The following is a 51,644-nucleotide window of genomic DNA, read 5'->3' as shown; positions in this document are numbered from 1 at the left end:
GCCCCACACTGCCCGCCGACCCCCGGTGCGAGATCGCAGGTTCCCCGTCCCAGGGGCCGCACTCCCCAGTTGCGGACCTGTTCCGGCAGTCACGAGGACCGTGCGATCCCGGGCTCAGAAGGAGAAGACGCTGACGCCGTAGGCGTCCCTCATGCACTGGTTGCCGAAAGTGCGTTCATAGGAGACGCGCTTGCCCTGCCAGACACCCTCGACCGTGACCACGACGGGGTCGTAGAGCTTGGTACACCACACGTCGGTTCTGGGCGCCAGGGCGTCGAAGTCGCCGCCGGCGCGGGTCAGTTCGGCGCAGGCCTGGGCGGCCGCCGGGTGAGTGCCGGACGCCGCGGGGGCGCAGTTGAGGGTGACGGCGCGTTCGGGCGTGGCGGTGGCCGCCTCCGTGCCGTGGCCGGTGGTGAGCACCAGGGCCGAGGGCGCGTACAGCGAGCTCGGGGCGGCGACGGCGGCCCCGGTCAGGGGTCCGCAGACGGCGGCGGCCGTGAGGCCGAGGGTCGCTGCCCAGCGCGCGGTGGTTCGCATTGTGTGCATCCTTCCGCTCGATTCGACGGGTGCCGTCCACGGCCCGGTGGGTGCCGGGGCGGCGGGCGCCACTCTGCCGAGTCCGCCGTCGAAACACACATCGAACCCACGGGTTTCAGTAACATTGCGTATTGAATCAGTGGCGTGAAGTCACGGAGTTCCTGCGCGTCGACCGCCCAACGGTGCGGTTCTTGATCGCTCGAAACGGCCGTATGGCCTGTTCTCACCGCCTCGTTAATCGTCCTGAAACATTCCGCTTCCGCTGTCGGCGGACTTCTCCGAGAGCCCTTGCCTTCGCGCGGTGACGGAGTAATCGTCATTACATGATTACTCAGGAGCAACGCGAGAAGGTGCGCGGCTGGTTCGCCGGCCGGCTGCCCGACGGCCTGTTCGAGGAACTGGTCGAGGTGACGGTCGACCGCGAGGAGGTCACCGTCGTCGGGCGCATCCCGGGGCCCAGGACGGCCGAGGGCGTCTCGGACGCCGAGCGGGAGGCCGCCGTGGAAGGCCGGATCCAGGAGTTCCGGGAGCGCACGCGGGAGACCCGGATCGAGGTGGCCCGGGAGGCCGAGCACCAGTTCCGCCGCAAGGTGTCCTGGGGCGTGGAGTGCTCCGGACAGCGCGCCCTGTTCACGCATGTGGCCGCGCCGGTGATGACCCGGTTGCGCCAGCCCGAACGCCAGGTGCTGGACACGCTGATCGCCGGGGGCGTGGCCCGCAGCCGCAGCGAGGCGCTGGCCTGGTGCGTGCGGCTGGTCCAGAGGCACACCGACGACTGGCTGACCGAACTCCGCGACTCGCTGGAGCATGTCGAACGGGTCCGGGCCCAGGGGCCCGACACCGGTCAGCCCTGAGACCGCCCGGCACCGGAGTGACCGCCGGACCCGGCCCGGCACCTCGGGTGAAGCGCCCAGGCCGTGTCCGCAAAGTCCTGTCGTCCGCTCGTGATCAATGCACCTAGTTGCCGGAGAGTTCCGCCGGCTGGGCCGAAGGCCCTCCGGTTCCGGCGATGGAGAAGGAGCCCGAGCTCTGCGTCGGGGCCGACGGGTCCGTCAGCCAGTGCTGGGCGCTGGAGCGGTCACGGACCTTCACGACGACGTCGGCGCCCTGGTCGGCGCCGGCCGTGGCGAGGGCGAGGGTCCGGTCCCAGCGGGGCAGCAACTCGCCCTGGGCGGTGAGGTCGTAGCGCACGTCCGCACCGCGTTCGGTACCGGCGTCCGCGCAGGTGCCGAGGATGACCACCCCGCCGTCCGCGTGCGAGTCCAGGCACAGTCCGCGGTCCGCCACGCTGCGCAGCTCGCCGTCGCTCTCGTAGGCCCACTCCTGGGTCGAGGACGAGGAGCACACCGCCAGGACGACGCCCGCACCGGCCTTCGGCGCGCCGTTGATGTCCAGGCACAGCTGGGCGGCGACGTTGCGCAGCCGGGTCTCGTGGGCGGCGGCGGGCAGCCCGGCGGCCGTACCGGTGGTGGGCGTCGCGTCGGGGTCGGAGTCGCCCGGCACCAGGCCGGCGGAGGCCACGGCGTCGCTGCCGTCACCGCCGCCCGACAGCGCGCTGACGGCGAGGACGGAGGCCAGCAGGCCCGCCCCGGCGACGCCGACACCGGTCAGCAGTGTCTTCGACGACCAGGACCCCGGCGGACGGCGCACCGGCACGGTGATGCGGGCCAGGATCCGGTTCCGTGCCGTCGCCCGGCGGCGCCCCCCTCCGGAGCGCCGGGAGCCCGACCGGGTACGGGGCTCGCCCTCGCCGCTCCTGCGTCCCGGCCGCGTGTCGAGGTAGCGGCGGGCCCCCCAGCCGAGCACCGCTTCGACGAGCAGCGCCCCCAGGCCGCCCTCGACCTGGCCGAGTTGTTCGGCGGCGGCCCGGCAGTACGGGCACTCCGCGAGATGCGCCTGGACATCCGGCAGCAGTGCGCCGCCCCGGCGCAGCGGAACGTCCAGCAGCCGGTTGTAGTAGCGGCACTCCTGGGACGGCGCGAGTTCGCGGTGGGCGCGGACACAGCCCTCCCGGAATTTCTCCCGGGCGTCTTCGAGCGCGGCCTCCGCGGTTGCCGTGTCCATGCCCAACAGACCGGCCGGTACGGATATCGGTTCCGCCTCGACCTCGACGTGCCAGAGCAGACTCTGGGCGAGCAGGGGAAGGCCCAGGAATGAACGCTCCGCGAGGGTGCGGTTTTCCGGTGTCATGGACTTCGTGGCGCGCATACCACGCCCACCGGCCGGTTTCCCGAGGTCCGGAAGAACCTCTGATATTCGGTCCTCGGCGGACCAGTTGGCGACCGTGTCACGGACGGAGACCAGCAGCCGGGGCCGGAGCGCGTCGGCGGTCTCCCCCAGCGCCACCCGGTCCAGCACCTGGTGGAACGCGGCGGCCGCGACCATGTGGGCGACGGGCCCGGAGACTGCCAGACAGATGACCGCGTATTCCTGCACCGGGCGCCAGTGCCGGGCCATGAGCAGCGCGGCGGACCGGGAGGCCTCGATGTCGGATCCGGCGCGCAGCGGGGCGGCGAGGGACTCGTCGGACTCCCCGGCACCACCTCCCGGCGGCGGATAAGGGGGGCGAGGCGGGTGGGGGGTGGGCACTGAGCGGATTCCTTTGGTGCGGTGGTGCGTACCTCTTCGGTGCGCGTACGGCGAGCGGGAATTGACCGGTATGGCGTCGGTCGCGTTCCCCAACTGCGGAATAGTTCCTGGCCATTACCCCCCGCGGGGATGTTTCACCCTCGCACAAGTCTCACACAAGCAACAAGGCGCCTGTACGACATCGACGGCATTGACAGAATGTCAGAAAGGCGGCCGTGGCCATTGTCCTGTCACGGCCGTATTCACTTTTACGCACACCCCGTGTGAACGGTGCGTCCACTCCGGCCCCTCGCACACGCTCCCGGCCCACCCGTGCGGGTGGTCCACTGGTCACCGGCCTCCTCGTACGGCCCCGCACGGAACGGCGGCTCTTCCGTGCGAAACAGGTCGCCGGCCCCGTTCCTTCCGCCCGCGGCCGGCGACCCCCGAGGCGCCGGAGGCGGCCCGACCCGCAGGTCCGGGCGGGTCAGAACTGCCAGGAACGGAGCCGGTCCGCCGCCGCGTAGACGTCGGCCTTGCCGTCGATCAGGTCGCGGGCGAGATCGACGAGGGCCCCGTAGGGCGGGTCGATGCCGACGCCGCTGACGAACATGTAGGCCACGGCGGTCGCGCAGGCGAACCGGGCGTTGGCCGAGGGCAGCGGCTTGAGCAGGGCGAGGGTGTGCAGCAGGGCGGCGGCCCGCCAGGCCGGGTCGGAGTCGACCCCGAGCCGGGGCGGGTCGACGCGGTGCCGGGCGACGGCGGCGACCAGTGCCGAGAAGTCGTCGACGATGGGCTGGTCCGGCAGCACCTCCTCATGGCGCTGCAGGAGCCAGGGCACGTCGATGTGGATGACCGGCGGCATGGCTCAGGCGGCCTCGCCCCTCGCGGGCGGCTCGTCGTCGGGGAACGCGGCCGCGAACTCGGCGGCGTGCGCGGCGAAGAACCGGCGGAACTCCTCCGCCCCCTCCTGCAGCGCCCGGTGCCGGGCGATGTCGGCGGCGGCCGCCTCACGGACGAGGGCCTTCATGGACGTCCCGCGCTCCTTGGCGATCTGCCGCAGATCCTCTAGCTCGCGGTCGCTGAACTCCACGTTGAGAGCTGGCATGTCCTTCACCGTACCGTGCGGGTACTCACTCGTAAATATCCGCAGGTCGGGGCGGAATCCCGCGGTACCTACGGGCGCGGCTCGCCGGTCAGGCGTACGAGCCGCGCCCGGCGGCGTCAGATGTCGAGCCTGCTGATCCGCAGCGCCCCCGCGGACTGTCCCGGGTGGGCGCTGGTCAGGGTCAGCCGGAGCCGGGAGCCGGCGGTGCGGGAGAAGGTGATGACGGTCGGGGTGTCCGACGAGGTGGCCCAGTCCACCGCCGTACCCTCCACCGGGCGGTACGCCCTGCCGTCCCAGACCGCCACCTCGACGGAGGCGGGCAGCGCATGGGTCGCGTCCACGGTGAAGGAGACCTCCGCCCGGTCGAAGGTGCGGTTGCGTCCGAAGTCGACCGACACCCAGTCCTCGGTGCGGGCACCGCTGAACGCGGGCAGCAGGGCGGTGGCCGACTTGGCGAAGGCGTTGGACCAGCCGGTGGCCGGGTCGCCGTCGAGCATGGCGGCCGGGAGGGTGTCCGGCCGGCCCGAGTAGCTGGCGTCCGGGTGCGGATGGACCGGCGGCGCCGGACGGTCCGGGCCGAAGTCGGGGGCCGGGGTGCGGACCGCGACACGGGCGCGCGTGGTGCGGACGGTGGCGGTGTCCCCGCGCAGGCCGTCCGCCCGTGCGCTCACCTTGAGCGCACCCGGCTCCGTACCCGCGCGCACGACGGCGAGCGCCTTGCCGTGGAAGGCGGTCCGGGTGCTGGCCTGGTAGCGCTCGGCGCTCTCCTCGCGGCCGTTGTCGAGCCCGGCGAGCGAGCCGCCGGAGACGGCGAAGGAGAGGAGGTGCGCGGCGTCGGGCACCACCACGCCGTGCGCGTCGACGATCTCGGCGGTCACGAAGACCAGTGACCGGCCGTCGGCGGCGAGGGACCCGCGGTCGGCGGTGAGGCGCACGGCGTGCGGGGTGCCGGCGGTGCGCAGGACGTCGGTCGCCACCACCTTGCCGTCGCGCCGGGCCACCGCCTTCAACTCCCCGGGCCGGTAGGGCACGTCCCAGGTCAGGTGGAGTCTGCCCGCGCTGCCGTTCGGGCTGGTGTAACTGCCGGGGTAGGGGCCGGTGGTGAAGGTCTTGTCGTCACCGGTGGCCTCGGTGGTCTCCAGGTAGGTACGGCCGTCCGTCGTCGTCTTGGTGTCGAACCTCCGCACCCCCAGCGACTTCCCGTTCAGGAACAGCTCGACGTCGGGCACGTTGGCGTACGCCCACACCTCGACCGTGTCCCCCGGCTCGTGGTTCCAGGTCATCGGCAGCAGGTGCACCATGGGCTCGCGCACCCACTGGCTGCGGAAGAGGTGGTACATGTCCTTCGGGAAGCCGGCCGTGTCGACCGCCCCGAAGAAGGACGCCTTGACCGGGAACACGTTGTACGGGGTCGGCTCGCCGATGTAGTCGATGCCCGACCAGAGGAACTGGCCGGCGAACCACTTCCGGTCCCGGTCCTTCTTGTGGCCGTACTCGCCGCTCATCGTCCAGGAGGCCAGGTTGTTGTCGTACGACGAGGTCGCGCGGCGGCCGGGGGTGTGGTTCTCACCCGTGTTGAGGTGCTCCGGCTCCTGGTACGCGCCGCGGGTGGAGGTCTCCGAGGAGGACTCGGACTCGAACAGGAACAGGTGCGGGTAGGCCGCGTGCAGCGCGTCCACGGACTTGGCGGTGTTGTAGTTGAGGCCGAGTCCGTCGAGCTTGGCGAGCATCAGGTCGGCGGCGGAGCCCGGCTTCGGCACGCTGCGGTACTTGTCGGAGCCGATGACCAGCGGGCGGGTGTCGTCGGCGGTCCTGACGGCGGCGATGATCCGGTCGGCCATGGCGAGGCCCGCGGTGGAGGTGGAGTCGGGGATCTCGTTGCCGATGGACCACAGCACGACGGCGGGCGAGTTGCGGGCCGCGAGGACCATCTCGGTGGCATCGCTCTCGCACCACTCGTCGAAGAACCGGCCGTAGTCGTAGGTGGTCTTGCCGGTCCGCCAGCAGTCGAAGGCCTCCACCATCATCACGATGCCGAGTTCCTCGCAGACCTCGATCATCTGCGGCGAGGGCGGGTTGTGGGAGGTGCGGAAGGCGTTGACACCCATCGACTTCATGATGGTCATCTGCCGGCGCACCGCGTCGGCGCTGATCGCGGCGCCGAGGGCACCCTGGTCGTGGTGGAGGTCGACGCCCTTGATCTTGGCGGGCACGCCGTTGAGGGAGAAGCCCTCGTCCGGGTCGAAGCGGCAGTCGCGGATGCCGAAGACCGTGCGGTAGCTGTCGGTGGTGGTGCCGCCGACCCGGAGTTCGGTGTGCAGGGTGTAGCGGTGCGGAGCCTCGAAGGACCACAGTCTCGGCGCCGCGACAGCCAGTTCATGGGTCTCGGTGGCCTCACCGGTGACGGTGGCCGTGGAGGACGTACGGGCGGCCGTACGGCCGTCGGGGCCGACGATCCGGGAGACCACCGTGACGTCCGCGCCCGTCCCGGACTCGTCGACGACGGTGGTCCGCACCCGCACCACGGCCCGCTCCGCGGTGATGTCCGGTGTGGTGACGTACGTCCCCCAGCGCGCCACGTGCACGGGGTCGGTCACCACCAGCCGGGCCTCGCGGTAGATGCCGCTGCCCGAGTACCAGCGGCTGCTGGGCAGCTGGTTCTGCACCTTGACCGCGAGCACGTTCTCCGTGGCGCCGTCGGTGTGCAGCAGTCCGGTGAGGTCGAGGGCGAAGCCGGTGTAGCCGTACGGGTGCCGGCCGGCCTGGGTGCCGTTGCAGTAGACGTACGAGTCCATGTAGACGCCGTCGAACTCCACCGAGATCCGCTTGCCCGCCCAGCCGGGCGGCAGGGTGAAGGCCAGCCGGTACCAGCCGAGGCCGCCGGGGAAGAAGCCGGTGCCGCTGGTGGTGCCGTGCTCGGTGGTGGGGGTCTGCTCGATGCTCCAGTCGTGCGGCACCGCGACCCGGCGCCAGGCCGAGTCGTCGTACCCGGGGTCGGCGGCGTCGGCGTAGGCGCCGGTCGGGTCGGTGATGCCGCCCGGGTCGACCAGCGCGAACCGCCAGCCGTCCCGCAGGGGGAGCGTGCGGCGGCCGGTGACCTGCGTGGCCGTATCCGCCGCCGGGACCGCCCAGGCGCCCGGGGCGCCCAGCAGGGCGCCGGCCGTCGGGGCTGCCGTGGCGGCTGCCAGAAGCGATCTGCGTGTGACCGTCATGGTGCGGCTCTCCCTCATCAGGGCCCAGAACTACTCACAACTGATCGTGGCCAAACAGATTCTGACGCCGTGCCACGTGCGGCAGTCAAGGGTCCGGAGGCGGTCGGCCCCGGTTTTCGTCCCGTCGACCGGCCTTTGTTCGGCTCCCCGGACGGATCCGGTCCCGGCCGACCGGCCGCCGGCGCCTGCCGGTCACGGGTGGGTCCGACGCACTAGGCTGAACACCTGTGGTGCACCTGTTGACGGTGAGTGTGCGCTTGGGAGTGGCGAGATGAGCCGGGTCTATCCCTTCGACGATGCGGCGACGGCCCGGGCCGTCATCGACGAGGACGGCACACTGGCCGAGTGGAACGAGGGCGCGCGACGGCTCCTCGGCCACCCGGCCGACGAGGTCGTGGGCCGGCCCGCGCCGCTGCTGCTGGCCGGGGCCCCCCCGCCGGTGCCCGTCGGCGACCGCTGGGACGGCACTCTCGAACTCCGGCACCGGGACGGCCGTACCGTCCCTGTCTGGCTGGTCGCCCACCACCGCACGGCACACGACGAGCGTGCCGGACGCTGGCTGGTCTTCTCCCCGGTGCCGGGCGACGTTCCGGCCGCCCTGGACGATCCGCTGGCCACGGCCACGCTGATCCAGTCGCCGTGCGCGATCGCGGTCTACGACGAGCGGCTGCGGCTGCGCCGGGTGAACGACGCGATGGCCGAGGTCCTCGGGCTGCCCGAGGAGCGGATCAAGGGGCTCAGGATCACCGAGATCAGCGGCAAGCCGCAGAGCGAGGAGCTGGAGCAGGACATGCTCCAGGTGCTGGCCACGGGCCGCCCGCTGGACGTACAGAGCTACCTGCGTACCGGCGGCGAGAAACGGGCACACGCCTGGCTGGCCCGGATGGCGCCGGTCACCGACGCCGCGGGGCGGGTGCTGGGGGTGAGCCTGGCCGCACACAACATCACCGAGAACTACCTGGCCAGGAAACGGCTCCAGCTGGTCAACGAGGCGAGCGTGCGCATCGGCACCACCCTGGACGTCAGCCGTACGGCTCAGGAGCTGGCGGACGTCTGTGTACCGGCCCTGGCCGATTTCGTCACCGTCGACCTGCTCGACCCGCCGGACAACGGCGCCGACCTCCCGACCCGGCTGACCGCGCCGGTCACCCTCCGCCGTATCGCGCACCAGTCCGTGCTGCCCGACGTCCCCGAGGCGGTGCTCAAACCCGGTCACAACGAGTCCTACCCGACCTCCTCCCCGCAGGCGGACTCGCTGACCGCCGGGCACACCATCGTGGCCCAGGTGGCGTCCGGTGAGATGACGCAGTGGCTGACCTGGCACGGGCCGCGCGCGGAGCGGGTGCGCGAGTTCGGCATCCACTCCTCGATGGCGGTGCCGATCCAGGCGCGCGGCACGACGCTGGGGGTCGCCGTGCTGACCCGGCACCGGCGGCCCGACCCGTTCGGCCCGGACGACGTGCTGCTGGCCGAGGAGATCACGGCCCGGGCGGCCGTCTGCATCGACAACGCCCGCCGCTACTCCCGCGAGCGCGAGACCGCGTTGGCCCTGCAGCGCAGCCTGCTGCCGCGGACGCTGCCGCACACCGCCGCCCTGCAGGCCGCCTCCCGCTACCTGCCGGCCGCCCGGGCCGGGGTGGGCGGCGACTGGTTCGACGTGATCCCGCTGTCCGGGCTGCGGGTCGCCATGGTCGTCGGGGACGTCGTGGGCCACGGTGTGCAGGCGTCGGCGACCATGGGCCGGCTGCGCACCGCGGTACGCACCCTGGCCGACATCGACCTGGCCCCGGAGGAGCTGCTCACCCACCTGGACGACCTGGTGGTCCGGCTGTCGGAGGAGCTGGGCGGCGAGGGCAGCCCGGGTGAGCTCGGCGCGACCTGCCTGTACGCCGTCTACGACCCGGTGTCCCGGCGCTGCGCCATGGCCCGCGCCGGTCATCCGCCGCCCGTCGTGCTGCGCCCCGGTCACCGCCTGCACGAGGTGGACCTGCCGGCCGGTCCCCCGCTGGGCCTTGGCGGGCTGCCGTTCGAGTCCACCGAGATCGAGCTGCCCGAGGGCACCGTGCTGGCCATGTTCACGGACGGCCTGCTCACCTCCCAGCAGCGTGACCCGGACGCCGGACGCCGGCTCCTCCACGAGGCGCTGGCGGCCTACAGCGACTCGCTGGACGAGACCTGCGACCGGATCCTGCACGCTCTGCTGCCGTCGGGCGGCGCGGCCGACGACGTGGCCCTGCTGCTGGCCCGTACCCAGGGCCTGCCGCCGTCCCGGGTGGCGACCTGGGACGTGCCCGCCGACCCCGCCCTGGTCGCGCCGATCCGCAAGCAGGTGGTGGAGCAGCTGGAGGTGTGGGACCTGACCATGGCCGCCTTCACGGCGGAGCTGGTGGTCAGTGAACTGGTCACCAACGCCATCCGCTACGGCGCCCGCCCCATCCGGCTCCGCCTGATCCACGACACGACCAGGCTGATCTGCGAGGTCTCCGACACCAGCCACACCGCCCCGCACCTGCGCCGGGCCAAGACCTGGGACGAGGGCGGCCGGGGCCTGCTGCTGGTGGCGCAGCTGACCGAGCGCTGGGGCACCCGGCACACCGGCGAGGGCAAGACGATCTGGGCCGAGCTGTCGCTGTTCCCGCAGGACGTCGCCTAGCGGCGGTCGCGGGCCTGGTCAGTCATGGCGTTGTGCTTCCTTTCGCACCGGCTGGGTGGGGATCATCGTCGTGAGCGGGGCTGCCGGGCGGGCGGTGTCGCCCGGCGCTCCCTCGAAGCGGCTCGCGAACGGGTACTTCCGGTCCAGGAAGGCGTGGATCGCGGCCTGTGCGGCCCCTCTGGTCTCCGGGGGCGTCTCCACGTCGTTGAGGCAGAAGAAGTCGACGTCCTCACCGGCCGTCAGGCGGGCCAGGCGGCGGCGCATGTCCGGGGTGCCCAGCTGGACGTAGCGGAAGCGGTAGTCGGCGGGGACGGCCCGGCCGGTGGCCATCGCCCAGTGGTGGTGGAGCGTGGACGCGGGGGCCACGTCGGAGGTGGCACGGAAGCGCGAGTAGGTGGTCCGTTCGAGTTCCTCGATCCCGAGGCTCTCCATCTCCCGCATGACCGACAGCAGTTGGGGGTGCGGGGTGTGCAGCGACTTGTGCGTGATCTGTCTGCCGTGGAAGCGCCTGATCACCTCACGGGCGTTCTTGCCGGCGGAGTTCGGGGCCGGTTCGAGCGGGTGCGGGTCGCCGACTCCGAGTTTCAGGGGGGAGAGCGGGATCCGGGCGATGCCGTTGCCGTGGAAGAAGTGCCCGGGTCCTACCGGGCGGTTGATGAAGACGTCGTCGTTGAAGTAGAGGTAGTGCTCCGACAGCCCGGGGATGTGGTGCAGACGGCTTTCTATCGCATGGGAGTTGAAGACGGGGAGCGCGTCGGCCGGAAGGATGTCCCGGTGGTCGATCACCGTCAGACCCGCCGCGTCCGCGTCCAGCCAGGCGGGGATCTGGGAGTCGGTCACGAGGTAGACGCGCCGGACGAACCCGGCGTACATCTCCAGTGAGCGCAGTGCGTACTTCAGTTCGTCATGGCTGGTGTAGCGGGAGGCGCCGGTCTCGCGCGGAGCGATGACGTTGTCGGAGAGTTCCTGATGGGCGCGGCGCTTCGCGGCCATCGCCGGGTCGTCCCCGTCGACCCAGGTGTACACGGCGTCGACGGGGAACAGCACCTCGTCGATGCCCGGCTCGGCGAACGGGGCGAAGGTCGGGACGGTACGGCCGCGGCCGGCCGCGGGCCGCCGCGCGGTCACCGGCAGCACCTCCGCCACGGCGTTGCGGCGCGGGGCGACGAGCGCCGGGCCGAAGACGTCCGGCAGCCTGCTGCCGGGCACGGTGAGCCAGGCGGGATCGGCGGCGGTACCCGGGGCGCCGCCCGCGACGGTGCCGAGGTCACGGCCATGGCGCCAGAACTCGATCTCGCATCCCGTCTCCAGGCCGCTGAGCACCTGGCCGGCCGGGCCGAGGCGCACCACACCGGTGCGGAGCACCGGGGCCCGCCGCACGGCCCGCGGCAGCCTGCCGTCGGCCCACAGCACCGCGGTGGTCACGGTGCCGTCCGGTCCGACGGCACCGACGTACCCGGCGGTGCCCGCGAAGCGCTGGGCGGCCCGGGCGAGGACCGCGCCCCGGTACGACTCCTCGACGCCCACGACCTGGCCCGGCGCGCCGTGCCCGTGCTCGGAGGGAACCAGGAAGTACGGGACGCGCAGCCCTTCCAGCAGGGTGCAGACGCGTTCGAGATCGGCTTCGAAGGCGTCCGTGGCGGTGTACGCGGCGACCGTACGGCCGTACAGGCGCGCCGGTCCCAGGGTGATCCCCCGGGTTCCGGGCACGGCGGCCCGCAGGCGTCGTCGGGCCCGGGTCGCGCGCAGCGCCCAGAGCCTCGCCGACAGCCAGGCCCACAGGCGCGTCAGAAGGCTCCCGGCGGCCCGCAGGCCGGCGGGCGCGGTGAAGCGGTGACGGATGTCCATGCCCCCTGGTCCCCCGTCAGTCCTGCTTCTCGAAGGGGCTCGGGAAGGGGAAGTAGTCCTCCAGGAACTCGCTCATCCGGACTCCGACCCGCTCCCGTTCCTCGGGCGCCACGTCGACGTCGTTGAGGCAGAAGAAGTCGAAGCGGCGGTTGCGGCGCAGATCGGCCAGGCGGGCCTCCGCGTCGGGGCGGCTGATGTTGACGTACCGGAAGCCGAACCGGCCCGGCACGCCGTGGCCGGTCATCAGGGCGTACTGGTAGAGCAGCGGGGCCGTCAGGGCGATGTCCTGCGGCGACCGGAAGCGGGACGCCGTGGTGCGGCGGATGTCCTCGGGGAAGAGCTCCTCCAGGGCCTGCAGTGTCTCCCGTTGCTGCGGCAGCGGGGTGTGCATGAAGTTGTTCGTGGTCATCCGACCGAACTTCTCCAGCAGCAGCCGGCGGACGTTCTTGCTGGCGGAGTTGGTGGCCGTCTCCTCGGCGTGCGGCTTGCCGACGCCGATCTTGAGCGGGGACACCGGGATCTTCATCAGACCGCTGCCGTGGAAGAAGTGCTCCGCGGTGACCCGGCGGCCGACGAACACGTCGTCGTTGAAGTAGAGGTAGTGGTCCGACAGGCCGGGGATGTGGTGCAGCCGGGTCTCGATCGCGTGCGAGTTGAACACCGGCAGGACGTCCGCCGGGAAGATGTCGCGGTGGTCGACGACCGTGATCCCCGGGGCGCTGTCGTCGAGCCAGTGCGGCTTCTGGCCGTCGGTCACGACGTAGATGTGGCGGACGAAGTCGGCGTACATGGCGAGCGAGCGCAGTGAGTACTTCAGCTCGTCGTGGCTCGTGTAGCGGGAGGCGTTGGTCTCCTTGTCCAGGATCTCGGCGGTGCCGCGCTCCTGGTACCGGGCGCGCTTGGCGCGCATCTGGGGCTCCTCGCCGTCCACCCAGGTGTATACGACGTCGACGGGGAAGGTGACGTCGTGCACGGTCGGCTGGGTGAGCGCGACGAAGCTCGGCAGTTCCCGGTCGCCGATCCGCACCACGGCCGGCTTCTGCTCGGACGCCGGCAAAACGTCCGTGATGCCGTTGTTCCGCGGTGCGACGAGGGACTCCGCGAAGATGTCCTCGGACGCCTGCGGCTGGACCGCGGCCAGCCGCCGCGGGCCCTTGTCGGAGGCGAGGAGTTCCGCCCCGTCCTCCCAGAACTCGACGTCGCAGGCGAGCTCCGGGCCGGCGAGCAGCTGGCCCGCGGGGCCCAGGTGGTTCTCGCCGATGCGCAGGACCGGCGCCGTGCGCAGCGCGGCGGGCAGGGCGCCGTCCATGAACAGGGCGGGGTGCTTGAGCTTCCCGCCGGGCAGCGGCCTGCCGATGAACACCGCCGTGCCCGCGTTCCGCGCCTCCAGTGCGATGAGGAAACGCTCCCGGTCGAGGGCGTTCACGCCGAGGGTGTGACGGGTGCGCGAGGCCGGTACCAGGAAGTAGGGGATGCCTTCCTGCTCCAGCACGGCGAGGACCAGGCCGAGGTTGGCGGCGGCCGCCTCGGCGGCGGTGAACCGGGTCACGACCCGCCCGTAGAGCTGCTGGCCGCGCACCGCCACCGGGCGGAGCACCGGGTCCGTGACCGCTGCCCTGCGGCGGCGGCGCAGGGTCCGCAGCTCCCACACCTTCTCGGCGGCCTTCCGCTCGACTCGCGGTCGTACCCGTCGGGCAAAGGAACGCACCGTCACGTTCTGAGCTCCTCTACATCAACCTCAACACACCCTTGCGTTAACCAGACGGACACCTAACGCGAATGGTTGTAGAAGATTTCTCAGAAAATTAAGGAAGGACCGAACTCGGACACAACCAGCTCATACCTGCGTGTGGTACGGGTCACCTCCTCATGAGGTGCTCGTCAGGACGACCAGCTGCCGGGTCGCCCGGGTCATCGCGACGTAGCGGTCGACGGCGCCCTCGACGCCGGTGCCGAAGTCCTCCGGGTCGACGAGGACGACCAGGTCGAACTCGAGCCCCTTGGACAGCCCGGGGGTGAGCGACCGGACCCGGGGTGTCCCGGTGAAGGCCGGGTCACCGATCACACAGGCGATGCCCTCCGTGTGTGCGGCGAGCCAGCCGTCGAGGATCGCGGTCAGCCGGCCGACGGATCCGTGGACGACGGGCAGGCCGCTGCCGCGGATCGAGATCGGCACGTTGGCGTCCGGGAGCGCGGCCCGGATGACCGGCTCGGCCTCCGCCATGATCTCTTCCGGTGTGCGGTAGTTGATGCTGAGCGAGGCCAGGGTGATCCGGCCGAATCCGACCCGTTCCAGGCGTTCCCGCCACGATTCCGCGAATCCGTTCCTGGCCTGGGCGCGGTCCCCGACGATGGTGAAGCTCCGGGACGGACAGCGCAGCAGCAGCATCTGCCATTCGGCGTCGGTCAGCTCCTGTGCCTCGTCGACCACGATGTGCGCGAACGGACCGGCCAGCAGGTCCGGGGCGACGGCGGGCAGCTCGGACTCGTCGACCAGGCTCACCTCGGCGTCCTCGCCGCGCAGCATCCGCACCAGGCCCTCGCCGTCGTCCCCGTCGGCGCCGGAGTCGACGGCGGCCCCGATCAGGTTGTCGACGACCTGTGCCATCCGTTCGCGCTGGGCGGCGAGCGCGGCCTCCTGCCGCTGCCCGCGCCGGGCCGCCGCCGGGTCACCGAGCCGCTGCCGGGCCGCGTCCAGGAGCGGCAGGTCGGACACGGTCCAGGCCTGGGCGTCGGCGCGCTGGAGCAGGCCGACCTGGTCACGGTCGAGCCAGGGGGCGCACAACCGCAGATAGGCGGGCACCGACCACAGGTCGCCGACCAGGTCGGTGGCCTCCAGCAGCGGCCAGGCCCCGTTCAGGGCGTCGGTCAGCTCCCGGTCCTGCTGGAGCGACCTGCAAAACCGCTCCGGCGGGACGTCGTCGCCGGTGTGCCTGTCCAGCAGGATGGTCGTGAGTTCCTCCCAGATCTGCTCACGACCCTCGTTGTGCGGGGTGCCCGGCCCCGGTGCCCGGAACGCGTCGGCCCAGTCGTCGGCACTCAGCCACAGGTCGCCCCAGTCGGTGGCGACCGTCATGCCCTCGGCGGGCGGCTCCTCGTAGAAGCGGACGGCCGTCTCGACCGCCCGCACCAGGTCGGCGGACGCCTTCAGCCGGGCCACCTCCGGGTCGGCCTCGGGCACCGCCGCGGCCCCCTCGTCGACGAGGTCGGCCAGGACGCAGGTCTGCACGCCCTCCTCGCCGAGGCTGGGCAGCACGTCGGAGACGTAGTCCAGGTAGGGCCGGTGCGGGCCCACGAAGAGCACCCCGCCCCGCCGGTGCCCGAGGCGCGGGTCGGAGTACAGCAGGTGGGCGGTGCGGTGCAGGGCGACGACGGTCTTGCCGGTGCCCGGGCCGCCGTCGACGACGAGGGCGCCCCTGGATCCCGCGCGGATGATGGCGTCCTGGTCGGCCTGGATGGTGGCGAGCACGTCTCGCATCCGCTCCGACCGGTCGGCGCCGAGGCTCGCGATGAAGGCGGACTGGTCGTCGAGCGCGGTGTGCCGCTCGAGTCCGTCGTCGGTGAAGACCTCGTCCCAGTAGTCGCTGATCCGGCCGTCGGTCCAGCGGTATCTGCGGCGGCTGCGCAGCCCCATCGGGCCGGCGTGGGTTGCCGCGAAGAACGGCTCGGCCGCGGGTGACCGCCAGTCGAGCAGCAGCCTGCGGCCCGCGCTGTCGGTGAGGCCCAGCCGCCCGATGTAGGCGGGCTCGGGGGCGTCCGCGCCCACGATGCGCCCCAGGCACAGATCGAGCCCGAAACGGCGCAGGGTGCGCAGCCGCCCGGTCAGCCGGTGGACCTCGGTGTCCCGGTCCATCGCGGCCCGGCCGGTGCCGCCGGGGGCCTTGAGTTCGGCGTCGAGGCGCTCGGAAAGGTCGGCGATCGTCTCCTCCAGGCAGCGCGCGATCGCCGCGAAGTGCCGCTCGTCGTCGGCGATCAGGGCCGGATCGGCCTTTGCGGAGAGGTGGTCGGGGAGGTCGAAGGCGCGGGTGGTCAGGGGGTTCACTTCATCAGCTCCGTTGGGGTGCCCGGTGCGGCGACGGGCCCGGGCGGTGGTGGCGGGCGCGGGTGCGAGCGGCTCGGCTTCCGGACGGTTCACGCGGAGACGGGCGGAGGTTCCCAGCCGGTCCGGTCTGTCCCGTCGGTCCCGTCGAGCAGGAGGCGCGCGGCCACCGTCGCGCCGTCGGTACGGACCTCACCGGCCACGGCGGCCGCCCGGGCCCGGGTCCCGGGGGCGAGGGCGGTCGCCAGCGCGGCGGAGAGGGAGTCGGTGGTCGGGGCCTGGCCCTCGTGCGCCGCGCCGATACCGAGTTCGGCCACCCTGGCGGCCCAGTGCGGCTGGTCCACGATCTGGGGGACGATCACCTGGGGCACGCCGGCCAGCGCGGCCGTCGTCGTGGTGCCCGCGCCGCCGTGGTGGACGACGGCGGCCACGCGCCGGAACAGCGCCTGGTGGTTGACCTCGCCGATCGCCAGGCAGTCGTCCCGGCCGTCGATCGGGGCGAGGTCGGCCCAGCCCCGCCCGACGAGCACCCGGCGGCCCCGGGCGCGCACCGCCTCGACGGCCACCCGGGCGGCGTCCGGCGCGCCGCGCATCGCCATGCTGCCGAAACCGACGTACACCGGTGGCTCGCCCGCCGCCAGGAAGGCCGCCAGCGCGTCAGGAAGGGGGCGCTCGTCCGGCAGCAGCCACGCTCCGGTCTGTACCAGGTCGAAGTCCGTCAGGTCCTGCCACGGTCCGAGGACCGGGTCCGCGGCCAGCCACGGCCGGCCGGTGAGGACGTGGTCACGGACGTCGTCCACCGGGGGCAGTCCGATCGCCGCCCGACGGGTGTTCAGGGCCTCGCCGTACAGCGCGTCCACCCGTTCGGCGTCCACCTTCCACAGCGTCCGCAGGTCGGCGCCGGGCGGGGCCGGACGTCCCGGGCGGCCGGCCGGCGGGAAGTGCGAGGACGGCATCCCGAACGGGTGGGGGCACGCGAAGACGTACCCGATCCCCAGTTTCTCGGTCACGGACCGTACGCCGGCCGGCAGCAGGCCGGTCGCCACCACCACGTCACACCCTTCGGCCGCCGCCGCGACCGTGTCGAAGTGCGCGGCGACCAGGTCGGCGGCGAGCCGGAACGCGTCCGACGGCTGCGGATCCGGCCGGGTCACCACCGAGCGCACCGACGGACCGAACGGCACGTGCGGCACGCCCGCCCGGGCCAGCAGCTGAGCGAACTCCTGGTCCGGCGGGGCGCACACCCGTACCTCGGCGCCCAGTCCGCGCAGCGCCAGTCCCAGTCCCGCCAGGGGTTCGACGTCCCCCCGCGACCCATATCCCATCAACAACACACGCACCTGGTGAATCCCCCAAAAACCGCTGGTTCTGGCTTCGGCCTGCGATTTTGCGGGACGAGGGGGGCCTTGCCGCAAGCCCCCCTGTGCGCTATAAGTTGAGAGTGGCGAGGAGAGGATGAACTCCTTGCCCTATTTTTTTTGCCCGGCCCGGCCCGTCACGGCGCAGCCGCCGTTCTGGTCACGTCGCGCTCAGCCAGGGCCGGACCTGCTTGCGCGCCTCGTGCAGCCGTGACTTCAGCGTCCCCAGCGGAATCCCCACCCGTTCGGCGACCTCGGCGTAGTCCAGCTGGCAGATGTCCCGGTAGACCAGCGGAGCGACCAGCTGCGGATGCTCCCGCTCCAGCCGGTCCAGCGCCTCGAGGAGATCGATCCGGGAACCGGCGATCACGCTGGTGGTGCGCGGGTCGACGTGCTCGGCCGGTTCGATGGTCGCCGGCTGCTCGGCCGACCGGCGCTTGAGGTCCCGGTACTTCTGCCGGGAACAGTTGGCGACGACCGTGTACAGCCAGGTGCTGAAGCGGCTGCGGCCCTCGAAGGTGGAGATCTTCCGGGAGATCTGCAGCAGTACGTCCTGGGCCGCCTCCTCGGCGTCCTCCCGGCACGGCAGGAACCGTCCGCAACGTCGGACGACGTCGGGCCGGACCTCGGTCAGCAGCTGGTTCAGGGCCAGCTGGTCGCCCGCGGCGGCCCGCCGGGCGAGGTCTTCGGTCAGCGCGGCGTCCGGCACGGGAGGTCCCCCTCGAAGTCGATCTCAGGGCAGGCATGATAGTCGTATGCAACCCCTGGAGCGGATCGGCCGCTATCGCCTCGAACGGCGCCTGGGCACCGGTGCCTTCGGGACGGTCTGGCTCGCCCACGACGACCAGTTGGACGCCTCGGTGGCGGTGAAGGTGCTCGCCGACAACTGGTCCCACCGTCTCGACATCCACGACCGCTTCCTGTCCGAGGCGCGGCTGCTGCGCCGGGCCGACTCGAAGCGGGTGGTGCAGGTCTACGACATCGGTGAGCTTCCGGACGGGCGGCCGTACTTCGTGATGGAGTACGCCGACGCCGGCACGCTCGCCGATCTGCTCGGAGCCGGTCCGCTGCCGGTCCCCGACGCGCTGCTGCTGACCGCGCTGGCGGCCCGCGGCGCGGCGGACCTGCACGGGGCCGGGATCGTGCACCGGGACATCAAGCCGACCAATGTGCTGCTGCGCACCGCGCAGGACGGCACCCGGCGGGTGCTGCTGGCCGACCTCGGACTGGCGAAGAGCCTGGCACAGGCGTCGGGGCTGACGCTGGCCGCGGGTTCCGCGGGCTATCAGCCGCCGGAACAGGCCGAACCGGGCGAGGGCATCGACGCCCGGGCCGACGTGTACGCCCTGGGCGCGGTCGGCTACGAGCTGGTCACCGGGACGGTGCCGGGGGCGCCCGGGAAGGTGGTGCGGCCGGAGCGGCTGCGGCCCGGCCTCGGGGACGACGTCCAGCGGGCGCTGATGCGGGCCCTGGAGCCGGACCGGCAGCGGCGCTGGCCGTCCGCGCAGGCCTTCGCGGACGAACTGGACCGGCTGGCGGCGGCCGCGGCGGCTCGCCGGCCACGGCGCCTGGACGGCGTCCGCCGACGGCTCAACGCCATCACGCTGACGGTGGCCGCGGTCCTCACGGCCGGGGGTACGGCCCTCGCGGTCACGCTGGTCGACCGGCACGGCTCGGCGGGCGACGAGACGAAGGTCACCGACTCCACCGGGCGGGTGGTGGCGCAGGTGCCGTCCGGGTGGGCGGGCGAGCTGCGCGACTCCGGCTGGAATCCCCGGGCGCTCGGGCTCGCCGCGGGGCACGAGCCCGGCCTCGAGGTCGCCGACGACGTGTCCCAGTGGCAGGACCTGACCACGGCGGTGAACGGCGTGTTCATCGGCGTGAGCGAGCACGGCGACGTCACGGCCAGGGTGAACGCCCTGTCCCACCGGCAGTGCCACTACGACGGCAGCCGCGCCTTCACCAGCACCCTCTGGAAGGGCCGGGTCCGCACCTGGAGCGGCTGTGCCGGCGCGGGCGGCTCGATCCAGGAGGCGGCTCTCGCCCCGGCCGACGGGGACGACCAGCCCCAGGTGTACGTACAGGTACGGCAGAAGGGAGCGGTGGACGACACGGCCACCGACGGCATACTTCGGTCGATCCGGGTCACCTGACCCGACGAATCACGGCGTGCCCCCGAACTTTTCGGCCGTTTCTCGCATCGGATGGGAGTGACGGCGCACGGAGCGCCTCGGGCACGCCTCGCAGCGTGCCGCGAACATCCAGGAAGGTGGAGAGACATGGCGCACACGTCCCAGTCCTGGCGGCGCGGGGCGGCCCTGCTCGCGAGCACGGTCGCCGCCCTGGGCCTCCTGACCGCCTGCGGCAACGACAGCCCCGGCAAGTCGCCGGAGTCCGTCTCGGGCACGGCCGCGCCCGCGACCGGCGACTCGGCGGGTTCGAGCGCCTCGGACAGCGGCTCCGCGCCGTCGGGCGCGGGATCCTCGTCGGCGTCCCCGGGCACCGGCTCGTCGACGGGCGGCGGTTCCTCGGCCGGTGGTGGCACGACGACCGCCGGCACCGCGTCCGGCAGCCGCTGCCACACCTCCGAGCTGACCGCCTCGGTGGGCGGCAACGATCCGGGGGCCGGTCAGGAGAACTTCCCGATCGTCTTCACCAACAAGTCGGACCGCACCTGCACCGTCCGCGGCTTCCCGGGCGCCGCCTTCGTGAACGCCGCCGGCACCCAGCTCGGTGCCGATCCGCAGCGGGAGTCGGGCAGTACGCCCACGACGGTCACCCTCAAGCCCGGCCAGAGCGCCTGGGCGGGGCTGACCTTCTCCAACCCGGAGATCAGCGGCGCCAAGACGGCGGCCCCGGCCGCGCTGAAGGTCACCCCGCCGGACGAGCGGGACGCGTTGAAGGTCACCTGGAAGGGCGGCACGGTCCCGGTGTCCGGGAACTCCTCCTCGGTACGGCTGACCGTACTCAGCGCCGGTACCGGTGCCTGACCTGCCGCGACACCGGCCGCCCGGGGCCTGATCCCCGGCACCCGCACCCCGCTGCCCACCCCCCGGGCAGCGGGGTTCGTCATGTCCGGGCCACGACTGTCACAGGCGTGCTACACGCGCTCCCGGCGCCGATCTTTTCCACCGGGCCGCCCATCGAACCCGTCGACCACACAGGAAGCGGGCCCCGCGAGGGCCCGGACGACGGAATCGGGGACGGACATGAGCGGCATCTCCCGCAGGCGGATCCTGACGGCAAGCGCGACGGCGGGCGCCCTCGGCGCACTGGGCGCGGTGTCGGGCTGCTCCAAGGGCGAATGGTCGGTGGACGGTGGCGGTTCCGCCGCGGCCGGCGGCAGCGGCAGCGCCGCGGCGGCCAGGCCGCTGAAGCTCATCGGGGACGGTTCCACCGCCGACACCGGTGCCCAGCCCCATCAGCCGAAGGCGGCACGCCTGGCGGCCGGCGCCAAGCCGCCGCAGTTCGTGGTGTTCTCCTGGGACGGCGCCGGCGAGCTCAGCAACCAGCTGTTCTCCCGGTTCCGCAAGGTGGCGGCCGACCACGGCGCGAAGATGACGTTCTTCCTGTCCGGCATCTACACGCTGCCCGAGGCCAAGAAGGACCTCTACCGACCGCCGCAGCACGAGGTGGGCGCCTCGGCGATCGGCTACCTCTCCGACCGGCACATCCACAACACGCTCCAGCAGGTGCGCGCCGCCTGGCTGGAGGGCCACGAGATCGGCACCCACTTCAACGGGCACTTCTGCGGCAGCGACGGCGTGCGCAACTGGTCCCCCGCCGAATGGCGCAGCGAGATCGACCAGGCGGTCGGCTTCGTCACCAGGTGGAAGACCAACACCGGCTTCACCGACCTGGAGCCGCTGCCCTTCGACTACCGCAAGGAGCTCATCGGCGGCCGCACCCCGTGCCTGGAGGGCCAGGCCAACCTGCTGCCCACGGCGGCCGCGCTGGGCTGGAAGTACGACGCCAGCTCCCCCGGCGGCCTGCAGATCTGGCCGGGCAAGGTGCAGGGCAACCGCATCTGGGACTTCCCCCTGCAGTCCATACCGTTGTCCGGGCACTCCTTCCAGGTCCTGTCGATGGACTACAACATGATGTTCAACCAGTCGGGCGGCAACCCGCTGGGCGACAAGTCCCAGTACGACGCCTGGCGTACCCAGGCCCGCGACACCTACCTCGCGGGCTTCGAGCGCGCGTACACCACCAACCGGGCGCCGTTCTTCATCGGCAACCACTTCGAGCGCTGGAACGGCGGCATCTACATGGACGCCGTCGAGGAGGCGATCGGCAAGATGGCCGAGTACGACGACGTGCGCTTCGTCTCCTTCAAGCAACTGGTGGCATGGCTGGAGGCGCAGGACCCGGCGGTGCTGCGGACGCTGCGCACACTGAACCCCGGCCAGGAACCGACCGGCGGATGGGCTGATTTCCTGGGCCCGGCGGGTACCCCCTCCTCGTAACCGGGCCCGTCTGCTTACATGGGCGGGCCGCACTTGATCACGCTCCGAGGAACGCGCCCTGAACACCCCGCTCGCCGAGACCCTGTCCGTCCTCCTGCTCGCCGCCGTCCTCGCCTGGGCCGTGATCCGGCCCCGCGGCATGCCGGAGGCGGTGCTCGCCGTACCCGCGGCGGGGGCGGTGATCGCCACCGGGGCGATCTCGCTGGACCACGCCCGGCAGGAGGCCGAACGGCTCGGGCCCGTCGTCGGTTTCCTCGCCGCCGTCCTGGTGCTCGCCCACTTCTGTGACGTGGAGGGACTGTTCCAGGCCTGCGGGGCGTGGATGGCCCGCTGGTCGGGCGGGCGGCCGGTGCGGCTGCTGACCGCGGTGTTCGCGCTGGCCTCGGTGATCACCGCCGTGCTGAGCCTGGACGCGACGGTGGTACTGCTGACGCCCGTGGTGTTCGCGACCGCGGCCCGGTCCGGGGTGCGGGCCAAACCGCACGTCTACGCGTGCACGCATCTGTCGAACACCGCCTCGCTGCTGCTGCCGGTGTCCAATCTGACGAACCTGCTGGCGTTCGCGGCGAGCGGGCTGAGCTTCACCCGGTTCGCCGCGCTGATGGTGCTGCCCTGGCTGGTGGCGATCGGCGCCGAGTACCTGGTGTTCCGGCGGTTCTTCGCCCGGGACCTGTCCTCGGCGGCCCCGGGCGCGCGGGACACCGGCGAGCCGCCCCGGCTGCCGCTGTTCGCGGTGGTGACGGTGGCCTGCACGCTCGCCGGGTTCGTGGTCACCTCCGCGTTCGGGATCGACCCCGCCTGGGCCGCGTTCGCCGGCGCGCTGGTGCTGGCCGGGCGGGCGCTGGTACGGCGACGGGCGAGCGCGCTGTCCGTGGTGACGGCCGCCGCGCCCGCGTTCCTGGCATTCGTGCTCGCGCTCGGGATCGTGGTGCGGGCGGTCGTCGACAACGGGCTGTCCGACACGCTCGGGCAGGTGCTGCCGGGCGGGACGGGGCTGCCGGCGCTGCTCGGCGTCGCCGCGCTGGCCGCCGTACTGGCGAACATCGTCAACAACCTGCCCGCGGTGCTCGTGCTGCTGCCGCTGGCCGCGCAGACCGGCCCCGCCGCGGTGCTGGCGGTGCTGCTCGGGGTGAACATCGGTCCGAACCTCACCTACGCCGGTTCGCTGGCGACGCTGTTGTGGCGCAGGATCGTGCACCAGCACGATCACGGGGTGGACCTCGGCGAGTTCACCCGGCTGGGCCTGCTCGCCGTGCCGACCGCGCTGGCCGGCGCGGTGGTGGCACTGTGGGGGGCGCTCCAGGTGGTCGGGATCTAGGCGGGAGGCCATGGACATGCGGGTGATCGTCTGGCTGGTCGAGGGGACCTGGCCCGCCTGTGTGGACGCGGCGCGCGGGTGTGCGCGGGACGCGTCCGAGGTGGTGCTGCTGCACGTGACCGAGCCCGGGGTGGCCGGGCTGGCACACGGCGCCTTCGCCGGGCTGCTGGGCCGGGCGGGTTCGGAACCGGACCCGGAGCGCCGGCTGGTGGAACTCGGCGGCACGTCGGCGGCGGAGCTGCTGGACGCCGCCGAGGCCCGGCTGGGGCGGCCGTGCACCCGGCTGGAGCGGACCGGCCGCATCGAGCGGGAGGTGGTGGCCGCCGCCGAGGGGGCCGGCCTGCTGATCGTCGCCCGGGACGGCGACCGGTCCCGGCTGGGGCCGCACAGCCTGGGCAAGGCGGTGCGGTTCGCCGTCGATCACGCGCCCTGTCCGGTGCTGCTGGTGTGGCCGGAGGGGGCGCCGGACCTGACCACGATGCCGCCCCCGCCCCCGCACCACCCCTGAGCCGGTACCGGCTCAGCGGCCGTGGCGGCCACCGCCACCTCCGCCGCCGTAGCCGCCGCCGTAGCCCCAGCCGCCGCCGTTCCGGTCACCGCCGTAGCAGTAGCCCGGGTACTCCGCGCACGGGTTGTAACCGGAGGCGCTGCTCGACGGCGTGGGCTGCGCGGTCGTCCGTGCCGCCGACGGGGTGGGCGTCGGTGCTGGGGTCGTCGCGGCCCTGGCCTTGGCGGTGGCCGACGAGGACGGGCTCGGCGCCGGCGTGGCCTCGGCGTCCCAGTTGACGACCTGCATCTGCAGGTCGGGCTGGGAGGTGTCCATCACCCAGCGCTGGGAGGCGACGTTCGCCCGGGTCTTGACCACCAGGGAACCGCCGCCGTCGGTGGCGGCCGGCGCGAGCGCCAGGTCCTGGTCCCAGCGGGGCACCAGCGCGCCCTGGAGGGTGAAGTCGTAGCGGATGCTCCGGCCGCCGGTGCCGGAGGCGGCCGAGCAGGGGGCGAGCTGGACGGCGTAGCCGAGGTGGGAGTCGAGGCACAGGCCGGGGTCGGCGCCGTTGCGCAGCAGCCCGTCGTTCTCGTACGTCCACTGCTGGCCGGCGGCCGAGGAGCACTCGGCGAGTTCGGCCTCGGCTCCCTTGGCGGGCTTCTTGCCGACCAGCCCGATGCACAGTCCGGACGCGATGTTGTGCAGGCGGCCGCGCAGGGTGCCCTGGGTGGTCTGACTGGTGCCGATCCAGGACGGCCCCGAGCTGGCGGTGCCGGTACCGGGCGTGGCGGAGGGCTTGCCGGCGGCCGCGGGACCGGAGTCGTCGCCGGAGCCGAGCACCGACCACAGCACCAGCGGCAGCACGACCAGCCCGCTCACCGTGCCCACGGCCACGGAGAGGTTGCGGCGGCGCACCCGTCGGGCTGCCCGCTGCCTGGCCCGGCGGGAGAGGGCGGGATGCACCACCAGGTCCTTGCCCGGGGCCTCCTCGGGCGGCCCGAAGGCCTCGCCGCCCGCGAGGCGGCCGCCGGGTGCGGTCTCCGGCTCGGCGGGCGGCTCGGTGCGGCCGGCCCGTGACTCCACGTAGGCACGGGCGCCCCAGCCGAGGACGGCCTCGGCCAGGGCGAGGCCGAGGCTGCTGCCGCCGTTGAACTGCTGGAGCTGGTCGGCGGTGTACCGGCAGTGGGTGCAGCCGCCGAGGTGCTGCTGGAGGTCCCGGTCGATGTCGACGCCCCCGCGCCGGAAGGTCACGTCGATCATCCGGACGTACCGCTGGCACTCGTCCTCGTGGGCGAGTTCGCGGTGCACCTGAAGGCACTCCTCGCGCAGCCGCTCGCGGGCCCGGCGCAGTTCGATCCGCGTGTCCTGCTCGTCGAGGCCCAGCAGCGCGGCGGGGGTCGACAGCGGTTCCGACTCGACCTCGGCGTGCCAGAGCACGGCGCGCGAGGACTGCGTCAGCCGCTGGAAGGCGTGGGAGAGCAGCCGGCGGTTCGTGGGCGGGAGCAGCCGGGAGGCGGCCCGCTCCCCCTTGCCGACGCGCAGTTCGGGGTGCAGGCGTTCGCCGCGGCCGTCGTTGTCCCATTCGGCCGCGATGCGGCGGACGGTGACGAGCAGTTGGGGGCGCCAGGCGGCGGTGGGCCCGGCCTGGCGCAGGGATTCGCCGAAAAGCCGGGTGAATGCGGCGGTGGTGAGCATTCCCGCGCCGCGGGGCCCGTCGGTGCACAGCCGAGCGTAGGCGAAGGCCGCTTCCCAGTGCCGGTCGAGAAGTTCACCGACGGGGTGCAGTGCGGGGGTGGCACCCGTCCATTGCTTGAGCTCGGCGCTGAGCTGCTCGTCGGTGACGTCGAACGGCCGGTCGGGGGTAGGGGAATTCCCCAGGCCTGCGTCATTCACGGCGGCATTCCTTCCAGACGCAACACGTGATGCGGTCCATACCAATTGGTATGTGACCGGTATGCGACCCCGCCGGCTTCATGGCCGGATGGGCTGTTGGGGGTTCGGGGCTCGGACGTCCGCCGTCAGCAGCTCTTTTGAAGCGTGGGTGGCGTACGGGAGCGGCCTCGCGCATGCGGGGAATGGAATTGTCCGCATGCCGACAGGGCACACCTTTGCACAGGCCAGCGCGACAGAACAAGGGATCCCATGGTTTTGCGGATTGGCCGCAGCCCGGGTTAATTTGACCTCTCGTCAATGAGAGTGTCCGCGCATTGTCGTTGTATCGACATCGTAATTGACGCGAGGATTCGGGGGCGGCCGCTCCGTCATCCGCACCAACCATTGAACCGTCTTCCGACCTGCGCGATCCGCCCGGCGGGCGGCGCCCGGAGACCAATGGCCGCGGGCATTAGGGGCGTTCACCGGAACGGTAGGCGCCGGGTGGGACACCGTATCTTTCACGGAAAACCCGGCTGAAGTGGAACGGGCTGGGAAATCCGGACGCGGCCGCGACCCGCCCGACGGTCAGGTCGGTGCTCTCCAGCAGCCGGGCGGCGTGTCGCAGCCGCGCCTCGCGCAGCGCGCGCATCGGGGGCAGGCCCGTCTCCCGGGTGAAGAGGTGGGCGAACCGGGACGGCGAGAGCGCGACCTGCGCGGCGAGCGAGTCGACGGTGTGCGCAGCGCCCGGGTCGGCGGCGATCAGCTCCGAGGCGCGGCGCACCCGCCCGTCCCCGGCGTCCGGCCCCGGAGCCGCGCGGTGCGCGCCGGCCGTCGCGAGCAGCACCACCTCCTCCAGCGCGCACAGGGCGAGTTCGCGTGCCGCGCTGCCGTACGCGACGGCGACGGGCGGTTCGCCGCGCACCGCGGCGGGCGGCGCGCCGCAGCCGGTCCAGCGGGAGTCGGCCAGCAGCCGGTGGAACGCGGTCTCGATCCTGGCGTGCGTGTCCTCCGCAGCCCCGACGGCGAACACGCCGTCGCCCACGGCGCACGGCCCCAGCCACTGCGCCCAGCCGGGGCGGGCCTGGCAGTGCGTCCACCAGAAGCGCCAGCGGCGCGCGCCGGGCCCGACCGTGTAGTGGTGCGGCACGCCTGGCGCGAGGACGACCAGGTGGCCGGGGCGGGCCCAGGCCTGTGCGGTCCCCTGCCGGAGCAGGCCGAGCCCGTCCGTGGTCCAGGTGAACAGCCAACTGGCCGACCCCTCGGGCCGGTTGACCCGGTAACCGGGGCCCTGGTCGTAGTGGCCGGTGACGACCGTGCCCGGCGGCGGAGCCGGGACAGCGGTCCCGGGCAGTTCCTCAGCGGTCATGGACATCCTCTCCACGGACGTGTCGGCCTAGCGTGACAGGCCCAGAGCACCGGACCGAGGAGCGCGGACATGACCGTCACGGGCATCGGCACCACCACGGCGCGGCAGTTCGAGGACGACGGGTTCGCCGTCGTACGTGGGTTGTTCGGGTACGACGAGATCGACCGGTTGTGTGCGGAGTTCGCGGCGCTGCACGCGGCGGGGCGGCCCGTGCCGGGCCACTTCCGGCCGGGGCCGACGGCGGATCCGCTGCACCGGTACCCCCGCGTGATGCAGCCGCACGAGATCAGCGCGCTCGCCCGGCGGTTCCTGCTGGACGCGCGGCTGCGGGTGATCCTGGAGGGGTTGTTCGGGGAGGAGGTGCTGGCCGCACAGAGCATGTTCTACTTCAAGCCGCCGGGGGCCCGGGGGCAGGCGCTGCACCAGGACAACTTCTATCTGCGGGTGGAGCCGGGGACCTGCGTCGCGGCGTGGGTCGCCTGCGAGGAGATCGGCCGGGAGAACGGCGGTCTCGAAGTGGTGCCGGGGACGCATCGGATGGAGCTGTTCTGCCCGGAGGAGTCCGACGCGGAGCTGTCGTTCGCGCGGGAGTACGTGGCACCGCCAACGGGGCTGGTGGCGGTGCCGGTCGACATGGGGCCGGGGGACGTGCTGTTCTTCAACGGGAGTCTGGTGCACGGGTCACAGCCGAACCGCTCCGCCGCGCGGTTCCGGCGGTCGTTCATCGGGCATTACGTGGGGCGGTCGGCGGCGCGGATCGGTTCGTACTACCGGACGTTGACCATGAGCGGGGAACGCGTTGCGCTGCCGGCGAGCGCGGGCGCCGGCCCCTGCGGGACCGAACGGCCGTGACGGGGCCCGCGCCCCTGGCGTGCGGCACGTCTCAGTGGCCGGAGATCGGATGGGGGCCGTACGGCTGCTCCAGCTCTTCGAGTTCCTTGTCGCTGAGTGCCAACTCCACTGCGGCGACCGCGTCCTCGATGTGCCGGGGCTTGGACGCGCCGATGATCGGGGCCGTCACCGGGTTCTGGTGGAGGAGCCAGGAGAGGGCCACCTGGGCCCGGGGGACGCCCCGGTCGCCTGCGATGCGGGTGACCGCCTCGACGATCGCGCGGTCGCCCTCCTGGTAGAGGCGGTTGCCGAAGTTGTCGGTGGCGCTGCGCTCGGTGACCGTGCCCCAGTCGCGGGTGAGGCGGCCCCGGGCCAGCGGGCTCCACGGCAGTACGCCGACGCCCTGGTCCACGCAGAGCGGCAGCATCTCGCGCTCCTCCTCGCGGTAGAGGAGGTTGTAGTGGTTCTGCATGGAGACGAACCTGGTCCAGCCGTGCCGCTCGGCCGTGTACTGGGCCTTGGAGAACTCCCAGGCGTACATCGAACTCGCCCCGATGTACCGGGCCTTGCCCGCCTTGACGACGTCGTGCAACGCCTCCATCGTCTCCTCGATCGGCGTCTCGTGGTCGAAGCGGTGGATCTGGTAGAGGTCGACGTAGTCGGTGCCGAGCCGGCTGAGGCTGTGGTCGATCTCCGTGAGGATCGCCTTGCGGGACAGACCGCCGCCGTTGGGCCCGGGGCGCATCCGGCCGTGCACCTTGGTGGCGAGGACGATCTCGTCGCGCCGGGCGAAGTCGCGCAGCGCCTTGCCGACGATCTCCTCGCTGGTGCCGTCCGAGTAGACGTTGGCGGTGTCGAAGAAGTTGATGCCCGTCTCCAGCGCCTGCCGGATCAGCGGGCGGGACGCCTCCTCGTCGAGGGTCCACTCGTGGGTGCCACGGTCGGGCAGACCGTAGGTCATGCAGCCGAGGCAGATCCGGGACACGTCCAGACCGGTCCGGCCGAGCTTCACGTACTCCATCGTTGTCTCCCGCCTTCGAGATCACGTCGTACAGAGCCGAGCCTACGTCGGGCGGGCGGCCGGTCCCGTGCGGCGGCGGCGGTAATCGGACGCGTCAGCCGTGCTCCAGCAGGTCAAGCGCCCGTTCCCAGGCGAACTCGGGGCGCCGGCCGTCCGCTTCGGCCCCGCCGGTGTGCGGCTCGCCGAAGCGGACGCCCAGCCCGCGCAGCCGGGTGACGCTCTCCCGGTAGGCGGGGTGGGCGGCCAGCGCGTCGGCGACACACGGCAGAACGGCTATCGGGACGCCGAGCCCCAGGGCCTCGCAGAGGGTGCCGACGGCAAGGGTGTCGGCGAGCCCGGCGGCCCACTTGTTGACGGTGTTGAAGGTGGCGGGAGCGACGGCCACCGCGTCCGGCGCCGGAAAGGGGCGCGGGTCGCGGGGGCGGCGCCAGGCCGACCGGACGGGTCGGCCGGTGCGCGCCTCGGCGGCGGCGGTGTCGAAGAAGCCGTTCATGGCGACCGGCGTGGCGATGACCCCGACCTCCCAGCCGCGTTCCTGCGCCGCGGTGATCAGCCTGCCGACGTCCGCGGCGACGCCGGCCCCGCAGACGACCAGGTAGAGGAAGGGCTTCGAGGACGCGTCGGTCATCCGGGAACCCTACGCGAGCGCTACCGGAGCGGGAACGACCGGCCCCGCTCGGACTCCGGGCGTGGACCGTGGATACGGCGGTCGCCCTCCTCGATCCGGACGTCGTTGATGCTGGCCTCGCGCCGGGTCATCAGGCCGTGCCCGTCGAACTCCCAGAGTTCGTTGCCGTAGGACCGCCACCACTGGCCGGCCTCGTCGTGGCACTCGTACTGGAAGCGGACGGCGATGCGGTCGCCGTCGAAGGCCCACAGGTCCTTGCGGAGCGCGTAGTCGAGTTCCCGGTCCCACTTGGCGGTGAGGAACTCGACGATCTCGGCCCGGCCGGTGACGAAGGTGTCCCGGTTGCGCCAGAGCGAGTCCTCGGAGTACGCGAGCGCCACGCGCTGCGGATCGCGGGTGTTCCAGGCGTCCTCGGCGGCCTGGACCTTCTGGAGGGCGGTCTCGTGGGTGAAGGGCGGCAGGGGCGGACGGTCGGTCATGGGTCTCCTCCTCACGCGGAGAACGTGCGTTCTCCGGGTCGCTGCTAACGTAGGAGAACGCACGTTCTCACGTCAAGGAGCCATCAGCAGTGGTCATGGACAGCGCGATCGCGCGGGAGCAGGCCCTGGACGCCGCCGAGCGGCTGTTCTACGGCCGCGGGGTCCAGTCCGTCGGCATGGACGACATACGCGGCGCCTCCGGGGTCTCCCTCAAACGGCTCTACCAGCTCTTCCCCGCCAAGGAACAGCTCGTGGTGGCCTATCTGGAGCGCCGGGACCTGCGCTGGCGGCGACTGCTCGCCGCGCATGTCGAACGGGAGCCTGACCCCAGGGAGCGGCTGCTCGCCGTCTTCGACTGGCTGGCGGGATGGTTCGGCGAGGCGGACTTCCGGGGGTGCGCGTGGATCAACGCGTACGGCGAGCTGGGGGCCACCTCCGAGGGGGTGGTGGCCCAGGTACGGGACCACAAGCAGGCCTTCCGGGACTATCTCGGGCGCCTGGTGGCGGACGCGGGACTGGACGCCGCGCTCACCGGGCCGCTGTTCCTGCTGGCCGAGGGGGCGATGGTGACCGCGGGCATCACCGGCACCACGCGCCCGGCCACCGAGGCACGCGAAGCGGCCCGGGAACTCCTGCGCGACCGCTGAGGCCAGGCACGGAGCGCGCCCGCCTGGCTCGGACCGCCGAAAGCCCGTCCCGGGCCCGGGCGACCGACGCGACGCCGCCGCCTCCCCGCCGCCCAGACGCGGCAGCACCCCGGCCCCGGGCAACCGGGCCGCACCCGGAAACAGCCCCTCCCGACGGACGCCCGGGAACCGCCGCGCGACCCGTGAGGTCAGGAGGGGCTCCGGGGGCCGCCGAGGGCACGGTACTGGTGCGCCGGCGCGCCCGGTTCGCCGCGCCGGCGCCGGTCGAGGGCCGATCTGGTGGTCGCCCCGCTCGGACGGCTCCGGTACGTCCTGCGGGTCACCGTCGAGGGCGACCGGGTGGCCGTCTGCCAGGTGATCGCCGATCGGGCGCGGCGCGCGGTCCGGAGCCGGCGGTGCCGCAGGCACCGCCGGCCGCCGGCTAGCCCGTCGGTTCCTTGACGGTGATGGCGTGCACCGGGCAGGCCCGGGCCGCCTCCTTGACCAGCGGGTCGCCGCCGCCGTCCGCCATTCCGGGGAGCAGGGTGCTGAAGCCGTCGTCGTCCTGGGTGAAGACGTTCGGGGCCGTCATGGCGCACTGGCCGGCTCCGATACAGACGTCCGTGTCGATGTCGATGTGCATGGCAGGAGCCTCTTACCAGGTCACGGGGAGTTCCAGCATCCCCTGGATCGTGTCGCCGGGTTTGAAGGGAATCTTCTCCGGCGGCGCGGCCAGCCGCAGGTCCGGAAGCCGCTCCCACAGGGTGCGCAGGGCGATCTCCAGCTCGGTGCGGGCCAGGTTCTGGCCCAGGCACTGGTGGATGCCGAAGCCGAAGGCAACGTGGTGGCGGGCCGGGCGGTGCCAGTCGATGGTGTCGGGGTCGTCGTACACGGACTCGTCGCGGTTGATGACCGAGGTGGCGAAGAGCACGCCGTCGCCTTTGCGGATGGTGGAGCCGGCCACCTCGATGTCCTCCAGGGCGACGCGCAGCAGCCCGTCGGCGATGGACAGCATCCGCATCAGTTCCTCGACGGCGGCGGGCACCAGAGCGGGGTCGGCGCGCAGTTCGGCGAGCCGCTCGGGCTGCTGGAGCAGGGTGAAGGTACCCAGCGAGATCATGTTGGCCGTGGTCTCGTGCCCGGCGACCAGCAGGATGAGGGCGAGTGAGACGACCTCGGCGCGGTTCAGGTCGCCCTCGCGGAGCCGCTCGTGGACGAGGTCGTCCAGGACGCCTTCGCCGGGCGCCTCGTCCCGGCTCTTGCGGTCGGCCAGGTCGCCCAGATAGGCCTCCAGCCGGTCGCGCGCGTCCAGGGAGTCCGCGGCCGCCGGACCGCGCAGCAGCCGCCGGGACTGTGCTTCGAAGAACTCGTGGTCGGCGTAGGGCACACCGAGCAGGTCACAGATGACCATGGACGGCACGGGCAGGGCGAAGGCGCTCACCAGGTCGGCCGGCGGACCCTGGGCGATCATCCGGTCCAGCAGGCCGTCGACGATGCGCTGGATGGCCGGCCGCATCTCGGTCGCCCGTTTCAGGGTGAAGTCCGGGATCAGCATCCTGCGCTGGGTCTGGTGCTCGGGGTCGTCGAGGCCGAGCAGGGCGACCTGGCGGCGCTCGCGGGCCGCCGCGAACCGGGCGTTCGGCATCGGGAAGTCGTCCCGTCGGCGGTCGCTGGAGAGCCGGGGGTCGGCGAGCAGCGCCCGGGCCGTGCCGTGGCCGGTGACCGCCCAGGCGGTGCGGCCGTCGTAGAGGGTGACCCGGGACAGCGGGGTCCCGTCGCGCAGCGGGTCGTAGCCGGTGGGCGGGTGGTAGGGGCAGGTGCGGTCCTGCGGCCAGGCCACAGGGTCGGCCGGGTGGGCCGGAACAGTGGGTTCCGTCAGGTCCGTCAGTTCGTTCATGGAAGACCTCGCAGACGAATGTCGTACGTCGTGCCGATCTTCATTAGATGCTCGGGGCATCTATGGGACGACCGCAAGTTCGGCCAGATCGGTGAACCGGGTGATCTGGCCGAACCCCACGTGGTCGGGGGACGATTCCACGCCGAAAACGGCTTGCCGGCAGGACGAGGCGGACCACAGGATCTGCGCATGAACACTCCTGACGCCGTGGTGCCGCTGACCTTCGCGACCGTCGCCCGGGGGCGGGTCCAGCAGCAGCCGAGGCGCCCCTGGAGGCCCGAGCCCGCACGCCCGTGACGGCCGCGCTCGTCGCCGGCCTGCTCGCCGGCTACGGGATCGCCGTCCCGGTCGGCGCGGTCGGCACATATCTAGTGTCCCTCACGGCCCGCACTTCGCTGAGGACCGGCGCCTGCGCCGCGCTCGGTGTCGCGAGCGCCGACGGCCTGTACGCCCTGCTCGCCGCGGTCGGCGGGGCCGCGCTGGCGACCGCGCTGCTGCCGGTGCTCGGGCCGCTGCGCCTGGTCTCGGCCCTGGTGCTGGTGGGGCTCGCGGTACGAGGTGCGACGGGGGCGCTGCGCCAGTACCGGGAGCGGCGTCTTTCCACCCGGGCCGAGCGGCCGGTACCCGGTCCCGCACGGGCGTATCTCGGCCTGCTCGGGATCACTCTGCTCAACCCCACGACGGTGATCTATTTCGCGGCGCTGGTGGTCGGCTCCCGTTCCGCCGAGCCGGTGCGGCCGCTGGAGCAGGGCGTCTTCGTCCTCGCGGCCTTCGCCGCTTCCGCGAGCTGGCAGCTGCTGCTGGCGGGCGGCGGCGCGCTGCTCGGCCGGGGCCTGACCGGCCACCGGGGACGCCTGGTCACGGCGCTGCTGTCGAGCTGCGTGATGCTGGGGCTGGCGGCCCGGATGGTGCTGTCGCCGGGCTGAGACCGCCGGGACCCGGTCGGGGCGCGAAGGCTCCGGCGACGGCAGGCTGTCCTCGTAGACGTGGTGCCGTACGACGTGGGACGTGGTGCCGTACGACGTGGCCGTCCCGGACGGTGAGGTGCAGGGCGAATCTGGCGTGATACGGGCGTCCGGTGGGGCACGCGGTCTGCCGGATCTCGCCGAGCACCACCGCGTCGTCGCCGTCGACCAGCACCCGTTCGACCCGGGTGTCCGCCCGCTCGGGTACGTGGTGCGCGGCCAGGTCGCGGTAGTGGGCGGCGGCTCCGGCGCGGCCGGTGCGGCAGGTGATCCAGGGGGTGTCCCGGCGGTCGTGCTCGTGCCGCGGCCGGTTCAGCCGCCAGTCGGCGTCCTCGGCGTACAGCTCGGCGATCCGCCGGAGAAGTTCCGTCACGACGGTACGGGTGTGGGACATCGCCGTGACCTGCCTCGGGTGTTCGGCCGGACGGGGTGTGTCCACGACTGTGCCCGCGTCGTGCGGTACGTGCGATTGCCCGTGAGGTAAGGAGGGCCCGGTGTCGTACGGATGATCCGGGGCACTCCCGGTGTTGAATCATGGCGTCAGTCTTGGAAGCGACGAGGGGACGGACCTCAATGCCTCTTGAGGGCGAGTACGAGCCCAGCCCGGCGGCCTGGGTACGCGAGCAGGTCGAGCTGTACGAGAGCTCAGGCGGGACGAAGGGCACGACCCTGATGGACACCGGGATGCCCGTCATCCTGCTGACCACCCTGGGGGTGAAGAGCGGGAAGATCCGCAAGACGCCGCTGATGCGCGTGGAGCACGGCGGGAAGTACGCGGTGGTCGCCTCGCAGGGCGGTGCGCCGAAGCATCCGGTCTGGTACTACAACGTCAAGTCGCAGCCGCTCGTCGAGCTCCAGGACGGGCCGGTCAAGCAGGACATGACCGCCCGTGAGATCACCGGAGCGGAGAAGGCCGAGTGGTGGGAGCGGGCGGTCGCCGCGTATCCGCCCTACGCCGACTACCAGAAGAAGACCGACCGGGAGATCCCGGTGTTCGTGCTGGAGCCGCACCAGGGGAACTGACGGTTCCGGGAATCCTTTCCGGCCGGGGAACGTCGGAATTTAGAAAAATCTGTTTCCCGCAGGCATGAACCGGCACCCGCCAGGGCAGCCGGAAGTCAGGCCCCGCCGCGTTCCCCCGTCGCGGCGGGGCTTTCCCGCGCCTCCTGCGCCGAGCGGTCGGTCACGTCCAGGAAGATCTGGTCGGTCTCGCCGAACTCCTCGTCCAGGGACCGCTTGATGCGCACCAGGACCTCCTCGACCTCCTCGCTGTCCAGGCCCGGCACCAGGTCGATCCGGGCCGCGACCAGGGTCGCGTCGAGCCCCAGCTTCATCGTGAACAGCGCTTCCACGCTGTCGATCTCGGGCTCCTCCGCCAGCCGCTCACGGATCCTGCCGCTCAGCTCGGGGTCCGCGGCCTCCCCGATCAGCTGGGCGCGGGCGTCGGCGCCCAGCCGGTAGGCCACGTACACCAGCAGCACGCCGATGGCCAGGGAGGCGGAGGCCTCCCACGCGACCTGTCCGGTGACCATGTGCAACGCCATGCCGGCCATCGCGAGCAGCACCCCGAGCACCGCGGTGCCGTCCTCGGCGACGACCGTGCGCAGCGCCGGATCCCGCAGGCCCCGGTCCTCCCGGCGGGCCTGGTGCAGTGCCCGGACCAGCGAGGCGCCCTCGGCGAGCAGGGCGACGCCCAGCACGATCAGGCCCGCCACATAGCCGCTGAGCTTCTCGTCGGCGCCGTTGCGCAGCGCCTCGACGCCCTGGAAGACGGAGAAGCAGCCGCCCATGACGAAGATCCCGACGGCCGCGAGCAGGGACCAGAAGAACCGCTCCTTGCCGTAGCCGAAGGGGTGGCGTTCGTCGGGCGGGCGGCGGCTGCGGCGCAGGGCGGCCAGCAGGAACACCTCGTTGAGGCTGTCGGCAACGGAGTGCGCGGCCTCGGAAAGCAGTGCGGGCGACCCGGCGACGATTCCGCCGACGGCCTTGGCGGCGGCGATCACCAGATTGGCGGCGAGCGCCACGAACACGGTCAGCCGTGTCCCGCGGTCGGCGTGCGACCGGTCCGGCTGCCCTTGCGGTTGTCGTTGCGACGAAGTCCCACTCACCTCGGCCGACTGCCCCGGCCCGGGCTGATCACACGTGCGGGAGCTGCGAATCGGGGAACATCGGGAGACACGGCGCATCAGGCACGTGAGGGAGGCAGCATGAGTGGTGACGGCAGCAACACCTCGCTCGGGCACAAGGCGTTCTCACGGTCCCCCAGTCACTTCACGGACCGGATCACGGCGGACGGGCGGGACGGCTGGCCGGTGGCGGCCGGGCGTTACCGCCTGGTGGTCAGCCGCGCCTGTCCGTGGGCGAGCCGGGCACTGGTGTCACGGCGCCTGCTCGGCCTGGAGGACGCCCTGTCGCTGGCCGTCACCGACCCGGTCCAGGACGACCGGAGCTGGCGCTTCACCCTCGACCCCGACGACCGGGACCCGGTACTCGGCATCCGGTTCCTCAGCGAGGCCTACGACCGCCGGGAGACCGGCTACCCGGGCGGGGTGAGCGTGCCCGCGGTCGTGGACGTGCCGAGCGGGCGGCTGGTCACCAACGACTACCAGCAGCTGACCCTGGACCTGGCCACCGAGTGGACGGCACTGCACCGGGAGGGGGCGCCGGACCTGTACCCGGCCGCACGCCGGGACGAGATCGACACGGTGACGGCCGAGGTCTACGAGGACGTCAACAACGGTGTCTACCGGGCCGGGTTCGCGCACCAGCAGAAGGTGTACGAGGACGCGTGCACGGCCGTGTTCCGGCGGCTCGGCCTGCTCGCCGAGCGGCTGGCGGGGCAGCGCTACCTGGTCGGGGACACGATCACGGAGGCCGACATCCGGCTCTTCACCACACTGGTGCGGTTCGACGCGGTCTATCACGGCCACTTCAAGTGCAACCGCTGGAAGGTGGCCGAGAACCCGGTGCTGTGGGCGTACGTGAGGGACCTCTACCAGACGCCGGGATTCGGTGACACCGTCGACTTCGACCACATCAAGCGGCACTACTACCAGGTGCACACCGGCATCAACCCCACCCGTATCGTTCCCCTCGGCCCGGATCTCGCCGGGTGGCTGACGCCCCATCACCGGGAGCAGCTGGGCGGCCGGCCCTTCGGGGACGGGACACCGCCCGGTCCGGTGCCGGCGGCCGAGCAGGTCGCGGACGCGGGGCGGCCCTGACAACGCGGAGGCAGGCATGGCCAAGCGCAGGAAGAAACCGAAGTTCCCTCTCGTCTACGCGCCGCTCGGCTTTCTGCTGAGCTGGGCCGGGGGCGCGCTGGGCGCACTGGTCTTCCGCCGGACCTGGATGGCACTGCGCGGCGAGGAGGACGCGCCCGACGCCCTGGACCGGGAGCGCGGCTGGGGCGAGGTGCTGCTGGCCGCGGCCCTCCAGGGCGCCGTCTTCGCGGTGGTGCGCAGCGCCGTGGACCGCACCGGCGCCACCGCCGTAGAACGCTCCACGGGAGCATGGCCGGCGACCCGCAGGGGCGGCCGGGACTGAGCGGTCTCAGCCCAGCTTCGGCGCCACCGGCGGCAGCAGGCGCAGGGTGAAGGAGTGTCCGGCCGGGTCCGCGTACCCACGTTCCTCGTAGGGCCCGGCCGGCTCCTTGGTGTCGATCGGGCGTCCGCCGAGGCCGACCACCCGCAGCTCGGCCTCGTCGAGGTCCTCGACCAGGAAGTCGAGGTGGGCCTGGAGCGAGTTCTCGGGCCGCGGCCAGCTGGGCGGGGTCGCGGTGACGTCGCGCCGGAAGGCGATCCTGAAGCCGCCGCGAGTACGGATCTCGACCAGGTTGGCCGATGTCTCGCCGTCCTCGGCGTCCAGCAACTCCCGGTAGAACACTGCGAGTTTCTCGGGCTCGGCGCAGTCGAGCACCACGACGGCCGCGTTCACCAATGCCATGCTTCCTCCCTGGACAGGTCCTTGGAGTGCGGATGTCCCCGGCCGCCGGATTCAGTCCCGGAGACGCGTCCGGATCAGGCGGGCCTCGGCCGCCGCCAGGAGCAGGTCCAGGGCGGCCGGGTAGGAGCTGTCCCGCATCGAGGCCACGAGGTGGCGGGCGGTGGCCGCGATGTTCGGGTGGGTGGCGGCGGGCAGCCGGCCGTAGGTCGCCCGCCACACGTCCGCCTCGGCCTCACGGGCGGGCTCGGGCAGGGCGGTGCTGGCGGAGTCGAGGGCGCTGCAGGCGAGGGCCTGGTCGACGAAGGCGTGGTAGACCCGGACCGCCTCCGCGTCCGGGAAACCGGCGCCGCGCAGCACCCCGAGGATGGTCTCGACGGCCTGGATCTCGTACGTCCGTCCGGTCACCCGGTGTGCGCTGAGCACCGCCGCCCGGGGATGGGCGAGAGCACCCGCGTGCATGCGCAGGCCCAGGTCGCGCAGGTCGGCGCGCCAGTCGCCGGTGGGCCGCCAGGCGCGCAGGGTACGGCCGGTCAGCTCGTCGGCGACGGCCAGCATCAGGTCGTCGGTGTGCCGGAAGTAGCGGTAGAGGGCACGGATTCCGACGCACCCCGGCTGCTCACGACCCCCAACTGAGGAACAGGAACGATGTACGCAGATCTGCTCCTCACCGGCGGCCCCGTCCTCACCCCCGAGGGCCCGGCGGACACCGCCGTCGCCGTCACCGGCGAACGCATCACCGCCGTCGGCCCCGCCGCGGGACTGCGGGAGCTGACCGGACCTCGCACCGAGGTGGTCGATCTCGCCGGCCGGCTGCTGCTGCCCGGATTCCAGGACGCCCATGTCCATCCGGTGCCGGCCGGCCTGGAGCTGAGCCAGTGCGACCTGACGGGACGGCGGACCGCCGCGGAGTCCGTGGCCGCCGTACGCGCCTATGCGAAGGCGCATCCGGAGCGGGTGTGGATCCTGGGCGGCGGCTGGTCCATGGAGGCCTTCGAGGGCGGTACCCCGACCCGGGAGCTGCTGGACTCCGTCGTACCGGTTCGGCCGGTGTACCTGCCGAACCGGGACCATCACGGGGCCTGGGTCAACAGCCGGGCCCTGGAGCTGGCCGGGATCGACCGTGACACGCCCGACCCGGCCGACGGGCGGATCGAGCGGGACGCGTCCGGCGTGCCGAGCGGCACGCTCCAGGAGGGGGCGATGCGGCTGGTCGGCCGGCTCGCGCCGCCTGCCACCCCCGCGGACCGGCTCGCGGCTCTGCTGCACGCCCAGCGGTACCTGCACGCGCTGGGCATCACCGCCTGGCAGGGCGCGCTGGTCGGGGACTTCCTCGGCATGGACGATCCGGCGCAGGCGTACCTGACGGCGGCCCGGGACGGTTCGCTGACCGCGCGGGTGGTGGGCGCGCTGTGGTGGGACCGGGCACGCGGCGCCGAGCAGATCCCGGAACTCGTTCAGAAGCGGGCGGTGTTGAGCCATGGGCGGTTCCGGGCGAGTACGGTGAAGCTGATGCTGGACGGGGTCGCCGAGAACGGCACGGCCGCCCTGCTCGACCCGTACCTCGACAAGTGCGGCTGCGCCACGGCCAACCGCGGCAAGAGCTTCATCGACCCGGAGCAACTGCCGAAGTACGTCACGGAGCTGGACGCCCTGGGCTTCCAGTGCCATTTCCACGCGCTGGGCGACCGGGCCGTACGGGACGCGCTGGACGCCGTGGCGGCGGCGCGGGCCGTCAACGGCCCCAGCGACACCCGGCCCCATCTGGCGCATCTCCAGGTCGTGCACCCGGCCGACGTACCGCGCTTCGCACGGCTCGGCGCGACCGCGAACATCCAGGCGCTGTGGGCCGCGCACGAGCCGCAGATGGACGAGCTGACGATCCCCTTCCTGGGTCCGGAACGGGCCGGCCGGCAGTACCCGTTCGGGTCGCTGCTGCGCTCCGGGGCGCGGCTCGCGGCCGGCAGCGACTGGCCGGTGAGCAGCCCGGACCCGGTCCAGGGCATCCATGTCGCGGTGAACCGGGTCGAGCCCGGCGGCGACGCGCCGGTGTTCCTGGCCGGGGAGCGGCTCGGGCTCCGGGACGCGATCACGGCGTACACGGCCGGATCGGCGTACGTGAACCACCTCGACGACACCGGCCGGGTGGCGGCCGGAGCGCTCGCGGACCTGGTGGTCCTGGACCGCGACCCGTTCGCCGGGGACCCCGAGGACATCGCGGACGCGCGCGTGACGCACACCTACGTGGGAGGCGCTCGGGTGTACTCGGCTCAGGAGGACTGAGCGGCTGCGGCCCGGGGGTCGAACTCGACCGGCAGGCTGTCCAGCCGGGACTCCCACGTGGAGGCGGTCGAGGTGAGCTCCTCGGCCGCGACCGCGAGCCGGAGCCCGGGCAGCCGGTGCAGCAGGACGTGCACGGCCGTCTCGACGATGCCCTGGCCGATGTTCTGTCCCGGGCATTCGTGCGGTCCGGCGCCGAACGCCAGATGGGCGTGGTTGCCGGCCACGGAGACCCCGGGGTCCGGGCGTATCAGCGGGTCCGCGTTGCCGGCCGCGAGGCCGGGCAGCAGCAGATCGCCCTCCTTGACCGGGCACTCGCCGAGTTCCAGGTCGCTGGTGGCGAACCGGCCCGGCAGGACGGCGAACGGCGGGGAGTTCCACATCACCTCCTCCAGCACCGAGGTGATGTCGAGTTCACCGCTGACCAGCCCGGAGTGCAGCCCGGGGTCGGTGAGGACCGCCTCCAGCACCCTGGCCAGCAGATTGCTGGTCGTGGTGTGGGCGGTGACCAGCACCGACCGCAGAAGCTGGACGCTCTCGTCCTCGCCGAGCCGCGCGTGGTGGGCGATCAGCCCGGTGGCGAAGTCGGCGCCGGGCTCCGCCCGCTTGCGGGCGGCGAGTTCGGCGAGGACGGCCACGATCCTCTCGTTGTGCGCGAGGGCGTCCGCGCCGCCTGCGACGACGGCGGCGCTGGACTCGGCGAGGGTGCGTCCCTCGCTCTCGGCGAGCCCGAAGACGCGGGTGAGCACCAGCATCGGCAGGTACGCGGCGAAGTCCGCGACCAGGTCGGCCCGGCCGGCGTCCGCGAAGGCGTCGATCTGCTTGCCGGCGAAGTGCGTGACGTGACGGCGGATCCCCCGCCCGGCCACCGCCGCCAGGTTGTCGGTGACCGCGGCGCGCAGTCTGCGGTGCGGTCCGCCGTCCTGGGAGACGCAGTCGGCGTGCCCGCCCACCATCTGCATCAGCGGCGAGTCCTGCGCGACCCGGCCCTCCCGCCGGTCCCGCCAGACCCGGGAGTCGCGGGCGAACTGGAGCGGGTTCTCCAGCACCCGCCGGTTCTCCCGGTACCCGAGCACCAGCCAGGCGGGCACGTCGCCCTCCAGCAGGACCGGGGCCACGGCGCCGTACCGTGCGCGCAGCCGCTCGTGGACGGTGAGCGGGTCCATGGCCGCGTCGGCTCCGTAGAGTCTGGTGACGCCGGTGCCGTGGGCGGCCGGGCAGCCTCCGGCGGCCTCCGGATCGTGCGGCTGTGTGGTCATCGGGGCTCCAGGGCGACGGGCGGACGGTCCCGCAGATGCTCGACGAGCGCGACGAGCACATCACGGCTGGAGGCGCGGTCACGGGCGTCGAAGGCCACGACCGGGATGTGCGGGGCGACGTCGAGAGCGTCCCGGATCTCCTCGACGGGGTGTTCCCTGGAGTCCGGGAACATGTTCAGGGCGACGACGAAGGGCACGTCCTGCCGCTCCATCTCCTCGATCGCCCGGAAGCTGGACGACAGCCGGCGCGTGTCCACCAGCACGACCGCACCGAGCGCGCCCTTGAACAGGCCGTTCCACAGGAACCAGAACCGCTCCTGGCCGGGCGTGCCGAACAGGTACAGCACCAGGCTCTCGTTGAGGCTGATCTTGCCGAAGTCGAGGCTGACGGTGGTCTCGGCCTTGTCCGCGACGCCGACGAGCGGGTCCACGCCGGCGCTGGCCCGGGTGAGGGTCTCCTCGGTGGTGAGGGGCCGGATGTCGCTGACGGAGCCGACCATGGTGGTCTTCCCGGTGCCGAACCCGCCGGCGATCATCACCTTGACCGAGCGGGTCCCCCCGGTGCCGGGGTCACCGGGCCGCTCAAATCCCTTCCAGTCCATTGAGTACCTCCTGGAGCAGCGCGAGGTCGGGCCCGCGTCCGGCGTGGTGGGCCGGGATGGGGTCGCGGGCTTCGATCCGTCCCGCCTCCAGCAGATCGGACAGCAGCACCGCGACGATGTTGAAGGGCAGTCCGAGATGGGCACTCAGCTCGGCCACCGACAGCGGTCGACGGCAGCGCCGGAGTATCTCCTCGTGCTCGTACTGCATCCCCGGGGCGGGGGCGGTGCGGGACACGACGAGCGTCGCCACGTCGATGCCGGAGGCCGGCCCGCCCGGTCCGCTGCGTCCTCCCGTGAGGACGTAATAGCGTTCGAGTCCGTGGGGGTCCTCCCTGCCCGAGGGGGGCCGAGGGCTCGGGGGAGGGTCCGCCGGCCGGCCGGGTGCGCTCATCCAGAGTGCTCATCCAGGCGCCGAGAGGTGCCGAGCAGCTCGCCCATCCGGCGGGACACGTCCCTCATCTGGTGCCCGAGCAGCCCCTGGTCGAGGCCTTCCCGGGCGAGGACCCCGAGATACGTCTCCACACCGGCCCGTACGACGAAGAGATGACCGCCGTCGACCTCGATCATCGCCAGCCGCAGCTGCCCCGCGTACCGGGGGAACTGCTCGGCCACCGGCTGGGCCAGTGCCTGCAGTCCGGCCACCACGGCCGCGAAGCGGTCCACGTCGTCGGGGTCGTCGGCGCCGAAGGAGGTGATGGCCTTGCCGTCGCTGGAGGCCACCAGCGCGAAGCGGATCTCCGGAATGCTCTCCACCAGATCGCGGAGCGCCCAGCTCACGTCGGTTCCCTGTTGCGTCATGCGGACCAGTCGCTCTCTTCAGTGCGGTGCCCGGCGGGACCGCGTCCGGCGGCGTCATCGGCGCCGGACGGGGTCGTGGGCGCCGCTGCTACGTCTTGTTCTCCGGCCGGCTCCACCTCGCCGTCCGTCCGCTCGTCCGCCCCGGGCGCGCGGCCCGCGGCGGCGAAGGCGGCCAGACCGGCGAAGGACTCCTCCGACGGGACCGCGGTGAACGCGGTGACCTCCGCGCGGGCGGGGCGCGCCTCGGGCCGCTCCTCCTCCGTACGGAGCCGGGGGCGCCGCCGGGGCAGTCCGCCCGGGGTGGTGTCAGGGGTCTCGCCGGACTCCGGCCGGCCGGCCGTCCCGGCCGCGCCCGGGCCCTGCGCCCGGTCCGGGGCGGCGCCGGCGGAGGCCGCCGCCGCGGGGGTCCGGGCGACGGGCAGCGGGCCGAAGTACTTGTGCGGGACCACGACGACCACGGAGGTACCGAGCCACGGCGAGTCCGCGAAGGTGACCCGGATGCCGTAGCGGCGGGCGAGGATGCCGACGACCCGCAGGCCGATGGTGGCGTCCTCGGAGATGCCGCCGATGCCCGGTCCGGCCCCGGTGCCCGCCAGGGTCCGCTCGGCCTCGCGCTTCTTCTCCTCGCTCAGGCCCTTGCCGGAGTCCTGGATCTCGATGCCGACACCGTTCGTCACCGCTTTGCCGGAGACGACGACCCGTTCGGTCAGCGGCGAGTAGCGGGCCGCGTTGTCCAGGAGGTGGGCGAAGATCAGCGTGAGATGGTCCACCAGGCCGCCGTCGACGCCGAGTTCGGGCAGGTGCCGGACCTCGACGCGGTGGAAGTCCTTGATCCGGCCGATGCCGCCGCGGACCACGCTGAGCAGGCGCTGGGGCTCCTGCCACTGGCGGCCGGGGCGGTCCGAGCCGCCGAGCACGCCGATGCTGGCGGCGAGCGAGTCGGCGGGGCCGAGCTCCTGGTCGAGCTCCATGAGACCGCGCGCCACGGCGGGCAGCCGGCCGTGCTCGCCCTGCATCTCGTGCAGCCGGCCGCGCAGTTTGCTGGTCAGGACGTGGATGCGGTTGCCGATGCTGATCACGGCCTGTTCGGCGGACGTGGAGCGGTTGAACTCCTCCTCCACGCCGATCAGCGAGGTGCGCAGAATGCGGCGCAGGTCGGCCTGGAGCTCCTTGTCGACCCTCGCGCACTGCTCGGTCGCCGGCAGCAGGTCGTCGACGGCGTCGCCGTCGCGCAGCCGCCTCAGCGCCTCGGGCAACTGCTCCTCGGCGAGCCGGGAGATCGCGGCCCGCTCGTGGGAGAGCTGCTCCTGCCAGACCTCGGCCTGGTCGGCGAGCTGCGCCTCGGCGGACTCGACCTGGGCGACCAGCCGCTCCTCGTAGGCCCGTGTCTGCTCGGCCAGTTGAGCGTCGTAGTGGGCGGTCCGCTCACCGAGCCGGGACTCGAAGGCCGACGCCTGCTCACGGAGCTGCGCGTCGAACGCGGCCGACTGTTCGGTCAGCTGGTCCTCCAGCGCGGCGCGCTCGGCGGAGAACTTCCGCTCCAGGCCCGCAACATGCTGCTGCCACTGCTGCGCCTGCTGGGCCTGCGCATCTCGGTACGCCCCCTCGGCTCGGCGCAGTCGGCCCTGCGAACGGATCAGCAGCCGTACGCACACGGAGCTCGCCGCGGTGGCCGCGGCGCCGGCGACGGCCGCGGTGACGTGCTCGGAGCTCATGAAGGTGGCAGTGACCGTGCCTCCGCCCAGGGCGAGCGGCATCAGCCACCAGCCGTACCAGGCGACAGGGACCCGTGCCGCCGGCCGCGAAGTGGCGAGTTCCATCTGCATCCTTCTGAGCAACACGATCGAACAACAGCGAACAGGGGGCATTGCGCGATGGCCGCGGCCATGAGTGCGCGCCGCGGGACGGGCCTCACGACGGAGGCGCGTCAACTCGCTGCGACGCACGGAGCCTATCGGGTTTGAACCCGAAAGGATCAACCTCGACGAGTAGGGGAGGTGAGGGTTCGGTCACTCTCCGCCAGTTGACGGCAAATCAACAAATACCCATATCGGCGCGAGACCTGCTGGACATCTGTCCAGCTATAGTGGACACCTGTCCAAGAAATGGGGAGGATCCGCGATCATGGAGATCCTGGCGAACGTGCTGGTCGGCCTGATAGCCGCGCTGCACGTGTACATCCTGGTGATGGAGATGTTCCTGTGGCAGAAGGGGCCGGGAATGCGCTTCCACGGTTTCGACGCGGAACTGGCCCGGCGCACCGCGCCGTTGGCCGCCAACCAGGGCCTGTACAACGGGTTCCTGGCGGCCGGGCTGGTGTGGGGGCTGGTGGCGGCCGACCCGACGGGCTTCCGGGCCCAGGTGTTCTTCCTGTCCTGCGTGGTGGTCGCGGGGGTGTACGGCGCGGTCACCGCCAACCGGCGGATCCTGTTCGCGCAGGCGCTGCCCGGCGCCCTCGCCCTGGCCGCCGTCCTCGCCGCCCGGTGACCGGCCCGGTGCCCCGCCCCGCGGCCGAGGACCCACGGGCCGCCCGGACCCGGGCGCGGCTGCGGGCGGCCCTGCTGGCGGAGTGCGCCGAACGGCCGCTGGCCGAGGTGGGGGTGGCCGCTCTGACCCGCCGGGCCGGGGTGGGCCGGGCCACTTTCTACGTCCACTACGACGGCCTGGAGGCGCTGGCGGTCGACGCCTGCGCGGACGTGGTGCGGGACGCCGTGGACGCGCTGCACGCCTGGCGGGGCCGGCCGGATCCGGTGCACGCGCCACCGGCCCTGCGGGACTTCTTCGCGGGGCTGGCTCCGCGCGCGGCCCTGTACCGGGAGCTGCTCACACCGGGCGGCGGCGGCCCGCTGGGCCGGGTGCTGCACCGGGACCTGCGGGCCCGCAGCCTGGCCGAGCGCGAGCTGGCCGGCGCGGCCGACGCCCCGCTGGTCGCCTCGGCGGTGGCCGCCACCTTCGCCGGGGTACTGGCGGACTGGCTGCACGGCCTGCTGGACACCGGCCCCGACGACGTGGCCGACCAGGTCTGGCAACTGCTGGTCGCCCTGCACCTGAGCCGCTGACAGGTCCGGCGGCGGGGGTGCACCGCCGCCAGGGCTGGCACGATTCCATCGAAGGTTGGCCTTCGTGCCATTTCCCGGCCGGGCGGGTTCCGGCAGGCTGGGTCACCATGAGCAATGTGAACACGATGCGCGCGGTCAGTCAGGACGTCCTCGGCGGCCCCGAGGTCCTGAAGGTGATCGAGGCGGCCCGGCCGCGGCCGCGCCCCAACGAGGTGCTGGTCCGGGTGCGGGCCGCCGGACTCAACCCGACCGACTGGAAGCACCGCGAGAACGGCGGCTTCCTCGGCGACCCGCCGTTCGTCCTCGGCTGGGACGTCTCCGGCACGGTCGAGGAGACCGGGATCGGCGTGGCCGCCTTCAAGCCGGGCGACGAGGTCTTCGGCATGGTGCCCTACCCGTTCGGCCACGGGACCCACGCCGAGTACGCGATCGTCCCCGCCCGTGCCCTGGTGCGAAAGCCGGCCGGGATCGACCACGTCCAGGCGGGCGCGCTGCCCCTGGTGTCGCTGACGGCCTGGCAGGCCCTGGTGGAGAACGCCGACATCCAGCCCGGTCAGCGGGTGCTGGTCCACGCGGCGGCCGGCGGGGTCGGCCATGTGGCGGTGCAGATCGCCAAGGCCCGCGGCGCGTACGTGATCGGCACGGCGAGCGCCGCCAAGCACGACTTCCTGCGCGAGATCGGCGTGGACGAGCCCGTGGACTACCGGTCCGTCGACGTCACGGAGACGGTACGGGACGCCGACGTCGTGCTCGACACGCTCGGCGGGGACACCTCGGTGGCCTCGCTTCGGGTGCTGCGGCCGGGCGGGATCCTGGTGTCGATCCTGCCGGTGGGCTCCGCGGAGCTGTACGAGGAGGCCGAGCGGCTCGGGGTGCGGGCGGTGCGGATGCTGGTGGACGCCGACCGCGCCGGGATGCGGGCGGTCGCCGACCTGGTGGAGCGGGGGCAGCTGCGCGCCACCGTCGCCGGGACCTTCCCGCTGACCGACGCCGCCAAGGCGCACGAGGTGGGCGGCACCGGCCGGACCACGGGGAAGCTGGTCCTGGTGGTGGACTGACCCCCGAGGGCTCAAGAGCCGGATGATGGGCACGGGCATGATGATCATGCCCGCGCCCATCTCTGCGATCGGGCGGGTGCGGTCGGCGGGAGGGTCGGGCGCTCCGCTCGGCGTGGCCCGGCACGCGCTTTCTCGGCGGGGTGGCAGCGCTCCCACGTGCCCGTTCGCCGACTGTCGCGCACGCCACAGAAAATGACGCACCAAACCAGCAGACATATGTCAATCGAACATGCTCAAATTCCCTCCATCGAGGGTAACTTGCAAGGCGGGTAACGGAATTGGACCGGCTGGGGTGGGAGGTGATGACGTCGTGCGCCAGGAACCCCGACCGGACACCGGGACGCTCACCCGGCACCTGCGCATCCGCCAGGACCGCGGATGCACGGTGCTGGAGTTCCGGGGCGAGATCGACATCGCGGCGGCGACCGAGATGGCGCCCCATCTGGACCGGGTGACCGCCCGGGAGAGCACCCGGGTGGTGATCGACCTGCTGCCCGTCGAGTTCTTCGACTGCTCCGGGCTGCGGCTGCTGTACCGGGCACGCGGCCGGGTGCTGGAGCGCGGTGGACAGCTCCAGCTGGTGTGCGCGCACCCGCTGACCCTGCGGGTGCTGAGGGTGACGGGACTGTCGCAGCTGCTGCCGCCACTGGCGACGCTGGACGCGGCCCTCGGCCGGCCCGGGGCCACGTCCGGTACGTTGTGACGCCGTCCGGGGCCGGCCCGGGTGAGGACTACTTGAGAATGCCGGTCACCTGACCGGCGCCGACCGTCCGTCCGCCCTCGCGGATCGCGAACTTCAGCCCCTCCTCCATCGCGACCGGCTGGATCAGCTGGACGCGCACCGTGGTGTTGTCGCCCGGCATCACCATCTCGGTGCCCGGCGGCAGCGTGACGACCCCGGTCACGTCGGTGGTGCGGAAGTAGAACTGGGGCCGGTAGTTCTGGAAGAACGGGGTGTGCCGGCCGCCCTCGTCCTTGGAGAGGATGTACGCCCGGGCCTCGAACTCCGTGTGCGGGGTGACCGATCCGGGCCGGATGACGACCTGGCCCCGCTCGACGTCGTCCCGCTTGACCCCGCGCAGCAGCAGACCGACGTTCTCCCCCGCCCGGCCCTCGTCGAGCAGCTTGCGGAACATCTCCACGCCGGTGACGGTGGTCCTGGTCTTCTGCGGGTGGATGCCGATGATCTCGACCTCGCTGTTGACCCGCAGCACGCCGCGTTCGATCCGGCCGGTGACGACCGTGCCCCGGCCGGTGATGGTGAAGACGTCCTCGATCGGCATCAGGAACGGCCGGTCCACGTCCCGCACCGGCTCGGGCACGAACTCGTCGACGGCGTCGAGGAGTTCGAGCAGCGCTGTGGTCCATCGCGGGTCGCCCTCCAGGGCCTTGAGCGCGGAGACCCGGACGACCGGGACGTCGTCGCCGGGGAACTCGTACGCGGTGAGCAGCTCTCGCACCTCGAGCTCCACCAGCTCCAGGATCTCCTCGTCGTCGACCATGTCGGTCTTGTTGAGCGCGACGACGATGTACGGCACGCCCACCTGCCGGGCCAGCAGGACGTGCTCCTTGGTCTGCGGCATCGGCCCGTCGGTGGCCGCGACCACCAGGATCGCCCCGTCCATCTGGGCGGCCCCGGTGATCATGTTCTTGATGTAGTCGGCGTGCCCCGGGCAGTCGACGTGGGCGTAGTGCCGCCGCTCGGTCTGGTACTCGACGTGCGCGATGGAGATGGTGATGCCGCGCTGCCGTTCCTCCGGTGCCTTGTCGATCTGGTCGAACGGGGTGAACGGATTGAGCTGGGGGAACTTGTCGTGCAGCACCTTGGTGACGGCCGCGGTGAGGGTCGTCTTGCCGTGGTCGATGTGCCCGATGGTGCCGATGTTCACATGGGGTTTCGTCCGCTCGAACCTGGCCTTCGCCACTGGGGCCTCCCGTCCGCCTCGGTACGCCGAGCGCGGGTCGGCGCTTGAACTCCTCCTTCCTGTCTAGACGTTGCGCGGCTCGTCGAACAGGGCGCTCACGGACTCACCGTTGTGAATACGGCGTACGGCCTCGGCCAGGGCCGGGGCGATGGACAGGATCCGCAGTTTGTCGGTGTGCTCCTCGAAGGGCACCGGCACGGTGTTGGTGCAGACGATCTCCAGCACGTCGGGCTGCTCGCTCAGCCGCTTGAGCGCCCCGGCCGCGAACAGCCCGTGCGTGCACGCGATCCGGATCGACCGGGGCGGCCCCAACTCCCGCAGCCGCTCCAGCAGTTCGATCACCGTACTGCCCTTGGCGATCTCGTCGTCGAGCACGATGACGTCCCGGTCGGCCACGTCTCCGATGACCGAGCTGATGATCACCCGGTCGTCGGCGAACCGCTGCTTGGCCCCCGCCGCCACCTGGGCGCCGATCAGCCGGGCGAAGGCCGCGGCCTCCTTGGCGTTGCCGAGGTCGGGCGAGACGACGGTGGTGCGCGACAGGTCGTAGCGCCGGAAGTGCACGGCCAGCTCCCGCAGGGCGTGCAGATGGTCGACGGGCACCGAGAAGAAGCCGTGCACCTGCGGGGCGTGCAGGGTCATGGCCAGAACCCGGCTCGCACCGGCGGCCACCAGCAGGTCGGCGACGAGGCGGCCGCCGAGCGAGATGCGCGGGGCGTCCTTCTTGTCCGAGCGGGCGTAGGAGTAGTGCGGCATGACGACGGTGATCCGGCCGGCGGAGGCGCCCCGGGCCGCGTCGCACATCAGCAACAGCTCCACCAGGTGTTCCTGCACCGGCCGGACCAGGGGCTGGATCAGGAAGACGTCCCGCTCCCGGCAGTTCGCCTGGAGCTGTACCTCCAGACAGTCGTTGGCGAACCGGCTGACCCGCGTCGGACTGAGCGGCACCCCGAGGTGCGCGCAGACCTCCTCGGCCAGCTCGGGATGGGCACTGCCGCTGAAGACGGCGATGTCGCGCACGATCCGCTCCTCGCATGATCAATACGGGCTATGTGCTCATGCTACGGACCGTCGCGCTCTCACCACGGAACGGGTGTGCCGTCCCAGGAGAAGAACCCGCCGCTCGGCCCGTCGTCGGGCAGCAGCGCCAGCCGTACGGCGCCACGGGCGGCCTCGGCCAGATCGCCGCCTCCCCCGGCCGCCCCGGGGACCAGGTCGGTGGCCCGCCGCCCCGGGGCCAGGGCGTTCACCTTGATGCCGTCCCCGGCCGGCTCCTGGGCGTAGAACACGGTCAGCGCGTTGAGCGCGGCCTTCGAGGAGCGGTAGGCGGCGGACCGGGGGCTGCCGTGCGCGAACTGCGGATTGGGCCCGGTGCTCCAGGTGAGGGACGCCGTGCCGCTGGAGACGTTCACGACGCGTGGGTGGGCGGAGCGGCGCAGCGCGGGCAGGAAGGCGTCGGTGACCGCGACGACGCCGAAGACGTTCGTCTCGTAGGTGCGCCGGAGATCCTCGACGCCGGTCCCGGCGGGCGGACCCGTGACCGGCTGGACGCCGGCGTTGTTGACCAGGACGTCCACGCGGCCGACGCGGGCGGCGGCGCGCTCGATGCTGCCGGGATCGGTGACGTCGAGGACCAGGAGCCGCGCGTCGCCGCCGATCTCGGCCACGGCCCGCTCACCGTGCTCGACGTCCCGCGACCCCACGAGGACGCCGAAGCCCGCCTCGGCGAGAAGCCGGGCGACATGGAAGCCGATGCCCTTGTTGGCACCGGTGAGGAGTGCTGTGCGATCGTTCATGACGGCCACGTTTCCCCGGCCGGGTCCGCCCTGCCAGGGACCGTCCGTACCAGGCAGCACCGGGAGGCAGCGGTACGGCGAGGACCAGGCAGGAACTGGCCCGCTTCCTGCGGGAGCGCCGGGCGGCGCTGCGTCCGCGGACGGCGGGGCTCGCGCCGGGCACCGGTGCGCGCCGTACTCCCGGCCTGCGCCGCGAGGAGGTCGCGGAACTGGCCCATGTGTCCGTCGACTACTACACCCGTCTGGAGCAGGCTCGCGGGCCCAGCCCTTCCTTTCGCGTCCTGGACGCCCGCTGACGGTCCGGACCGTCCTGGTTCACCAGCCCGTCGGCGTCGCTCAGCAGGTTCGGTACGGCGAGCAGCGGCGGGGCCTCCTCGGCGTTCAGGGAGCTGCGGTCGAAGCGCTGGTCCATGAGCAACTGACGGACGTCGTGGTACCGGGTCACGAGCCACACCGGGGTGCCGGCCGCCAGTGTCCCGAGCCGGGGCGGGCCGGACTCGGGACACGTCGTGCGGTGCACCGGACAAAGGGGCCGAGAGGTGCTCTCTGCGGTCATCCGGGGCTCCTGGCACGCCGACGGCAGGTCACTCCACGCTGAAGCGTGTATCAGTCGTGCGTCAGCTGTCTCAATCGGCCAACAACGCGGTCTGGCAGGGCGTTCGGCGGGCATTCGTGTCGTTGGAAAGGAGGACCGTCACATGGCGAGTTCCACCAAGGAGAGCAAGGAGACCTCCGAGAAGGAGACTCCGGTCAAGGCCCGGCCCCGGCGCATGCCCGGTTGGGCGAAGCTGCTCACCTCGTTCGTGCTGGTGCTCGTGGTGCTGTTCGCCGGGATCAAGCTGGCGGTGCTACCGGGCATCAAGGATCTGTTCGGCACGGAGACCCGGGACAACACGGGCCCCACGCTGCTGAAGTCGATCCAGGACATGAGCCGTTACGACGCGGCGTCGGGCAACTTCCAGGTCGTCGTGGACCTGGAGAAGGACGCCAAGTACCTGCCGAGCGCGATCCGCGGCACCCGCACCCTGTACGTCGGGGCGGGCAACGTCGACTCCTACGTCGACCTCGGGAGGATCGGCGAGAAGGACGTGAAGGTGAACGACGACCGTACCGAGGCCACCATCCGGCTGCCGCACGCGCAGCTGGGCAAGGCCACCCTGGACGCCGACCACTCCTATGCCGTCTCCAAGCAGCGCGGTCTGCTGGACCGGCTCGGAGACCTGTTCTCGGACAACCCCAACAGCGAGCAGGCGGTGCAGAAGCTGGCCGTGAAGCACATCTCGGACGCGGCCAGGACCAGTGGTCTGACCACCCGGGCCGAGACCAACACCACCGACATGCTGGAGGGGCTGCTGCACTCCCTCGGCTTCACGGAGGTGCACGTGTCCTACGGCACGGTCTGACCGGAACCGGGTGATCAGCCGCCCAGCACGCCCGGGAGGGCCAGCGCCCCGAGCGCCGCGGCGCCGACCAGCAGCCAGGCCACGTAGTCCCCGACGTGCCCGGACTGCAGGCGGCGCAGCGGCAGCGCCCGGCCCCGGACCGCCAGCAGGCCGGGGCGGGTGACCGCGAGGGCGGCCACAGCGACGGCCAGGAGCGTGGAGAGGCAGCCCAGCAGGACCCCGGCGGACGTCCACTGGACG

At 72.5% G+C, this 51,644-nt stretch carries 48 protein-coding genes and 3 pseudogenes; 20 read left to right on the top strand and 31 right to left on the bottom strand.

Translation table 11 applies throughout. The features are described from left to right. Positions 1-114 precede the first annotated feature (114 nt). Positions 115-537: a subtilase-type protease inhibitor gene (locus tag ACFXI4_RS39935; protein ID WP_385001154.1), complete on the bottom strand. Its 423-nt coding sequence runs from the start codon at positions 535-537 to the stop codon at positions 115-117. Positions 538-860: 323 nt separating this feature from the next. Here ACFXI4_RS39935 and ACFXI4_RS39930 point away from each other — a divergent pair, with 323 nt between their 5' ends. Beyond that, entirely contained in the window at positions 861-1,391 is a 531-nt protein-coding gene (locus tag ACFXI4_RS39930; protein ID WP_385001151.1) for a hypothetical protein, read from the top strand. Between the two features lie 103 nt (positions 1,392-1,494). On the opposite strand, the gene ACFXI4_RS39925 is transcribed toward ACFXI4_RS39930, so the two are convergent. From ACFXI4_RS39925 to ACFXI4_RS39910, 4 genes are all read right to left on the bottom strand, one after another. Continuing rightward, positions 1,495-3,126 (bottom strand): RICIN domain-containing protein, encoded by a 1,632-nt coding sequence (locus ACFXI4_RS39925; RefSeq protein WP_385001148.1) that lies wholly within the window; start codon positions 3,124-3,126, stop codon positions 1,495-1,497. A gap of 466 nt (positions 3,127-3,592) precedes the next feature. After that, positions 3,593-3,970 carry a toxin Doc gene (locus tag ACFXI4_RS39920; RefSeq protein WP_385001145.1) on the bottom strand — a complete coding sequence of 126 codons (378 nt, stop codon included), beginning with the start codon at positions 3,968-3,970 and terminating at the stop codon, positions 3,593-3,595. 3 nt (positions 3,971-3,973) lie between these two features. After that, on the bottom strand, positions 3,974-4,213 hold the full coding sequence (locus ACFXI4_RS39915) for a hypothetical protein (RefSeq protein WP_385001142.1): 240 nt from the start codon (positions 4,211-4,213) through the stop codon (positions 3,974-3,976). A gap of 116 nt (positions 4,214-4,329) precedes the next feature. Next, positions 4,330-7,425 (bottom strand): glycoside hydrolase family 2 TIM barrel-domain containing protein, encoded by a 3,096-nt coding sequence (locus ACFXI4_RS39910; protein ID WP_385001139.1) that lies wholly within the window; start codon positions 7,423-7,425, stop codon positions 4,330-4,332. 271 nt (positions 7,426-7,696) lie between these two features. Here ACFXI4_RS39910 and ACFXI4_RS39905 point away from each other — a divergent pair, with 271 nt between their 5' ends. Then, positions 7,697-10,078: a SpoIIE family protein phosphatase gene (locus tag ACFXI4_RS39905; RefSeq protein ID WP_385001136.1), complete on the top strand. Its 2,382-nt coding sequence runs from the start codon at positions 7,697-7,699 to the stop codon at positions 10,076-10,078. 18 nt (positions 10,079-10,096) lie between these two features. Here ACFXI4_RS39905 and ACFXI4_RS39900 read toward each other — a convergent pair whose 3' ends face one another. The 5 genes from ACFXI4_RS39900 to ACFXI4_RS39880 form a co-directional block, all read right to left on the bottom strand. Beyond that, positions 10,097-11,926, bottom strand: a complete 1,830-nt coding sequence (locus ACFXI4_RS39900; protein ID WP_385001133.1) for a stealth family protein — start codon at positions 11,924-11,926, stop codon at positions 10,097-10,099. A 16-nt stretch (positions 11,927-11,942) separates the two neighbouring features. After that, entirely contained in the window at positions 11,943-13,640 is a 1,698-nt protein-coding gene (locus ACFXI4_RS39895; RefSeq protein WP_385001130.1) for a stealth family protein, read from the bottom strand. A gap of 153 nt (positions 13,641-13,793) precedes the next feature. Next, positions 13,794-15,968: an RNA polymerase recycling motor ATPase HelR gene (gene helR / locus ACFXI4_RS39890; protein ID WP_385001166.1), complete on the bottom strand. Its 2,175-nt coding sequence runs from the start codon at positions 15,966-15,968 to the stop codon at positions 13,794-13,796. Positions 15,969-16,057: 89 nt separating this feature from the next. After that, positions 16,058-17,290 carry a glycosyltransferase gene (locus ACFXI4_RS39885; protein WP_385001128.1) on the bottom strand — a complete coding sequence of 411 codons (1,233 nt, stop codon included), beginning with the start codon at positions 17,288-17,290 and terminating at the stop codon, positions 16,058-16,060. 193 nt (positions 17,291-17,483) lie between these two features. After that, entirely contained in the window at positions 17,484-18,032 is a 549-nt protein-coding gene (locus tag ACFXI4_RS39880; RefSeq protein ID WP_362732774.1) for an RNA polymerase sigma factor, read from the bottom strand. Positions 18,033-18,078: 46 nt separating this feature from the next. On the opposite strand from ACFXI4_RS39880, the gene ACFXI4_RS39875 reads away from it, so the two are divergent. From ACFXI4_RS39875 to ACFXI4_RS39855, 5 genes are all read left to right on the top strand, one after another. Then, positions 18,079-19,476, top strand: coding sequence for a serine/threonine-protein kinase (locus ACFXI4_RS39875; protein WP_385001124.1), 1,398 nt, complete (start codon positions 18,079-18,081; stop codon positions 19,474-19,476). Positions 19,477-19,602: 126 nt separating this feature from the next. Then, positions 19,603-20,313: a DUF4232 domain-containing protein gene (locus ACFXI4_RS39870; RefSeq protein WP_385001121.1), complete on the top strand. Its 711-nt coding sequence runs from the start codon at positions 19,603-19,605 to the stop codon at positions 20,311-20,313. A 219-nt stretch (positions 20,314-20,532) separates the two neighbouring features. Next, on the top strand, positions 20,533-21,789 hold the full coding sequence (locus ACFXI4_RS39865; protein ID WP_385001118.1) for a hypothetical protein: 1,257 nt from the start codon (positions 20,533-20,535) through the stop codon (positions 21,787-21,789). A 58-nt stretch (positions 21,790-21,847) separates the two neighbouring features. Continuing rightward, entirely contained in the window at positions 21,848-23,107 is a 1,260-nt protein-coding gene (locus ACFXI4_RS39860; protein WP_385001163.1) for an arsenic transporter, read from the top strand. Positions 23,108-23,123: 16 nt separating this feature from the next. Continuing rightward, positions 23,124-23,615: a universal stress protein gene (locus ACFXI4_RS39855; protein WP_385001115.1), complete on the top strand. Its 492-nt coding sequence runs from the start codon at positions 23,124-23,126 to the stop codon at positions 23,613-23,615. A 12-nt stretch (positions 23,616-23,627) separates the two neighbouring features. On the opposite strand, the gene ACFXI4_RS39850 is transcribed toward ACFXI4_RS39855, so the two are convergent. Together ACFXI4_RS39850 and ACFXI4_RS39845 are read right to left on the bottom strand one after the other, a co-directional pair. Continuing rightward, positions 23,628-25,487 carry an RICIN domain-containing protein gene (locus ACFXI4_RS39850; protein ID WP_385001112.1) on the bottom strand — a complete coding sequence of 620 codons (1,860 nt, stop codon included), beginning with the start codon at positions 25,485-25,487 and terminating at the stop codon, positions 23,628-23,630. 451 nt (positions 25,488-25,938) lie between these two features. Then, on the bottom strand, positions 25,939-26,835 hold the full coding sequence (locus ACFXI4_RS39845; protein WP_385001110.1) for a helix-turn-helix domain-containing protein: 897 nt from the start codon (positions 26,833-26,835) through the stop codon (positions 25,939-25,941). A 69-nt stretch (positions 26,836-26,904) separates the two neighbouring features. On the opposite strand from ACFXI4_RS39845, the gene ACFXI4_RS39840 reads away from it, so the two are divergent. Next, entirely contained in the window at positions 26,905-27,687 is a 783-nt protein-coding gene (locus ACFXI4_RS39840; protein WP_385001108.1) for a phytanoyl-CoA dioxygenase family protein, read from the top strand. A 31-nt stretch (positions 27,688-27,718) separates the two neighbouring features. Here the strand turns inward: ACFXI4_RS39840 and ACFXI4_RS39835 are convergent, their stop codons facing one another. The 3 genes from ACFXI4_RS39835 to ACFXI4_RS39825 form a co-directional block, all read right to left on the bottom strand. Beyond that, positions 27,719-28,687 carry an aldo/keto reductase gene (locus ACFXI4_RS39835; protein ID WP_385001105.1) on the bottom strand — a complete coding sequence of 323 codons (969 nt, stop codon included), beginning with the start codon at positions 28,685-28,687 and terminating at the stop codon, positions 27,719-27,721. A gap of 94 nt (positions 28,688-28,781) precedes the next feature. Continuing rightward, entirely contained in the window at positions 28,782-29,315 is a 534-nt protein-coding gene (locus ACFXI4_RS39830) for a flavoprotein (protein WP_385001102.1), read from the bottom strand. Positions 29,316-29,335: 20 nt separating this feature from the next. Beyond that, positions 29,336-29,794, bottom strand: coding sequence for a nuclear transport factor 2 family protein (locus tag ACFXI4_RS39825; protein ID WP_385001099.1), 459 nt, complete (start codon positions 29,792-29,794; stop codon positions 29,336-29,338). A gap of 95 nt (positions 29,795-29,889) precedes the next feature. On the opposite strand from ACFXI4_RS39825, the gene ACFXI4_RS39820 reads away from it, so the two are divergent. Continuing rightward, positions 29,890-30,441 carry a TetR/AcrR family transcriptional regulator gene (locus ACFXI4_RS39820; protein WP_385001160.1) on the top strand — a complete coding sequence of 184 codons (552 nt, stop codon included), beginning with the start codon at positions 29,890-29,892 and terminating at the stop codon, positions 30,439-30,441. Between the two features lie 421 nt (positions 30,442-30,862). Here ACFXI4_RS39820 and ACFXI4_RS39815 read toward each other — a convergent pair whose 3' ends face one another. Together ACFXI4_RS39815 and ACFXI4_RS39810 are read right to left on the bottom strand one after the other, a co-directional pair. Beyond that, on the bottom strand, positions 30,863-31,063 hold the full coding sequence (locus ACFXI4_RS39815; RefSeq protein ID WP_362732144.1) for a ferredoxin: 201 nt from the start codon (positions 31,061-31,063) through the stop codon (positions 30,863-30,865). Between the two features lie 12 nt (positions 31,064-31,075). Then, positions 31,076-32,317, bottom strand: a complete 1,242-nt coding sequence (locus ACFXI4_RS39810; RefSeq protein ID WP_385001096.1) for a cytochrome P450 — start codon at positions 32,315-32,317, stop codon at positions 31,076-31,078. Positions 32,318-32,610: 293 nt separating this feature from the next. Here ACFXI4_RS39810 and ACFXI4_RS39805 point away from each other — a divergent pair, with 293 nt between their 5' ends. Continuing rightward, complete coding sequence (locus ACFXI4_RS39805; RefSeq protein WP_385001093.1) at positions 32,611-33,243, top strand: LysE family transporter; 633 nt, start codon at positions 32,611-32,613, stop codon at positions 33,241-33,243. Here ACFXI4_RS39805 and ACFXI4_RS39800 read toward each other — a convergent pair. After that, on the bottom strand, positions 33,176-33,676 hold the full coding sequence (locus ACFXI4_RS39800) for a nuclear transport factor 2 family protein (protein WP_385001091.1): 501 nt from the start codon (positions 33,674-33,676) through the stop codon (positions 33,176-33,178). The genes ACFXI4_RS39805 and ACFXI4_RS39800 overlap by 68 nt on opposite strands. A gap of 179 nt (positions 33,677-33,855) precedes the next feature. Here ACFXI4_RS39800 and ACFXI4_RS39795 point away from each other — a divergent pair, with 179 nt between their 5' ends. Next, on the top strand, positions 33,856-34,305 hold the full coding sequence (locus tag ACFXI4_RS39795) for a nitroreductase family deazaflavin-dependent oxidoreductase (RefSeq protein WP_385001088.1): 450 nt from the start codon (positions 33,856-33,858) through the stop codon (positions 34,303-34,305). A gap of 95 nt (positions 34,306-34,400) precedes the next feature. Here the strand turns inward: ACFXI4_RS39795 and ACFXI4_RS39790 are convergent, their stop codons facing one another. After that, positions 34,401-35,468: a cation diffusion facilitator family transporter gene (locus ACFXI4_RS39790; RefSeq protein ID WP_385001085.1), complete on the bottom strand. Its 1,068-nt coding sequence runs from the start codon at positions 35,466-35,468 to the stop codon at positions 34,401-34,403. A 21-nt stretch (positions 35,469-35,489) separates the two neighbouring features. Here ACFXI4_RS39790 and ACFXI4_RS39785 point away from each other — a divergent pair, with 21 nt between their 5' ends. Both ACFXI4_RS39785 and ACFXI4_RS39780 read left to right on the top strand, forming a co-directional pair. Next, a complete protein-coding gene (locus ACFXI4_RS39785; protein WP_385001082.1) occupies positions 35,490-36,506 on the top strand; it encodes a glutathione S-transferase family protein in 1,017 nt (338 codons plus the stop codon). 16 nt (positions 36,507-36,522) lie between these two features. Then, a complete protein-coding gene (locus tag ACFXI4_RS39780; RefSeq protein ID WP_385001079.1) occupies positions 36,523-36,828 on the top strand; it encodes a DUF4235 domain-containing protein in 306 nt (101 codons plus the stop codon). A 6-nt stretch (positions 36,829-36,834) separates the two neighbouring features. Here the strand turns inward: ACFXI4_RS39780 and ACFXI4_RS39775 are convergent, their stop codons facing one another. Then, positions 36,835-37,227 (bottom strand): VOC family protein, encoded by a 393-nt coding sequence (locus tag ACFXI4_RS39775; protein ID WP_362724222.1) that lies wholly within the window; start codon positions 37,225-37,227, stop codon positions 36,835-36,837. 51 nt (positions 37,228-37,278) lie between these two features. Next, positions 37,279-37,818 (bottom strand): annotated as a pseudogene (locus ACFXI4_RS39770) (TetR/AcrR family transcriptional regulator C-terminal domain-containing protein); the annotation flags it as partial. Between the two features lie 54 nt (positions 37,819-37,872). On the opposite strand from ACFXI4_RS39770, the gene ACFXI4_RS39765 reads away from it, so the two are divergent. Continuing rightward, on the top strand, positions 37,873-39,507 hold the full coding sequence (locus ACFXI4_RS39765; protein WP_385001075.1) for an amidohydrolase: 1,635 nt from the start codon (positions 37,873-37,875) through the stop codon (positions 39,505-39,507). On the opposite strand, the gene ACFXI4_RS39760 is transcribed toward ACFXI4_RS39765, so the two are convergent. From ACFXI4_RS39760 to ACFXI4_RS39740, 5 genes are read right to left on the bottom strand one after another with little or no spacing between them, the layout of a single operon-like run. Next, positions 39,495-40,763: a cytochrome P450 gene (locus ACFXI4_RS39760; RefSeq protein ID WP_385001072.1), complete on the bottom strand. Its 1,269-nt coding sequence runs from the start codon at positions 40,761-40,763 to the stop codon at positions 39,495-39,497. The genes ACFXI4_RS39765 and ACFXI4_RS39760 overlap by 13 nt on opposite strands. After that, positions 40,760-41,365: an ATP/GTP-binding protein gene (locus tag ACFXI4_RS39755; protein WP_385001069.1), complete on the bottom strand. Its 606-nt coding sequence runs from the start codon at positions 41,363-41,365 to the stop codon at positions 40,760-40,762. The genes ACFXI4_RS39760 and ACFXI4_RS39755 overlap by 4 nt, the downstream gene beginning before the upstream one ends. Next, positions 41,346-41,756 (bottom strand): DUF742 domain-containing protein, encoded by a 411-nt coding sequence (locus ACFXI4_RS39750; RefSeq protein ID WP_362732175.1) that lies wholly within the window; start codon positions 41,754-41,756, stop codon positions 41,346-41,348. Before ACFXI4_RS39750 ends, ACFXI4_RS39755 begins: the two co-directional genes overlap by 20 nt. After that, positions 41,753-42,163, bottom strand: a complete 411-nt coding sequence (locus ACFXI4_RS39745; protein ID WP_362732177.1) for a roadblock/LC7 domain-containing protein — start codon at positions 42,161-42,163, stop codon at positions 41,753-41,755. Before ACFXI4_RS39745 ends, ACFXI4_RS39750 begins: the two co-directional genes overlap by 4 nt. Continuing rightward, complete coding sequence (locus ACFXI4_RS39740; RefSeq protein ID WP_385001066.1) at positions 42,160-43,983, bottom strand: ATP-binding protein; 1,824 nt, start codon at positions 43,981-43,983, stop codon at positions 42,160-42,162. The genes ACFXI4_RS39745 and ACFXI4_RS39740 overlap by 4 nt, the downstream gene beginning before the upstream one ends. A 304-nt stretch (positions 43,984-44,287) precedes the next feature. On the opposite strand from ACFXI4_RS39740, the gene ACFXI4_RS39735 reads away from it, so the two are divergent. From ACFXI4_RS39735 to ACFXI4_RS39720, 4 genes are all read left to right on the top strand, one after another. Continuing rightward, on the top strand, positions 44,288-44,650 hold the full coding sequence (locus ACFXI4_RS39735) for a DUF1304 domain-containing protein (protein WP_385001063.1): 363 nt from the start codon (positions 44,288-44,290) through the stop codon (positions 44,648-44,650). An 8-nt stretch (positions 44,651-44,658) separates the two neighbouring features. Next, complete coding sequence (locus ACFXI4_RS39730; protein WP_385001060.1) at positions 44,659-45,222, top strand: TetR/AcrR family transcriptional regulator; 564 nt, start codon at positions 44,659-44,661, stop codon at positions 45,220-45,222. Positions 45,223-45,329: 107 nt separating this feature from the next. Next, positions 45,330-46,280 carry an NADP-dependent oxidoreductase gene (locus tag ACFXI4_RS39725; RefSeq protein WP_385001057.1) on the top strand — a complete coding sequence of 317 codons (951 nt, stop codon included), beginning with the start codon at positions 45,330-45,332 and terminating at the stop codon, positions 46,278-46,280. Positions 46,281-46,590: 310 nt separating this feature from the next. Further along, entirely contained in the window at positions 46,591-46,983 is a 393-nt protein-coding gene (locus tag ACFXI4_RS39720) for an anti-sigma factor antagonist (protein WP_385001054.1), read from the top strand. Positions 46,984-47,011: 28 nt separating this feature from the next. Here the strand turns inward: ACFXI4_RS39720 and tuf are convergent, their stop codons facing one another. The 3 genes from tuf to ACFXI4_RS39705 all read right to left on the bottom strand — a co-directional run bounded on the left by tuf (position 47,012) and on the right by ACFXI4_RS39705 (position 50,001). After that, a complete protein-coding gene (gene tuf / locus ACFXI4_RS39715; protein ID WP_385001051.1) occupies positions 47,012-48,205 on the bottom strand; it encodes an elongation factor Tu in 1,194 nt (397 codons plus the stop codon). Between the two features lie 63 nt (positions 48,206-48,268). Further along, positions 48,269-49,225, bottom strand: coding sequence for a ribose-phosphate pyrophosphokinase (locus tag ACFXI4_RS39710; protein ID WP_362727435.1), 957 nt, complete (start codon positions 49,223-49,225; stop codon positions 48,269-48,271). A 59-nt stretch (positions 49,226-49,284) separates the two neighbouring features. After that, the gene (locus ACFXI4_RS39705; protein ID WP_385001048.1) at positions 49,285-50,001 is read right to left on the bottom strand and encodes an SDR family oxidoreductase; all 717 of its coding nucleotides are present in this window, start codon (positions 49,999-50,001) and stop codon (positions 49,285-49,287) included. 95 nt (positions 50,002-50,096) lie between these two features. On the opposite strand from ACFXI4_RS39705, the pseudogene ACFXI4_RS39700 reads away from it, so the two are divergent. After that, positions 50,097-50,291 (top strand): annotated as a pseudogene (locus ACFXI4_RS39700) (helix-turn-helix domain-containing protein); the annotation flags it as partial. On the opposite strand, the gene ACFXI4_RS39695 reads toward ACFXI4_RS39700, so the two are convergent. Next, a complete protein-coding gene (locus tag ACFXI4_RS39695; RefSeq protein WP_385001045.1) occupies positions 50,234-50,557 on the bottom strand; it encodes a hypothetical protein in 324 nt (107 codons plus the stop codon). The pseudogene ACFXI4_RS39700 and the gene ACFXI4_RS39695 overlap by 58 nt on opposite strands. A 214-nt stretch (positions 50,558-50,771) precedes the next feature. Here ACFXI4_RS39695 and ACFXI4_RS39690 point away from each other — a divergent pair, with 214 nt between their 5' ends. Continuing rightward, on the top strand, positions 50,772-51,404 hold the full coding sequence (locus tag ACFXI4_RS39690) for a DUF4230 domain-containing protein (protein ID WP_385001157.1): 633 nt from the start codon (positions 50,772-50,774) through the stop codon (positions 51,402-51,404). Between the two features lie 14 nt (positions 51,405-51,418). Here ACFXI4_RS39690 and ACFXI4_RS39685 read toward each other — a convergent pair. Further along, positions 51,419-51,644: pseudogene (locus ACFXI4_RS39685) on the bottom strand (NADH-quinone oxidoreductase subunit D); the annotation flags it as partial.

The sequence above is a fragment of the Streptomyces sp. NPDC059224 genome (assembly GCF_042754285.1).
GTDB lineage: Bacteria > Actinomycetota > Actinomycetes > Streptomycetales > Streptomycetaceae > Streptomyces.
The sequence above is the reverse complement of the archived record's forward strand: the minus strand, read 5'-3'. Positions and strand labels throughout refer to the sequence as shown.

Coding starts and splice junctions, on each gene's coding strand:
- ACFXI4_RS39695 (WP_385001045.1), bottom strand. CDS start 50,557: ATGACCGCAGAGAGCACCTCTCGGCCCCTTTGTCCGGTGCACCGCACG.
- ACFXI4_RS39815 (WP_362732144.1), bottom strand. CDS start 31,063: ATGCACATCGACATCGACACGGACGTCTGTATCGGAGCCGGCCAGTGC.
- ACFXI4_RS39830 (WP_385001102.1), bottom strand. CDS start 29,315: ATGACCGACGCGTCCTCGAAGCCCTTCCTCTACCTGGTCGTCTGCGGG.
- ACFXI4_RS39915 (WP_385001142.1), bottom strand. CDS start 4,213: ATGCCAGCTCTCAACGTGGAGTTCAGCGACCGCGAGCTAGAGGATCTG.
- ACFXI4_RS39795 (WP_385001088.1), top strand. CDS start 33,856: ATGCCTCTTGAGGGCGAGTACGAGCCCAGCCCGGCGGCCTGGGTACGC.
- ACFXI4_RS39740 (WP_385001066.1), bottom strand. CDS start 43,983: ATGGAACTCGCCACTTCGCGGCCGGCGGCACGGGTCCCTGTCGCCTGG.
- ACFXI4_RS39825 (WP_385001099.1), bottom strand. CDS start 29,794: ATGACCGACCGTCCGCCCCTGCCGCCCTTCACCCACGAGACCGCCCTC.
- ACFXI4_RS39930 (WP_385001151.1), top strand. CDS start 861: ATGATTACTCAGGAGCAACGCGAGAAGGTGCGCGGCTGGTTCGCCGGC.
- ACFXI4_RS39905 (WP_385001136.1), top strand. CDS start 7,697: ATGAGCCGGGTCTATCCCTTCGACGATGCGGCGACGGCCCGGGCCGTC.
- ACFXI4_RS39935 (WP_385001154.1), bottom strand. CDS start 537: ATGCGAACCACCGCGCGCTGGGCAGCGACCCTCGGCCTCACGGCCGCC.
- ACFXI4_RS39855 (WP_385001115.1), top strand. CDS start 23,124: ATGCGGGTGATCGTCTGGCTGGTCGAGGGGACCTGGCCCGCCTGTGTG.
- ACFXI4_RS39760 (WP_385001072.1), bottom strand. CDS start 40,763: ATGACCACACAGCCGCACGATCCGGAGGCCGCCGGAGGCTGCCCGGCC.
- ACFXI4_RS39745 (WP_362732177.1), bottom strand. CDS start 42,163: ATGACGCAACAGGGAACCGACGTGAGCTGGGCGCTCCGCGATCTGGTG.
- ACFXI4_RS39845 (WP_385001110.1), bottom strand. CDS start 26,835: ATGACCGCTGAGGAACTGCCCGGGACCGCTGTCCCGGCTCCGCCGCCG.
- ACFXI4_RS39690 (WP_385001157.1), top strand. CDS start 50,772: ATGCCCGGTTGGGCGAAGCTGCTCACCTCGTTCGTGCTGGTGCTCGTG.
- ACFXI4_RS39810 (WP_385001096.1), bottom strand. CDS start 32,317: ATGAACGAACTGACGGACCTGACGGAACCCACTGTTCCGGCCCACCCG.
- ACFXI4_RS39910 (WP_385001139.1), bottom strand. CDS start 7,425: ATGACGGTCACACGCAGATCGCTTCTGGCAGCCGCCACGGCAGCCCCG.
- ACFXI4_RS39865 (WP_385001118.1), top strand. CDS start 20,533: ATGAGCGGCATCTCCCGCAGGCGGATCCTGACGGCAAGCGCGACGGCG.
- ACFXI4_RS39780 (WP_385001079.1), top strand. CDS start 36,523: ATGGCCAAGCGCAGGAAGAAACCGAAGTTCCCTCTCGTCTACGCGCCG.
- ACFXI4_RS39725 (WP_385001057.1), top strand. CDS start 45,330: ATGAGCAATGTGAACACGATGCGCGCGGTCAGTCAGGACGTCCTCGGC.
- ACFXI4_RS39785 (WP_385001082.1), top strand. CDS start 35,490: ATGAGTGGTGACGGCAGCAACACCTCGCTCGGGCACAAGGCGTTCTCA.
- ACFXI4_RS39840 (WP_385001108.1), top strand. CDS start 26,905: ATGACCGTCACGGGCATCGGCACCACCACGGCGCGGCAGTTCGAGGAC.
- ACFXI4_RS39885 (WP_385001128.1), bottom strand. CDS start 17,290: ATGGGATATGGGTCGCGGGGGGACGTCGAACCCCTGGCGGGACTGGGA.
- ACFXI4_RS39875 (WP_385001124.1), top strand. CDS start 18,079: ATGCAACCCCTGGAGCGGATCGGCCGCTATCGCCTCGAACGGCGCCTG.
- ACFXI4_RS39920 (WP_385001145.1), bottom strand. CDS start 3,970: ATGCCGCCGGTCATCCACATCGACGTGCCCTGGCTCCTGCAGCGCCAT.
- ACFXI4_RS39790 (WP_385001085.1), bottom strand. CDS start 35,468: ATGCGCCGTGTCTCCCGATGTTCCCCGATTCGCAGCTCCCGCACGTGT.
- ACFXI4_RS39735 (WP_385001063.1), top strand. CDS start 44,288: ATGGAGATCCTGGCGAACGTGCTGGTCGGCCTGATAGCCGCGCTGCAC.
- ACFXI4_RS39705 (WP_385001048.1), bottom strand. CDS start 50,001: ATGAACGATCGCACAGCACTCCTCACCGGTGCCAACAAGGGCATCGGC.
- ACFXI4_RS39750 (WP_362732175.1), bottom strand. CDS start 41,756: ATGAGCGCACCCGGCCGGCCGGCGGACCCTCCCCCGAGCCCTCGGCCC.
- ACFXI4_RS39900 (WP_385001133.1), bottom strand. CDS start 11,926: ATGGACATCCGTCACCGCTTCACCGCGCCCGCCGGCCTGCGGGCCGCC.
- ACFXI4_RS39800 (WP_385001091.1), bottom strand. CDS start 33,676: ATGTCCCACACCCGTACCGTCGTGACGGAACTTCTCCGGCGGATCGCC.
- ACFXI4_RS39835 (WP_385001105.1), bottom strand. CDS start 28,687: ATGGAGTACGTGAAGCTCGGCCGGACCGGTCTGGACGTGTCCCGGATC.
- ACFXI4_RS39820 (WP_385001160.1), top strand. CDS start 29,890: ATGGACAGCGCGATCGCGCGGGAGCAGGCCCTGGACGCCGCCGAGCGG.
- ACFXI4_RS39765 (WP_385001075.1), top strand. CDS start 37,873: ATGTACGCAGATCTGCTCCTCACCGGCGGCCCCGTCCTCACCCCCGAG.
- ACFXI4_RS39775 (WP_362724222.1), bottom strand. CDS start 37,227: ATGGCATTGGTGAACGCGGCCGTCGTGGTGCTCGACTGCGCCGAGCCC.
- ACFXI4_RS39870 (WP_385001121.1), top strand. CDS start 19,603: ATGGCGCACACGTCCCAGTCCTGGCGGCGCGGGGCGGCCCTGCTCGCG.
- ACFXI4_RS39755 (WP_385001069.1), bottom strand. CDS start 41,365: ATGGACTGGAAGGGATTTGAGCGGCCCGGTGACCCCGGCACCGGGGGG.